Origin of the sequence: Methylobacterium sp. WL7, assembly GCF_008040085.1 — a bacterium.
Lineage (GTDB): Bacteria > Pseudomonadota > Alphaproteobacteria > Rhizobiales > Beijerinckiaceae > Methylobacterium > Methylobacterium mesophilicum.
The window spans coordinates 1-52632 of sequence record NZ_VRVG01000010.1 but is presented as its reverse complement, the minus strand read 5'-3'; the positions used below and the strand labels follow the sequence as shown (position 1 = coordinate 52632).

Here is a 52632-nt window from a genome sequence, read left to right as displayed (position 1 = left end):
GTTGCTCGCCGTTCATCGCGTAGGCGATCATCACCTCACCATTGTTGGCGTGGTCGAGATCGAGGGACTTCTTGAAGTCCGGCGCGTCGTCGACCACGGGCTCGTCGAGGCCGCTGAAGCGCACCTGCACGGCGCCGGACTTCACCCCGGCCTTTTCGAGCACGTCCTTGAGGCGCACCCCGGTCCAGCGGGCGTTGCCCATCGAGCCGTTGGCCCATTGCGCGCCGGGCACCCGCGGCTCGAACAGCCCACGCGAATTGCCCGAGCACTGGTTCACCGCGGCGATCTCGAAGCGCGGCAGGCCGGCGATGGCGTCGAGCGAGAGCGAGAGCTCCTTCTCGACATGGCCGTGGACCTTGAGCCGGAAGGTGCCGGCATCGACTTCGGTCGGGATCGAGGCCCAGTGCCAGCGGACGTAGAAGCGATCGTTGGGGGTGAACACGCCCTCGTCGAACACCGAGAACGGCGTCTCCAGTAGCGGCGGATGAGTGCGCTGGAGGATCATCTCGGCCTTGCCCGGAAAGGCCGTGGTCAGCGCCCGCTCGTCCGGGCCGCCGGGCAGCGGAAGCTTCACCGAGCCGCCCGCCCAGGCCGGTATGGCGGCGCCGAGGCTGCCGAGCCCTAGGCCACCCAGGACGAGGCGGCGGTTCATCGGTCTGTCCAGTCCGTGCATGGTCTCTCCCCTTGAAGGATGTCGGCGTCGATGCGTTCGAGGGCACCGGGCCCGTGGCGATTCCTCGCGACCAGGGAGATGCTACGGGATGCGATTTATTCCCACCAACGGTCTTTCGCGATACGAATGATCTCCAAACGCGATGATTTGAGAAGTTTCGATCTCCGATGGGACGATCAAGGACGCCGTCTCGGCGTCACGCCGCCGGCGCGCCGACGGGCGCGGTCCTGCGACACCCGAACAGGGCGTGACGCTCGGAAAAACCGCGCAGGGCGACGGTGCCGAGCGGTTCAAGGGCATGTGCCAACCCGTCGATGAAGGTGTCGGTGGCGATCAGCGGCGTGTCGTAGGTCTTGCACAGGCGCTCGACGCGGGCGAGCACGTTGAGATCGCGGCCGATCGCCGTGAAATCGACCCGGTCGCCGCCGCCGATATTGCCGTAGGCGACCTCCCCGACATGAAGTGCGACGCCGACCTCGAAGGCAGCCCTGTCACCGTCGCGCAGGGTCGCAAGCGCATCAAGCGCGGCCTCGGCGGAACGCAAGGCGGCACTGCGCGCCTCGGCCTCGTCGCGATCGGCATCGAACACGGCCAGTAGCCCGTCGCCGATGTACTTCAGCACCTCGCCGCCTTCCGCCTCGACGGCCGGCACGATGGCATCGAACATCCGGTTGAGGGCGGCCACGACACGGTCGGAGCTTTGCCGGTCGGACAGTTCGCCGAACCCGCGCAGGTCGGTCAGCATCATCGCGGCCCGCATCAAGCGTACGTCGCCGCGCCGCACCGTGCCGGCCAGGATTTGCCGCGCCGGGTCGCGTCCGACATAGGCACTCAGCACCGCGCCTAGCATGTCGTCGAGCGCCTTGATCTCGAACAGCAGCGAGAACGGCTCGACCAGCGCCAGCAACGTGTCGATCTCGATCGGCGTGAAGCCGCCCGGTCTCGCCGTGGCCCAGGAGGCGGCGCCCATGCGTCCACGCGCGGCGCGCAGCGGCACGATGAGGTAGTCGGTTAGACCCTCGGTGCGAAGCTCGCCGAGCACAGGAAACGGCAGCGGCCCATCCCCGTCGAGACGGCATCGGAATGGGGTACGGGTCTCGACTACGCGCTCGACGGTGTTGCCGTGGAAGGTCGGCGTACTCTCGATGCCGTGGCGGCGACGCAGGGCTAGGCTCGACGCTCCTGGATGCCAGACGCGCATTACCCAGCGGAACGACGGATGCAGGGTCGGCGCGTGGGTGGTGGCGCGGGCCAGTGGCAAGCCAAGCCCCAAGAGGCACGCACTGAACCCGTCGAGAAGGGCTGCCGCGTCCGCCGTTTCGCGACCCGGCCTCATCAACCATCCCGTCGCCTGCGCGACCGCCTCGGACGAAGATTGGGACGAACGTGTCACGGCAGTTCTTTCATCAAGGAGTTGGATCGATGCCATAGCGCGGATCAGACGAGGCCGAGCACGCGGATCAGGCCGAGGCTGACGGCGCCGAGGGCGAGGAGCGAGGCGACCACCGCGAGGGTCACCCGCGCCCCGGCCTTGGCGACGCTGCGCACGTCGACCCCGAGGCCGAGCGCCGCCATCGAGACCACGGTCAGCACGTTGGCGGTCTCCGACATCGGCGCGAGCGCAACCGGCGGGATCAGGCCCGTCGAGCGAAGGCCCGCGAGCGCAAGGAAGGCGAGGATGAACCACGGCACCAGGCGGTGGATCGCGAGGCCGCCGCGGGCCGGGCGGTCGCCCGCGGTGACGCCGGGGGCGGCCTCGTCGGTCTCCTCGCGCAGCCGGCTTGCGCCGAGCGAGAGCACCAGGACGACCGGGCCTAGCATCAGCACCCGGACGAGCTTCACCAGGGTTCCGACCTGGACGCTGAGCGCCGCGACCGGCGCGGTGGCGGCGAGGACCTGCGGAACAGCGTAGACGGTGAGGCCGGCGAGCACGCCGTACTGCATCGGCGACAGACCGAGCAGCGGCACCAGCAGCGGCAGGCCGAGCACCACCAGCACGCCCAGCACCGCGGTGAAGGCGATGGAGGCGGCGACATCCTCGCCGTCGGCGCCGATCACCGGTGCCGTGGCCGCGATCGCCGAGTTGCCGCAGATCGAGTTACCGCATGCGACGAGGATCGCCATGCGCGGGTGCAGCCCGAGCGCCCGGCCGATGCCGTAGCTCGACAGGATCGCGACCACGACGACGCCCGCGATGCCGAAGAGAAGGCCCGGTCCGGCGGCGAGGATCGTCGCGAGGCTGAGCGACGCGCCGAGTAGTACGACCGCGATCTCCAGCACGGTCTTGGCCCCGAAGGCGATGCCGGGAAAGAAACGCTGCGACGGGGTCCAAATGGTGCGGATCGCGCTGCCGAGCAGGATCGCGAGCACCAGGGCTTCGAGCCAGGCACGACCGAACAGGTGCGCCTCGGCGGCCTCGAAGCCGACCGCTGCGGCGGTGACCGCCACACAGAGGCCCAGTCCCGGAAGGATGGCTCTCGTGCCGGCCAAGGCACGCATTGACCGAGCGTGGGAGAAAAGTCTGGGCGCGGACATGGGTGGCTCCGATGTGATGCCGGAGAATCCCATGTTCTTTTCATTCACTCCAACGGAATGATTAGATGCTTCCCATCACTGAAATAGATGAAATAAGTGCCCCTTCGCAGATCACGGAGACCCATTGTGAGAGGCCGACAGGCGGATTCACCCGTCGATCCAGTGGGCCTTGATTGTCGTGTCCGCGGCAAGCTCATAGATCCTGACGGAGCCCGTCGCGAGTTCGAGGTGCTCGACGTCCGCCGGGCTCAGGTCTTCGAGCGCCATCACAAGCGCCCGCAGGCAATTGCCGTGGGCGACGACGAGCACGTCTCCGCCCATGACCGCCGGCTGGATGGTTCGGAGGTAGCATGGCACGATGCGGGAGACGGTATCGCGCAGGCTCTCACCGTTCGGCGGCGCCTCTGCGTAGGAGCGGCGCCAGGTCTCGATCCGCTCCGCCCCCCAGCGCGCATCGGCGGCGATCTTGTCGAGCCCGCTGAGGTCCCCGTAGTCTCGCTCGTCGAGCGCGGCGAAGCTTTGGGGGACCAATTCGGGTTGCCCGAGCGCATCGAGGATAAGCCGGCCGCTCACGACGGCCCGCGTTAGCGTCGAGGTGAAGGCAGCGGAAAAGCGCCAGTTGCACTCTGCCAAACGCCGGCCGGCTGCCTCGGCTTCCCTCCGGCCCTGCTCGGTCAAGGGCGAGTCCAGCAATCCCGTGAACAGGCCGGATCGGTTGGCTACGCTCTGGCCATGCCGGACCAGCACGAGATGTCGCGTGACCGGGGCTTTGCAATCGTGAATCACGCTGTCTCCCGAGGCAGAGCACTTTCGTGCCGGTCGCATCGCCTCTGATGATGTCGGCATCCGACTTTAACGAACTTCGACCCTGCGATGGGTTGGACCGTCCATCCGGAGACGGCGGGTCATCCTAGGTCCGCTTAAGAACGTCTTGCGACTGAAAGCAGCCAAGCTGCTTCCCACCCAACCCGGTCGTTGACCTCTGCTTTAACAGCCTGGGAGCGGACCTTCCGAGGGTCGGCAAGGGGTTGGGAGTGGGCCCATGGCATGGGTTCCCTCCGACAGATTGTTCAGAACGTTACAAGTAGGGTCTCGGGGTCGATGGTGCTCGGTTCGGACCGCGGCAGGCCCCATCCTTTCACGAGGCCGTACACCGCCGGGATCACAACCAGTGTCAGGACGGTCGACGAGACCATGCCGCCGATCATGGGGACCGCGATCCGCTGCATGACCTCGGAGCCCGATCCGGTGCTCCACAGGATCGGCAGGAGCCCGGCCATGATGGCGACCACGGTCATCATTTTCGGGCGGACCCGTTCGACCGCGCCGACCATGATGGCCCGGCGCAGGTCGTCGCCGGTGAAAGCCCGCCCGTCGCGATCGCATTCGGCCCGCACCTCGACCAGCGCGTGGTCGAGGTAGACCAGCATGATCACCCCGGTTTCCGCCGCGACGCCGGCCAGCGCGATGAAGCCGACCGCCACCGCCACCGACACGTTGAAGCCCATCCACCACATCAGCCAGACCCCGCCGACCAGGGCGAAGGGCAGCGACAGCATGACGATGAGGGTCTCGGTGAGCCGACGGAAGTTGAGGTACAGCAGCAGGAACACGATCAGCAGCGTCAGCGGCACCACGACTGCAAGTCGGGCCGTCGCCCGGTCGAGGTACTCGACCTGCCCGCTCCACTGCACCAGGGTGCCTTGGGGGAGCCTGACCTCGTTGGCCACCGCCGCCCTGGCCTCTGCGACGTAGCCCCCGAGGTCGCGACCGGCGACGTCGACGTAGATGAACACTGCGAGCTGCCCGTTCTCCGTCCGGATCTGCGTCGGGCCGCGGTTCAACTGAACCTTGGCGACCTCGCCGAGAGGCACGGTGCCCCCGCCCGCGATCGGCACCTGAACCTCGGAGGCGATGGATCGCGGGTCGGAACGGAAGGCGCGCGGGTAGCGTACGTTGACGGTGTAGCGCTCCCGGCCCTCGACGGTGTTGGTGACGCTCTCGCCGCCGAGCGCCATCCCGATCACGTCCTGCACGTCGCCGACCGTCAGCCCGTACCGGCCCAGCGCATCGCGGTCAGGGGTGATGTCGAGGAAGTAGCCGCCCTGCACCCGCTCGGCGTAGGCGCTCGACGTGCCCGGGACCGCCTTCACCACCGCCTCGACCTGGCGGGCGACCGTCTCCATCTCGGCGAGGTCCGTCCCCAGAACCTTGATCCCGACGGGGGTGCGGATACCGGTCGAGAGCATGTCGATCCGGGCCCGGATCGGCTGGGTCCAGGCATTCGACACGCCGGGGAACTGGAGCGCGGCGTCAATCTCGGCCCGCAGGCTCGCCGTCGTGACGCCAGGGCGCCATTCCATCTTCGGCTTCAAGTTGACGATGGTCTCGAACATCTCGCTCGGCGCCGGATCGGTCGCGGTGTTGGCCCGTCCGGCCTTGCCGTAGACCGAGGCGACCTCGGGGAAGGATTTTATGATCCTGTCCTGGGTCGCGAGGAGGTCGCCGGCCTTGGTCACCGAGATGCCCGGCAACGTGGTCGGCATGTACATCAGGGTGCCCTCGTCGAGGTCGGGCATGAACTCCGACCCGAGCCGGCTCGCAGGCCACGCCGTCGCCGCCAGGACGACCACGGCCAGCAGGATCGTGAGGACACGCGCCCGCAGGACGCCGGCGATGAGGGGGCGGTAGACCCAGATCAGGAGCCTGTTCACCGGGTTGCGATGCTCGGGGATGATCCGGCCACGGACGAAGAGGACCATCAGCGCCGGCACGAGGGTCAGGGACAGCACCGCCGCCGCCGCCATGGCGAAGGTCTTCGTGAAGGCCAGCGGACCGAACAGGCGGCCCTCCTGGCTCTCCAGGGTGAAGATCGGCAGGAAGCTCACGGTGATGATGAGGAGCGAGAAGAACAGCGACGGCCCGACCTCGCTTGCGGCCTCGATCAGGATCTCGACCCGGCGCTTGCCGGGGTCCGCCCGCTCCAGGTGCTTGTGGGCGTTCTCGATCATCACGATGGCGGCGTCGATCATGGCGCCCACCGCGATGGCGATGCCGCCCAGGCTCATGATGTTGGCCCCGAGCCCGAGGGCCTTCATGCCCGCGAACGCCATGAGGATGCCGACCGGCAGCATCAGGATCGCCACCAGCGCGCTGCGGACGTGGAGCAGGAACACGACGCAGACGAGGGCGACGATGACGCTTTCCTCGATCAGCGTGCCCTTGAGGGTCTCGATGGCCGCCACGATGAGGTGCGAGCGGTCGTAGACCGGAAGGATCTCCGTGCCCTTGGGCAGGCTGGCGGCGACCTCGGCAAGGCGGGCCTTCACGTTCTCGATGACGTTCAGGGCGTTCGCCCCGAACCGTTGCAGGACGATCCCGCCGGCGACCTCGCCGTCGCCGTTCATCTCGGTGATCCCGCGGCGCTCGTCGGGACCGAGCTCGACCCGAGCCACGTCCTTCACCCGCAGGGGTGTGCCCGCCTCCGTCCTCAGGACGATGCTCTCGATGTCGGCGACGCTCTTGAGGTAGCCGCGGCCACGGACGACGAACTCGAACTCGGAGAGCTCGACGGTACGGCCGCCGACGTCGGCGTTGCTCGCCCGGATCGCTTCCCTGAGCTTCGTCAGGGTGATGCCCTGTGCCCGCAGGCGGTTGGGATCGACGACCACGTTGTACTGCTTCACGAAGCCGCCGACGCCCGCGACCTCGGCCACGCCCTCGGCACGCGAGGCCCCGAAGCGCACGACCCAGTCCTGGAGCGAGCGGAGCTCGGCCAGCGTGCGTTCCTTGGCGACCACGACGTACTGGTAGACCCAGCCGACCCCGGTCGCGTCGGGTCCCAGCGTCGGGGTCACGCCGGCCGGCAGGCGCTTGGCCACGGTGTTCAAGTATTCGAGCACCCGGCTCCGGGCCCAGTACGGGTCGGTGCCGTCCTCGAAGATGACGTAGACGAACGACACCCCGAAGAACGAGAAGCCGCGTACGACCTTCGACCGGGGCACCGTCAACATCGCGGTGGTCAGGGGGTATGTGACCTGGTCCTCGATGACCTGGGGCGCCTGCCCGGGGTACTCGGTGTAGACGATGGTCTGGACGTCCGAGAGGTCAGGGATCGCGTCAAGCGGCAGGGTGCGCAGGGCATAAAGCCCGGCCCCAACCGCGAACACCGTCCCGATCAGGACCAACACCAGATTCCGGGCCGACCAGGCGATGAGGCGGGCAATCATGGCGCCTTTCCTTCGGCCGCAGCCTGCGGGCCGGGATCGGGCTTCGTCTCGGAAAGACCTTGGAGGGCCGCCTTCAGGTTGCTCTCGGCGTCGATGAGGAAGTTGGCCGAGGTCACCACGCGGTCCCCGGCGACGATGCCGTCGCGGATCTCGACGTAGCCGTCGCCGCGGGCGCCGAGCCTGACCGGCCGCGGTTCGAAGCGACCCTCTCCCCTGTCCAGCAGGACGACCTGCCTGATGCCGGTGTCGATGACCGCGTCGTCGGGCACCGCCACCACCGGCCTGTCGCTGCCGGTGGCGATCGTCACGTCGGCGAACATCCCCGGGCGCAGTTCGCCGTTCGGGTTCGGCAGCTCGATGCGCAGGCGGGCGGTCCGGGTCCCCATGGCGAGGTGCGGGTAGATCCGGGTCACCGCGCCGGTGAAGACGCGGTCCGGGAACGTCCGGGCGCGCATGGTCGCCGTCTGGCCTTCCGCCACGGCCGCCAGGTCGCGTTCGGTCACGTCGGCCAGGACCCAGACCCTGGAATGGTCGACGAGCTTGAACAGGGTGTCGCCGGACTTGGCGCGCATGCCGTCCGAGACGTTGCGCTCGACCACGACGCCGTCGCGGGGCGCCGACCACGTGATGGTGGAGGGCACCTTCCGTGTGCGCTCGATCTCGTCGATGACCTCGGGCGGGATGCCGAGGTTCTCCAGGCGCCGGCGGGCGCCCTCGTAGCCGATGCCGGTGAGGTACTGCGCCGCGGCCGCGTTCATCTCCGGCGAGAACAGGCGCAGGAGCGGCTGGCCCTTGTGGACGTGGTCGCCGGTGGTGACGGCCTCGACCTTCTCGATGAAGGCGTCGGTGCGCATCGCGATGACCGAGATCCGGCGCTCGTCCTCCTCGATGGCGCCCGGCGCGCGCACCGGCATCGACAGGACCCGTCGCTCGGCGACCGCCGTCCGCACCCCGGTGCGCTGGAGCTTGCCCGGCGAGATTTTCACGGTGCCGTCGTCGGTGTCCTCGCCCTCGTAAACGGGGAGGTAGTCCATCCCCATCGAGTCCTTCTTCGGAATCGGCGAGGTGTCCGGAAGGCCCATCGGGTTGCGGTAGAAGCGCACCTTGCGGGCGCTTGCAGGGGGCGTCGCCTGAGCCATGGCCATGTCGCCGGGGCCAGCGTCGGGCATCGCCTCCGCCTCGTTTGGCTCGTCGAAGCGCACGTCCTCGCTCGCGTGGACAGCGCGGTATTCGCGACCGTCCGCCGTGCGCTTCGGCTCGGAGGCGTAGTCCGGTCTCCCGTCCGGGTCCCGGTAGTAGACAACCGGTCCCGTCGTGTTCGCCGCGACCGGTGCCTGCATCGGGGAAGCCGGCCGTGGCGTGCTCGGCAGCCAATGGGCGAACCCGGTCCGCGCCTGCCGGACGAGCCCCGGCACGGGGCTGCCCTCATGCCCCGCTTCAAATCCCAAAACCCCCGCCGCGAGCGCGGCGAGGGTCCCGGCCGCCCAAGCCGACCGGCTCACTTGGTGGCCTTGAACACCAGCTTGTTCTCGACGGTGCCGGTTTCGCCCTGCACCTTGGCCCCGAGCGAGAGGCGCCAGCCCCCGGCCATCGTCAGCTTCGCCTTGAACCGGTAGAGGCCCGGCTCCGGTGACGGCAGCTGCTCGATCCTGGAGGTCATCTCCTCCATGCTGTCGGGCGCCATGTCGATGCGCTTGGCGAAGATGACGGCGTTCGGCACGGGCTTGGACGTGCGCTTGTCGACGAGGCGGACGTCGAGGATGGCCTCGCCCTGCTTGGCCTCGTCCTTCACCAGTTGGAACTCGTAGTCCTTGGTGTCGGCCTGGGCCGCGGCGGTCAGGGCAAGGTTGAGCAGCGCAGCCGTGAGGGCGCGCGAAAACGATGTCTTGGACACGGTCGATGATCTCCTGAAAACGATGGGACCCGGGCCTTCAGGCGCGCGGGATCGGCCGGCGCTCACGCCGGCGGCATCGGGTTCAGGCTCGGGGAGGCTCGGTGGGCGGCCCTTGCGACAGGCTGTCGAAGGAGGCGATGACGGCCCACGCAGTCCCCTCGACGACTGAGACACGGCCCGGAAGTCCGACGGCGACCGGCAGGCCGGTGGCGACCTTCGCCAGGCAGAGCGCCATCAAGGGGCAGCCCTTCGAGCAGTCGGGCATATCCGGCTGCTCCTTGGGGCAACACGGCATCTCGTCCATGGCCATTCCGGCCATGTCGTCCATGACCTCGTCGGGCATCGCCATGACGTGACCCTGAACGGCCATCGGCGCGTGCATGCCCGAGGCGGCCGCGGATGCGGTCACCGGCGCAAGGGCGAGGCCGAGCACCGCCAGGAGCGGGAGCAGCCTGCGAAGGGCGAGCCAGAAGGTCACCGGAGAACGATGCCACATCATGTCCCGGCGAGGAAGGGACTGGAGTACGGGACGCGCCGGACGTCTCGCGCCCGGGCCTCCGAATCCATGCACCCGAGGGCTTCGATCACGCTCCATCGAGCGTCGGATCGTTCGGCACGGCACCCTGCCCGGACCTGGACCAAGCGGGTATGCTTCCTGTCCGGTCCGCAGCTCAGGAAGACCCCGAGCAGCAGGATGCGGACCCGCCGTTCTCGCGGGCTTCCTGGATGGGCGGACAGGGCACGTCGCCGAAGGAGCAGAAGACGCAGCAGTCGCCCGCCTTCGGGCGCAGGAGCATACCGCAGCCGGTGCACTCGTAGAAGAACCGGCAGGCGTCGGTCGGCATCGTCTCCGTCGCTCGATGACCGCAGTGCGGGCAGGTCAGGGTGGACCGAAGCTGCATCGGCCGCCTCACCGCATCGCCTTGAGCACGATAGGCTCAAGGTATGGTTCCCACGCGAGCGCCAAACCGACCAGCGCCGTCCCAAGCCCGAGAAGGCCAGGGGTACGCCATGACGGCCCCGTGCGAGCACATGGTTCGGCCATGTCGCATGCCGTCGCCCGGTGACGGAAGAACAGCGCCCAACCCATGAGGAGGGCCAGGGCGGCCCCGCCGAGCAGGATCGGCCGGATGCTCGCCAACATTGCCAACCCTCCGAACACCGCCCCTGTCGCGCCGAGACCGGCAAGCGCCACCGGGAGGGCGCAGCAGGACGAGGCCGCCAGGGCACCCAGCCCGGCGACCGTGCCCAGCCCAGCGAACCAGCTTCCCGAGGGAACCGGCAGGCCGTCCCGCGGACGCGAGACGGGTCTTGCGGGAGGCGCCATGGATGGTGTGTCAATCATGATCGTGCCACCCTGCATCCCGTAGCCACTACGGGATCAAGCGAAAAATGGCGAAGGGTGCGCGAGGTCTTTCCATTGGGCAGATCGCGGCGGCGGCCGGGATCAACCTGGAGACCGTCCGCTACTACGAGCGCATCGGTCTCATGCCGCCGCCCGCCCGCACGGCGGGCGGTCACAGGGCCTACGATCCTGCCCATGTCCGTCGCCTGGCGTTCATCCGTCAGGCCCGCGCACTGGGCTTCGGGATCGAGGACATCCGAACCCTGCTGGCGTTGGCCGCGCCAGGGCACCGGTCCTGTGGCGAGGTCCGGGACGTCGCCGCCGCCCACCTTTCCGAGGTTCGCGACAAGCTCGCCCGTCTCGCGCGGCTTGAGCGCATCCTGAGCGACACCGTGGAGCGGTGCAGCGGCGCCCCGACGCCGGCCTGCCCCGTTCTCGACATGCTCGATGCACCGATGTGAAAGCCGGCCCCTCCGACACCCAGCGGTGGAACGGGACCGCCGGTCGTCCTCGTCTTGGTCCCAGGAGGCCGGAAGCGGGTGGCGATGCGCGGTGGTCACGGAGCCACTCGTCCGTGGAACGACCGTCGACCTAGGCGGCGACCGGCGAGGATGCCGAGGCGCCGAACCTGGGCATGAGGCGGACGTAGATGAGTTCCCCGAGGAGCTCGACCAGCGTCTGCGTGACGATGACGGCGGGCAGGAGTGGCACGGCACCCGGAACCGCAAACGCCAGCGGCAGGACCACCAGGGAGTTTCGGGTGGCCGCGCTGAAGGCCAGCGTGCGGACGGTGGGGGCATCCAGTCGGAACGCGCGCCCGACCGCCCAACCCAGCAGCGGGGCCGTCACGGCGAAGGCGACGTAGACGGGGACCACCCGCAGGGCGTCGTCCAGGGCGGGCCCGAGTTGGGGCAGGACGGACGCGATCACCACGAAAAGGACGAGGGCCGTCGCCGGCACCGGCAAATGCCCGAGACCAGCCGCCACACGTTGCCCGACTTGGCTGCGGCCGGCCCAGATCTGCACGGCCGCGGCAAGTCCGAGGGGAACCGCGATGAGCCAGACGAAGGCGTGCACGAACGGACCGACCTGGACGAACCTGGCGGCGTCCTCGCCGAGGAAGACGTTGAGGTAGACCGGCAGCATGAGCATCTGCGCGATCAGCAGTGCCGGGGTGGAGGCCAGCAGCACCTTGGCGTCGGCCCGTCCGAGATGGGCGAAGGTCACGACGTAGTCGATGCACGGCGTGAGAAGGACCATGAGCACGCCCAGCCGCAGCATGGGGTCGGCGGGCAGGAACCGGATCAGGCCGGCCACCAGCAAGGGCACCACGACGAAGTTCGTGATGAGCAGCGCCGCCAGGAAACGGACTCGCGCGAAGGCCTTTCCGAGTTCCGGCAACGGCACCTGAAGGAAGGTGACGAACAGCATCAGCGCCAGCGCCGGGTTGATCCAGGCCTCCAGGGCCGTGGTTCCGGGCAGCGTCAGGGCGATCAGCACAGCGGCGCCGATGGCCGCGAAGTAGATCCCGATCTGGTGGCCTTCGAGGGCGTCGCGCAGTGTGGTCATGCTTCCTCGCAGGCGATCCTGGGGGCTTGCTCGACCCGCTGGGGCCGGCCGGTGCATTTGGCGAACAGGTCGATGGCGCGGTCGCAGACCTTGCAGTGCCCCTCGCAGCAATCGCGCATGAGGAAGGCGACGAGGTCGGACAGGGCCGGGAAGATCGCGCTGTAGATGATCGAGCGACCTTCGCGGCGGCTCTCGACGAGGCCGGCGTTCTCCAGGTGGTTGAGGTGGAACGAGATGCGCGGCGCCGAGGCACCCGCGATGGCCTTGGTGATGGCACCGGCCGCCATGCCCTTCGCCCCGGCCGTGACCAGCAGGCGGATGATGCGCAGGCGGGTCTCCTGCGCGATGGCCGCGAAGCCGTCGAGCGCTTGCTTCTCTTGCACGACACTTAAACCGTTATGGAATCGTTTAAGCGTCAGTAGGCTCGCGGCGGGTAGGAGGCAAGGACTGGATCACGGCGAACGTGGGAAGCAGCCGCCGCCTCCCTGGCCTCGCGGCAGGACACGCCAGAGCGATAGGGCAAGCGCGACGTTCGCCACGGCAAGCACGCTCAGCAGGGCGTAGGTCGCGTTCGCGCCCGCGTGGGTCAGGACCACGGCTCCGACGGAGGGTGCAAGCGCCTGCACCACCAGCCCCGGGCGGGCGAGCCGGCCGACGAGCGGTGCGTAGCGCTCGGGGCCGAACAGCGTGAGGGGAACGGTCCCCCTGGCAATCGAGTAGATCCCGTTGCCGGCCCCGTAGAGAACCAGCGCCAGTCCGACCATCGGCATGCCGACGGCAAGCATCGCGACCCCGACGGCGACCAGCACCATCGCCGCCGTCAGGGTCCAGAGGGGATGATGCCGGCCCTTTCCGGCCATCTCGACGATGCGTGCCCCCACCTGCGCCGGTCCGATCAGGGCGCCGTAGGCCACGGCCGAGGTAAGAGCCACGCCACGGGCCTGAAGCAGGGTGATGAGGTGCACCGAGACCATGGCCATCACCGTGCCGCCCAGCGTGAGGACCCCCGCCATGAAGAGGAAGGCGCGCCGCTCCCGACCATCGAGACGAATGACGGGGCTTGGGCCTACAGGTCGCGTGATCGGATGTGCGGGGGGCCGGGGGATCGCGAGCAGGACGAGCGGCAGCGTGACCGAGAGGTGTAGCCCGGCATAGGCGAGACAGGTCCCGCGCCAGCCCACCTGTTCGACCAGGAAGGCCGAGAGTGGCCAGCACACCGTGCTGGCGAACCCACCCCACAGGGTCAGCATCGTGATGGCGGGCCGCGCCTCGGCGCCGTAGAGGCGGCCGAGGGTGGCGAAGGCCGGATCGTACAGGCCGGTCCCCATGCCGAGGCCGATGAGCAGCCATGCCGCGAGGTAGGCCGGCAGGTTCGGCGCCAGACCGAGGACGGCAAGGCCAACGGCGAGGGCGACGGCCGCGAAGGCAAGGACGGGGCGCCCGCCATGTTCGCCGATGAAGGCCCCCACCCGCGGCGAGGCCAAACCCGCGACGAGGAGGCCGAGGGACAGGCCGCCGATGACCCAACCCAGCGGCCATCCCGTATCGTTCGACATCGGTGCGGCCAGCACCGACAGGAGGTAGAACGAGGAGCCCCAGGTCAGGATCTGGATCACGCCCAGGGCCGAGATCACGGTCCAGCGGCGCGCCGGGGCCATCGGTTCGCTACCGGGCCCCGAGCACCGGCAGCCACAGTGCCAGGGCCGCCAGGGTGACCAAGAGGACCGGCGGCGTGATGACCAAGCCGACCCGCATGTACTGGCCCCAGGTGATGCGCTGGCCTTTGGTGTCGAGGACGTGGAGCCAGAGCAAGGTCGCCAGACTGCCGATGGGGGTGAACTTCGGGCCGAGGTCGCAGCCGATGACGTTGGCGTAGACCATGAGTTCGCGCATCAGCGACGACAGGTCCGGGGCCTGCTGGATCGACAGCGCACCCACCAGCACGCTCGGCATGTTGTTCATCACCGAGGACAGGATCGCGGCGGCGACACCCGTGCCGATGGTGGCCACGAACGGTCCGTGACCCGAGAGCCAGGTCAGCCCCTGAGCCAGGTAATCGGTCAGGCCGGCGTTCTTCAGCCCGTAGACGACGAGGTACATGCCGAGGCTGAACAGCACGATCTGCCAGGGGGCGCCGGCGAGGACCTTGCGGATGGGGATGACGCGGCTGCGGTTGGCCAGCGCCAGGAGGACGAGCGCACCGGCACAGGTGACCACCGAGACCGGCACGCCGAACGGGGCCGTCACGAAGTAGGCGATCAGCAGCAGGCCGAGGAGCGGGAAGGCCGCCTTGAAGACGAGCGTATCCTTGATCGCGTGCCGCGGCGCTTCGAGCTCGGCCACCGGGTACGTGGCCGGCAGGTCGCGCCGGTAGAACAGCCACAGCACCACCAGGGTCGCGGCAAGCGACACGAGGTTCACCGGCACCATCACGGCGGCGTAGCGGCTGAACGAGATGTCGAAGAAGTTGGCCGAGACGATGTTGACGAGGTTGGAAATCACCAGCGGCAGACTGGTCGAATCCGCGACGAACCCGCAAGCCACGATGAAGGCCAGGGCGGCCGCCGGCTTGAAGTTCAGCCGGAGCAGGATCGCGAGGACGATGGGTGTGAGCAGCAGGGCCGCTCCGTCGTTGGCGAACACCGCCGCGATGGCCGCCCCCAGCAGGATCACCAGCGGGAACAGCAGGCGCCCCCGACCCCCGCCCCAGCGGGCGATATGGAGCGCCGCCCAGTGGAAGAAGCCGGCCTCGTCCAGAAGCAGCGAGATGATGATGAGGGCGACGAAGGTGAAGGTGGCATCCCAGACGATATGCCAGACCACCGGGATGTCACCGGGGTGAATGACCCCGGTGGCGAGAGCGACGGCGGCCCCGATCAGGGCGCTCCATCCGATCCCAAAACCCTTCGGCTGCCAGATGACGAAGACGAGGGTGACCACGAAGATGGTGAGGGCGAGCATCGGGACCGTTTCTTGTTCTTGGAAGCTCGGGACGGTTCAGGCGGTGGCGACGCGGTGCCCGTGCTCGTCGACGACGCGCTCGCCGTCCTCCTTGACGAACTCACCCTGCTGGGCCGGCAGGAGGTCGAGGACCGCCTCGGAGGGACGGCACAGGGCTACGCCTCTCGGGCTCACCACCAAGGGGCGGTTCAGCAGGATCGGGTGAGCCTCGATGGCATCGAGAAGCCGGTCGTCGGTAAGCGCCGCGTCGCCCAGGCCGAGCTCGGCATAGGGCGTACCCTTGTCCCGCAGGAGGTCGCGCACGGTGATGCCGGCGCGCTCCGCGAGTTGGCGGACCAGGATGCGGTTCGGCGGCGTCTTGAGGTACTCGATCACATGCGGCTCGATGCCGGCGTTGCGGATCAGGGCCAGGGTATTGCGGGACGTGCCGCAATCCGGGTTGTGATAGATCACGACGTCCATCACGCGACCTCCGGCCGGGGCGAGGTGGCGCCGGCCTGCTGGCCGATCTCGCGGACTTGGGCGGACAGGGCGACCTGGTCGAGGCTGGAGATGGGCAATGCGACGAAGGCCGAGATCCGGTTCTTGAGGTAGCGCTGTGCGGTGACGAAGGCGGTCTTCCGCTCCAGGTCGGTGCCCTCTACCGCGGCGGGATCCTCGATGCCCCAGTGCGCCGTCACGGGTTGGCCCGGCCAGTACGGGCAGGCCTCGCCCGCGGCGTTGTCACAGACGGTGAACACGAAATCCATGACCGGCGCGTCCGGGCCAGCGAACTCGTCCCAGGTCTTCGAGCGCAAACCCTCGGTGGGATACTCGGTCTCGCGTAGGACCTGCACGGCCATCGGGTTCACGTCGGGCTTCGGCTGGCTCCCGGCGGAGAAGGCCCGGAAGCGGCCCTTGCCATCCTTGTTGAGCATCGATTCCGCGAGGATCGAGCGGGCCGAGTTGCCGGTGCAGAGGAACAGGACGTTGAAGACGTGGTCAGGCATGGGGTGTGTCTCCCGTGGGAAGGCAGCAGGCGGCCAGGGCCGCGACGGCGGGGGCGCAGACCTCGGGGCGGCCCTGGCAGCAATCGCGCATCAGGAACTGGATGAGCTCGGACAGGTCCGGGTAGGCGGCGCTGTAGATGATCGACCGGCCCTCGCGGCGGGAGGTGACGAGGCCGGCGTGGCTCAGTTCCTTGAGGTGGAACGATAGGTTGGTGCCCGAAACGCCGACCGCCTCGGCCAGCATGCCGGCCGCCATCCCGTCCGGCCCGGCGGTGACGAGCTGGCGCACGATGCGCAGGCGATGCTCCTGGCCGAGGGCCGCGAAGGCGGCGACGGCTTGCCGTTCGTCGATCATGATGTCAATATCTCAACCATCGTTGAAACGTAGAGGAACGAGACGTCTTGGACAAGCCCCGACAGCCCTTCGCCGACAGCCTGCCGAACCTGAGCGAGGGGCACTTCGTGGTCCCGACCGACTCCGACCTGGAGGTGACGACGCCGTTCACCCATGCCCCGCGCTTCCTGATCCTGTACGGATCGCTCCGGGAGCGCTCGTTCAGCCGCTTCCTTGCCTACGAGGCGGCACGCCTGCTGGAGGCGATGGGCGGCGAGGTGCGGATCTACGACGCGCACGGCCTGCCGTTGCCGGACGACGCCACGGCCGATCACCCGAAGGTCCAGGAACTCCGGAACCTCTCGATCTGGTCGGAGGGGCACGTCTGGGTCAGCCCCGAACGCCACGGCGCCATGACCGGCGTGATCAAGAGCCAGATCGACTGGCTCCCCCTGTCGGAAGGGTCGGTGCGCCCGACCCAGGGGCGGACGCTCGCGGTGATGCAGGTCTCGGGCGGGTCGCAGTCGTTCAATGCCGTCAACGGGCTGCGCGTCCTGGGGCGCTGGATGCGGATGATCACCATCCCGAACCAGTCGTCCGTGCCGATGGCCTACAAGGAGTTCGACGAGGCCGGCCGGATGAAGCCGGGTCCGCTCTACGATCGGGTGGTCGACGTCTGCGAGGAACTGTTCAAGTTCACGCTCCTGACCCGCGAGCGCTCCGACCATCTCGTCGACCGCTATTCCGAGCGGAAGGAGCGCGAGCCGGAGCGCTTGAAGGCCGTCACCGTCGACATAGGGTTCGTAAAGCGTTGAGTGCAGACGGGATCTAGAGCCACCGCGTGATGGCGTCGTAGGCCTGGTCGCCTTGTTGCTCGCATGTGGGGGATACGCGATCCCGGCCGGAGAACGACTTCATGAACACGATCCCCCACATGAAGGGGCAGGATCGCCCATCATCGCGATGGCGGCGGCAGGCATCGGAGGTCAGTTCGGGAAGAATCCCAACCTATCGCCTTCGCCATCCTCGCCTGCGAATATCGTTATCCTCGCGCTGGGGCCGAGGTCGATGGGCGGCGCGTCGTTCTCGATTATGACGTACTGAACGTCACCGCTGGTCCGGAGCAGGTACTCGTAGAAATGGTGCTTGAGCCTGGTATGGCCGACGAGCTCCTCGTCCGCGTCCAAGGGCCCATGCCTCGACTTATGGCCGTCGCGGTAGCTCAGAAGCGGGCTGTCGAGCGCTATGATGCCGGGGTGCGGCAGGCCGTGACGGCGGCAGAAGACGAACACGCCGATCTTGAACGCGCTGTGCATCAAGGCGCGGACGCCCTTGCCGTTCCCCCGGCGGCTGTCGCCGTTCAGCGTGATGTCATGGGTCTTGGTGTCGAAGGATACCCGCGGTGGTCCCGGATATCGCCAGGCATGCAGGATGGCCTGGACGTCCTGGGCGAACTCGTCGCCGATCGACCCGCTGACACCCGCCACGACGCTCCCGCGAGGCAGGCTGGTCGGCTTGAACGCCGCGATCTCGCGCTTGCGCGCCTCCAGATCCTCGATCCGACGCATGACCGACAGGCCGCGACGCACGTGCTCCCTTGCCTGATCCAGGCGCTCGTAGTTCGCCCGGATCGAGCTCTCCAGCGGTAGCTCTGACCGGATCGAGGCCTCTATCCCCTCGATCTCGCGGGTCAGTGCCATGATGGAGCCGTCGAGGTCGTCCCGCTTGCCGAGGAGTGCGACGATGGTCCGCTTGAGGTCGGCCTGCTCCAAGCGGATCTTCCGGACCTCGGCCTCGACGGCGGCATGGGTCTGCTCGATCTCGCCCATGCCGTGGCTGTGGCGCTGATGCTCCGGGTCCGCGCCACAATGCGGGCATGGGCGGCGCGCACCGGCCAGCAAGGCCGCCCCGCCTTCCGCCAGTGAGTCGAGGCGAGCGACGTCGTTCTCGTACACCGCGGCGAGGAGGTCGAAGCGTCCGAGCGTCAGCACGATTTCGGAGCGGCCATCCTCCTGGGAGGCAAGCTTTTCGAGGGTGGCCCGGCGGTCGGCCCGAAGGTCGTCCAACCGTGTCTGCCGTTCGGCGGCTTCGTCCCCGACGGATTCCATGGCCTCGTCTAGGCGGTCTTCCTGATCCGCCAACCCGGCGCCGTCCGGCCAGTTTTGCCGAAGTTCCTCCTGCGCCGCTGCGAGGAGTTCCCCGATCAGCTCCAGCTTGCCTGCGTTCCCCGTTTTTTGTGTTTCGGGGCTTTCCATGACCACGGTGGCCGAGCCATCGATCCCAGTCAGGAGGAACTTGAAGACGTTCTTGTTGAAGGTCTCGGTCGCACGCGGATCGATCTGGGTCGGGCTCCAGGGAGCCATCATGCTCGTCTCGTCCGTAAGGACGTAGGGCGCGACATGGCGGAACGTGAACGTGGCCTTGTCGCCGTTCAGCGTCCGGTCGATCTGATGGTGCCCGATGCCGAGTTCGCCGAGGAGGAGCCCCGACACGTTGGGGCGCTTCGCCTTGTGGTCCGCCGAGAGAGCCTGGCCGGGCCCTCCCGGTGACAGTGGGTCCACTTCGCCCTCGTAGAGTTGGAAGTTCCCGCCGGCCACCGCCCGGGCGAGCGTGACACGGCCGGCCCCGGGCAGGTCGAGGCACAGCCAGACGCGCTCGTAACCCCGGAGCATCTTGATTTCGGGCAGGGGCGATTTACCGCCCATCATGAAGTCGAGGGCCGCGAGGATGAACGACTTGCCGCCGTTGGAGGCACCCCACACCAGGTTGATGCCATCCACGAAGTCGAGGCCCGAGACGGGGACGTCCGGACCGGTGAAGGCCAGCCTGCGGAGGTGGAAACGGGGCGCGGGCATGTTCAGGCCTGCCGCACCGGGCTCTCGGTCACGCCGAACGCGTCGGTCCACTCACCGATCCGCTGGCGCAGGCGCTCCTTGAAGCCGGCCTTCGTATGCCGTCCGACCTCGTCGCGGATCCAGGACGCACAGAGCTTCAGGTGCTCCGAGTAGGGTGTTTCGAGCAGTTCGATGTAGGCCGCGGCCTCGTCGGTGGCCCGATAGGAAATCCCGTCCGCATCGTGGGCCTCGACGACAAGGTGACAGCCCTGCATCAGCTGGAGGCTCCGCTCGACCAGCCGTCGCCTGACAAGCAGTTCCCCCTTCCGGGCGGGAAGCTCGGTGTGGAGGCTCGGGGGCCCGCCATGATCCTGGGTGTGGACGACGACATGGTCGAACAGGATCATCTCGGGAAGGTCGGCCGTCACCGGACGCAGGTGCTCAAGCACGATCACCGCACGGATGCCCGCCTCCAGGGGCGAGTTGTAGAGCCGGCCGAAGGTGTCGAGGCTCATGGCATCCACTTCATCGTTCCCTCGTTCGCGAGGTGATGGCACACCCCCTGCCGGACCGGTACCCGGACGAGCGTTCCCCCGATGGCGGTCGCCATGATCGAGGCGTGGTCCATCACGGCGCAGAGTCGGTCGAACCCGGTCGCATGTCCCCGCCGATGGATGCCGATCACGCCAAGGTAGACGTCCTTCTGGAAAGCCGCGAGCGCGAGGGCATCGGTGTTGTCCCGGTGGAACCGCTTGAAGACGGAGGCCTCGAAGAACCGCGTACGATGCTCGCCGAGGTCGGGGCCGTACTCGTCGTCAGCGAGGATCGCGTCGACCGTCGTGAACGCGGTGCCCCGCGCATCGCCGTAGACCCTGCGGAGCTGGTCGAGGTACTCGATCTCCTCGGCTTGCAGGGCGGCGGGCGCCTCGCCTGCCGGGGCTTCGCCCGGTGGTACCTTCAGCACGCGGCCGAGGGCGGGTCCCGCGGCGGGATGCTTCACGATGTCGGTCGCGGAGAGGTAGGAGACCTGCCCGAAGTCGTAGGCCTCGATGAGGGACCTGAGCCTTGGCGTCAGCGGGGTCGGTTCGCCGCCCCGAGCCGTGATGCCGGTCTTGCAGTGGGTATCCCACTTTGCCAGGAGTTCGGCTTTCAGCGTCGATGGATTGAGGATCAGGTCGCGCAGGGGACCCGTAATGCCGCGGGGGGCGACGTAGACATACCGCGTGGGCAGAGTCAGGTAGGCGCCGCCCCCGGCGTGGTGGTGGAAGACCTTTCCGAGCTCGACGAGCGCCTCCCCCGAGCCGAGGGCGCTGCCATAGGTCTTCCGCTTGCATTGGTAGAGGTGCCACGGCCCCTCGTGCTTCGCGTCGGTCAGGAAGCCGACGACGTCGCGCCCCTTGTCGTTGGCCTGCCCCATTCGATGGATGGCCACGTACGCCTCTCCGATACGGTCGGCGAAGAGCTCGATGAACTCCTCCAGCCGATCGTCGTCGAGTTCCTTGAGGCGAATGGCGAGGCTGGTCACGATCCTGGTCCGGGAGGGGAGCCCGGCTACGCGGACAACCTACGATGCGGATACAGTAAGGCCCGAAGCGGGACGGGACCACAACCGGGACGGGGCTAGGGGGCATTGGAAACCGGTCGGCCGGTGGCGATCTGCTGGCGGGCGATCGTCCCGTGGACCGTCGGCCTGGAGACGGGGAAGACCTCGGCCAGGTCCCCGATCGCGTATTCCCCGGTGTCGTGCATCCGTCGCAGCTCTTTCTGCAGCTTGGCGGTGAACTTGGGCTTCTTGCCGCGTAGCCTGCCCCGGGACTGCGCGATCGCCGTTCCCTCGCGGGTGCGCAAACGGGTCAGGTCGCTCACACACTCGGCGAAGAAGGCGAGGATGTCGAAGAACATCCTCGCCATCGGGTCCGCCGGATTGCGATGTCGACGGTGAGCTCGACGCCGTCGAGGCCACGTCCGGTCCAGCGTTCGCCTGCTCTAGCCATGGACGGGAGGTTGGCACGGGGGGCGTGTCCCGGGCAGCGTCACGCCGAGCCCTGAAACACGGAGGCCCTCCGCGGACGGATCCGGGAGGGCCTGCCACGTGTGATGCACGTACCCGCGCTAGGGTGTGGAAATTCTAGGACGACACCCCGCGTCGCACAAGGGCCGAGGTCACCACCCCTGAGAAATGCGCTTGTATTCCGCAGGTGTCAGCGGGAGCGCCGTGGGGGCCGTGGGGCGCGTGATGGGGGTACGGGCCGGGAACCTCCGTGCACGGTCCACGGTGGCCTTGGACGCGTCCCGGAGACGCCGACGTGCCTTCTCCGCCCTGCGCTCGTCGAGGAACCCGGCAGGGATGTCCGCGTCCGCTCCGTGGATCGAGATCGCGCTCCAGCCATGAAGAGCGTTCTCGCTCTTGAACACCACCGTGCCGGTGTCGGGTCCGAAGTCGTAGGTCCACGAGATGGCGCTGTTCCGGGTGATCCTGGGACGGTCGTACAGGACCGCGGCGGGCTCGGAAGGGGTCAGGGCGGGGGCAGGAGTTGCCAGAGGCCCGATATCACGTGACGGAACGTGCACCCCCCCCGCGTTGGAATCCGTGACGGTTTCGGAGGTCGCCACGACCGCCTCGACCACGGCTTCGGTAGCCTCGCGCATCGCCTTCCGCATCGACGTCTCGCCACGACCCGGGATGGCGGTGCAGATCTGCGCCATGGTCTTGCCCTCGGCCTTCAGCGCGTTCGCCCTGCGACCGTCTGCGAGCCTCGACGCGACCTGGTCGACGCGCTTCGTGCAGCCGTCGCGCTCGCGCTTGTCGGCCTGTCGCTCAGCGTCCGTGCGGTCGACCGAGCCGCCCGGGACGAGGACCGACATGCCCTCGCCCTCGGCGTCAGTGATGGACAGGTCGTTGACCATGCGGTCCGCGCTGTAGTGGTAGAGCGGCGAGCAGGGCTTGCCCGCGTACTCGTCCTGCTCGCCGGCCGCATGCCTCTGCGCTCGCTCGTCGAGCGTCCCGAGGCACGACAGGGCATCGCTCTCCGTCAGGCCGACCATCGCACCGAGCTCGGCCGCCCACTCGGTCTTGTCTCCCCCGTACGCGTGCGCGCGGGCGTTCGCGGTTAGGAAGACCCAGAGGTGGCGCGTCTTCGGGAACACGCCGCCCCGGATCTCGCACAGGCGCTGCAGGTCCGCCGCGATCCTCGCCCATCGGCTGACCGGGACGCGACGCTTCTTGGCTGCGTAGGCCGCCGCGGCCTCGGGGTTGTCCAGGCGCCATGCCGCCCGCTCGTCGAGGATCGCCTTGAGCTCGTGGCGCGTGAGGGGCAGGATCGCATCTGACAGGGTGTTGAACTCGTGGCGCTGAATGTCCTCAATTGAGGACGGCCACGCCATCCGGCACACGGCGCCGTTCTTGCTGTTTACGCTCCCCCACAGCCTCAGGACGCGCGCGGCGTCCCGGGCGCCACGGTCGAGGCCGAGGTCGCGTGCCAGCTGCCACAGGGGGAGCATGCGCGCCTCATGGCGATCGCGCACGGCATCGCGCCGGCGACGGACGGGGCACGTGCCGTCGGGGCGGAGGACCGGGCCGTACAGCGCGTTCATCGCCTTGGCGACCTTGCGCTGCGCCGAGGCCTGAAGCCGGTCGCAGACCCAGACCGCATGGACGCCGTTGCCGCTCGCGGTGAAGAACGACGGGAAGGGAATCCCGCAGGCCTCAAAGGCCGCCAGCAGCATGTAGACGACCGCCTCCTCGTCCAGGTGCGCGTAGGGCAAGGGCACCTTCGCCTTGGGATCGCGGTAGTCGCAGTCCATCCACAGGTGGCCGACGCGGTGCACGGCGGCGGAGAGACGCTGGAAGCGGAAGCTGTTCATGCCGACGAACTCGGCGTCGACGAGGGCCTGGCTGTCGGCGGCGCGGGCCTGCCAGACCAAGGTATCCATCCACCCGGCCTTGAGCTCGGGCGCTTCGCGCGAGAGGCAGACCTGGCCGCCGCCGGATGTGCCGTGGAGCAGTTTCAGGTGGACGCGCTTCATGGCCATCCGCGACGAGGCGGACAGGGCATGGGCGGCGGCGGGAACGGGGCTGGTCGAAGCGGTCATCGGGCCTAGCGCAGTGGAGCGCGCGGGGCATCACGACCGCACGCACACGAAGGCTAGCCCCGGGTCCAGCATCTCCAAAAGCCAACCGCACACCGAGGCCGATGACCCGGTTTCAGGTCAAATCCACCACCTCAGGTGGATCCAATGAAAAACGATTTCCAGCCATAACCGCCCATGAGGCATGTCGCGCGCTACCCACCCAGCCGAGCGACAGGATCGTGGGCGATCATGGCTGGAAACGATCCACAGCCCCTGTGGGGGTTCGGCCGGCTATCGGTGCCGGCAGTGCGACGGCCGTTTCCTATGCGGCAGGGGTGCGACATCGGACGTGTCTGGACGACGCAAACCTGCGGGCCGTCTCACTTGAGGTTGTGCGAGCCGATCCGCATGGGCGGGCCATGGGGCTTCATGGGAGTGAACGCATGGGTCATGGGGCCGGCATGGGCCGAGGGGGTCTAGCCATGCGCTGACGGTCTGGTTGTGGAGGGGCTGCGCTGGCGCCTTGACGCCCTGTTCGGCCAACGGCGGCGCGAATCGATCGACGCGTTCGGTTCCCTCGCGGCGGGACCGCCGGCACCACGACCTAGGCCTCGGGCCCTAGCCGAATACCCGCCGCGGCGGGAGGCTGGTGGGCATGACGCACATCACGCCTCACGGCCCCCGCGCCCACGCCACTGACCATGCGGGACGCCGGTACGCCGAGCGGTTCCTCGGCGAGACCGTCGACGAGGCTGTGACCGACGACCGAGCCGCCGTCCGCCTGCTCAAGGCCCGCGGCGTCGACACCGCCCGGATCCGGGCCCGCATCGCCGACGTCGGCGGCGTCATCATGTCGACCGGCCGGACGAGCGGCGACTGCATCGCCTTCCCCGAGGCCCTGCGCTTCCGCCTCGTCGAGGGGAAGGTCGTCACCGTCCTCGCCCGGGCCGCCAAGCTCAAGCCGGCCGGCCCCGCATCGCCGGTGCCGCCCCGGGCCCGCTGCGTCCTCGACACGGAGCACGCATCGTGACCGAGCGCCCCTTCACCTTCGAGGCATGCCCGGACGCCGAGGCATGCCGATCCGGGATCCGGCCGCTTCTCGCGCCGGGGATGACCTGGAGCGAGATCCACTGCGGCCGCTGCGGGCAGGCCGGCATCGTCGTCCATGCCGACCTCGACCCCGTGACCGCCCCGGCCATCGAGGCCGCCCCGGCGCCGGAGCCGGCTCCCGAGCACGAGGCTGACCAGGCCGACGAGCCCGCCCGCAAGGGGGGCAGGTCGTGACGCTGCAGCAGACGCCGCCACCGCACCGGCACGTCAACCGCGAGCTCGAATGGGCCTGCGCCATCGTCCTGCTCGCGTGGGGCGCGGCGCTGCTCATGCCCGGCGCCACGTTCTCGCTTCCCACGTTCGCCGGGTTCTCCTCCCTCGCGACCGAGACGACCTGGGGGATGGGCACGGTGTTCATCGCCGGCCTCCGGATGCTCGCCCTTATCATCAACGGCAACTGGCATCCCTCGCCGATGCTGAGGATGGGCACGGCGTTCTGCGGGGCGCTGTTCTGGGCCTTCATGTCCTACGCCTGTTCACACGACGGCTTCCCCGGCAGCAGCCCATGGGAATTCACGTTCGCCGCCCTGTGCGGGCTCGACATCTTCTCCGGCCTTCGCTCCGCCCGTGACCAGGCCCGCAACGATCGCCGCGCCTCCATTGCCCGGAGGGGCGCCTGATGTTCGGTGAAATGTTCACCACGCTCGCCGCCATCCCGGGCGACGCGCTCAAGGCGATCGGCGGCATCGCCGGCACCGCCGCAGCCGCCGGGACCGTCTACCTCTGGAACAGGCTCCGGGCGCCCCGCCATCCGACCGAGGCCCCGACCTCCCGCATCTCGCTCTCCCCCGAGGACCGCGACCTCGGGTTCACGATCGTCCGGACCGGCACGGATCTCACGAGGGCCCTGCACGACCACGGCGAGCTCCTGCGCGGCTTCGGCGGTGGATCGTCCCCGCCTCCCGCTCCACCGACCCGCCGCATCCGGAGATCCACGCCGTGAGAAAGCCCAAGCCGATCCCGAACGTGAAGGCCGTCGTCCGGCATTCCTGGTCGTTCCAGCTGAACGCGCTAGCGACCGTCGCCTCGGCGGTGGCCATCGGCATGTCGGTCCTCGCCGGAGCTCCGCCGGTCAACCCGATGTGGTTCGCGGTCGGCTACGGCCTGGTGAACCTCGTAGCCACCGGGGCGCGTCTCATCGCGCAGCCCGAGGTATCCGGGGGCGAGGCATGATGTTCGCCTGGCTCACCCGCAAGCCGGCGGTCGCTGGCGTCCCGGCATCCGCCGCCGCCGCGCCCCGGACGACGGGCCCGAAGCTCGGGTCCCGGCTCAAGCGTTCCGCCGCGGCGGCCGCCCTGTGCACCGGCCTGGTCGGCGGGTTCGAGGGCCTCCGCAGCACGGCCTACCCGGACCCGGCGACGGGCCGTGAGCCGTGGACCGCATGCTTCGGCGAGACCGACGGCATCAAGCGCGGCGACACGTTCACCGTCGCCGAGTGCAAGGCGATGCTGGCCGCCAGCTTGGAGAAGTACGCCGTCAAGCTAGAGGCCTGCATCAGCCGGCCGATGGCCGACGAGACGTACTCGGCCTTCCTGAGCCTTAGCTACAACATCGGCTCCGGCGGCTTCTGCAAGTCGTCCGTCGCCAGGCTCTGGAACGCCGGCGAGAGCCGCGCCGCCTGCGACGCGATGCTCAAGTTCAACCGCGCCGCGGGCGCCGTGATGCCGGGACTGACCCGGCGCCGGACGCAGGAGCGGGCGCTTTGCCTGAAGAGAATCTGAGCATGTCGACCGTCGAAATCCTCTGCATCGCGCTGCTCGCGTTCTCCGCCTTCTGCGCCCTCGTCCAGGCCGTGAAGGAGGTCCTTCTCTCCAAGGCGCAGCGCCCGGCCTGCCCCTGCCGCGACCTCCACTCCCTGACCCTGACGCCCGGGGCGGCCTTCGAGCTCGCGCCCGGGACGGTGATCCCGCCGATGTCGACATCCCTGCGTGACCTGGTGCTCGTCGACGTCGGTGATGACGGATCCGTCGAGCACGGCCTCGGACTGAACTGCAGTCTCACGAACCGGCCCACGACGCTCGGGTGGCTCATCGACGACCACGACGAATGCCGGACCAAGCTCGCTGAGCTCATGGCCTTCGTGACCGGCGGCGTCCTGAGCAAGCCCGGCAACTGCATCGGCGACGTCATCGGTTTCGCACGCGCGGCGGAGCTCAACCGATTGGTCGAGGATCATCCCGACCTGGTGAACTCGAAGCCGTTCGTGGGCATGCTCAAGAAGGAGCTCGGGGACGCGGAGGCGAGCAGCCTTATCGCGCATGCGGACATGGTGGCCGCCCGTCGAGCCGGGAAGGCAAATTTCCAGGTCGCTCACTGATGCTCGACCTAGCGCTCGCCCTTGTCTGGACGCCGATCGGCATCGCGGCCCTGGCCGCGCTGGCAGCCGCCGTCGCCGCCTTCGTCTACCTGCCGAGGCTCGGCGTCCCGTTCCTGGCGCTCGCCGTCGTGCTCGCCGGGGCGGCCTACGTCAGCCGGATCCAGGACGACCTCGGCGCCGCCCGGCGCGAGCGCGACGAGGCCAAGGCCGACGCCGCCGGCAAGGCCCGGGCGATCGAGGCGTTGGAGAGCGTGTCCCGGAACGGGGACAAGCGGGCCCGCGCCGCCCGCGAGACCCATCGACGGATCCAGGCCGCGCCGGCCTCCGACGACGCGCCCGTCGCCCCGGTCCTGCGCCAGGTCCTGGAGGGCGGCCGATGATCCGGGTCGCCATCCTCTCCGCGTTGGCACTCTCCCTCGCCGGGTGCCAAACCGCTTCCCGGCCGACCGTGCCGGCCTCCCTGCTGACCTGTTCGGGCGAGCCCGCCTGGCGCAAGGGCGGCACCCAGCGCGACGTCGCCGCGTACATCACCGACCTCCGCGACGCCCGGGCCGATTGCGCCGATCGGCTCGATGCCGTCGGCCGGATCGTGGCGCCGAAGCCATGATGCCAGTCGCCCTCCTCGCGCTCGCCTGCCACGCGCAGCCGGCCCTGCCGACCCCGGCGACCGACGGCATCGTCGCCGTCCTCCGGGGCGAGGCCGTCCCTCCGGCGCCGGCCCGGGCCGACGTCGCCGCCGCCATCGTGGCGGCCGCCCCGCTGCGCCACAGAGTCCCGCGGAGTGCACGATGACCCGCCTCGCCGCCCTCGCCCTCGCCGCCGCCCTGCTGCCGATGCCGGCCTCGGCCGGCTGCCGGACCGCACCCGAGATCGTCACCAGCCTGAAGGCGGTCTACCCGACCACGGCCTTCGTGGCCGAGATCCCTGCGTCGCTGGTCCCGACGATCCTGGCGTGGCTCGAATCCGAGGGCTTGCCGCACAGGGCGGATCGGATCGTCCAAGTCGTCGGCGACCGCGGGCTCGGCCTCGTCCTGGTGGCGGGTGACGTGGACTGGGACTGCGACGGCACGGTCGGCGTGGAGCTTATCGGGTCCAAGGCCACCGAGCTCGTGGCCCTGGTTCGCCGGTACCGAGAACTGCGTGGCTGGGGTCCGGAGCTCGGCGCATGACCGGCCGGGATCCCATCGCCGCCGCCGTCATCGAGGCCGCCCGTCGGCTCGTGGCCAACCGCCGCTGGGCGCAGGAACTCCCGCCGGAGCGGCCGCTGCCCGACGCGCTGCACGCCGCGCTGGAATCGGCGATCCAGGCCCTCGATGCCGCCGAGGCCACGTCGTGACCGTCCAGGAGAGAGACCACCGCGACGCCCGCCTGTTCGCCGCGGACGCCCTGAGGGAGGCGCGGTCCGTCATGGTGTCCGAGCCGCCGCCCGGCGTCTACTTCATGTCGGTGTTCACGGTGCTGGCCGTCGGGGCGATGTTCCCGGACCTTCTCGCCGAGCCGGTCGATGCCGACGACTGAGACGTCGCCGAGGCCGGCCTAGCGTTCTAGGATCACACCGATGCGTGTCGATGTCGTGTCCTCGTCGTCGGGCACGAATCGTATACCCTCCCCGATGAGGTAGCCCATCACCGCAAACTTCGTCGCCTGGATCTGCTGCGTCTGCGCATCCCCCTTCTCCATGGTGATGAGCGTCCGGACGGACACCCTGGAGCGCTTGGCGAGCTCCTCCTGGGAGATCCCGAGCAGGGAGCGGGCAGCGCGGATCTGGGAGCCTGTGGGGAGCATGTCGCGATACTAGCTGCGCTGCAGTCAATCTGCAAGCTTGCAGATATCCTGCGCGTGAGGTATTAACGTTTCGCCACCGCCTGGTGGCGCCCCCGTCCCGACGTTGCTGCGTCGGGAGGGAGGGCTAGCTCCAAACACGAGGCCAACTCGATGTCCGGAACGTCCAAAGCCGATAACACGAACGTCCCCACCGATGCCACGCCCGTGGTGGACATCATGGCCATGGAGGAGGGCCTGACGGGCGTCTCCGACCTCCTCCGCGAGGTCCGCATCATCAACACCTGGGCGCTCATCGCGGAGCTCGACCCGGCTAAGGCGTTGGCCCAGATCGAGCGGGCCTCCGAGATGCACTGGGCGGCCCCGCCGCTCCTGCCGGCGCTGCACGACGCGCTCCTGGACCTGATGCAGCGCCGCGTCGCCGACGGCGGGCGGGCCGATGTCACCGAGGTCCCGTCCGCCCGCGCCGAGGTCGGCCGCTGCGAGGCCTTCCGCGCCGACCCGGGTGCCTATGTGCCCGGCGCCGTCCACGCCAAGGGCCTCGCGTCGATCGGCGCGGCCGCCGTCGACGGGTTCCTCGACGTGGACGGGGAGATCTGCCCCTGGGTCTACTCCGCCGTCGGCGTCGGCAAGATGGGCGTCTGGGAGCTCGGGATGACGATGAGCGAGATGGGTTTCGCCCACGGCTTCATCGTCGGCACCCACGTGCGCGATGGCGCCGTGATCCCCGACGGCATCACCTACGTCGAGGTGAGGTGAGCCATGAACGCCATCTCCCCCATCCCGCCCCTCGTCAACGAGGACGGCATCGAGTTCTTCACCTTCGGCGGGCACTCCATCCGCATCGTGCGGAAGGAGGTCGACGGCAGGATCGAGCCCTGGTTCATCGCATCGGACGTCTGCACCTCGCTCAAGTTGTCGAACCCGACCATGAGCATGAAGGCGTTGGATCCTGACGAATGGTCTAAGTTCAACTTAGGCGGTCGTCAGGGCGACGTGCTGATCGTGAGCGAGAGCGGCATGAACTCCCTCATCATGCGGTGCAAGCGGGCGACCGTCATCGGCTCGACCGCCCACCAGTTCCGTCGCTGGGTGACCAAGACGGTCCTGCCCTCGATCCGCGAGACCGGATCGTACGGCCGCCCGGTCGCCGCCCCCGTCGATCCGCTGGTGCTGCTACAGGACCCGGCGACGCTCATCGCGCTGCTCGGGGTGTACGCCACCAAGACGCAGGTCTTGGAGACGGCCAACAAGGCGATGAGCATCGACCTCGCGTGTGCCGAGGCCGTCATCGAGCTCCAGGAGCCCATCGTCGAGGCCTACGAGGAAATCGTCGACGCCGACGGGCTGCTGTGCATCACCGACGCGGCAAAGGCGATCGGCGTCGCTCCCTCGGTCCTGTTCGCCCACATGCGGGACCAGGATCGGTCCGAGCCCTGGATCTACTGCCGGCCGGGTCGCCCCGAGGTTGCGTTCCAGACACGTCTGAACAGGAAGGAGCTCGACCAGAAGGCGGTGAAGGACCCCGCGACCGGCCGGGCTTTCCTCAGGCAGCAGGTCTTCGTCTACCCGAAGGCCTTGTTCCTGCTGCGCGCCGAGATGGTCCAGAAGGAACGCGACCGCCGCCGGGCCGCGGGTGAGCTCGACCTGTAGATCCTGTTGGAATCCGACCACGAAACCAGGCCCCCGGTCACCGCCGGGGGCCTTTTTCATGCCCGGATTTCCCGCGCGAGGAAACGATACCGTCCGCCGATTGGCTTCCTCCGCCTAGGGGCAAGGGGGCCGGCCGGGATGGCGCCGGAACCGGATGCCGTTGTGGACGAGGTCGCCGTCGGGACGGACCACCAAGTCCACGTCGAGGTCGACGATGGAGCCGCCGTTGGCGTAGCAGGCGCCCGATCGGGCCCGCCCACCAGCGAGGTCGACGGTCGAGCAGTCGAGCCCGTCGATCCCCATGCCGCCGCCGGGCTGCACGCTGATGGGCATGGCGGCCTCGCCGCCGACGGGGCAGTACAGCCCCGGAGCCGGCCGAGGCGTGTCGGCGAGCACCGGCGAGGCGAGGACCGCGAGGGCGATGATGGCGCGCGTCATGGCTTGAAAGCCTCGTCCGCGTCGGCCTCGGGGACCGGGGCGTCGAAGTCGACGATGGGACGGCCTCGGCCGCGGCGTCCGGACAGGACCTTGTCGAGGCGTTCCTCGGCCGCCGGGCGGGCACCGCCTAGGATGTAGAGGCGGCCGCTCTCGGTGACGGCCCAGCCCTCGCCATGATGGACGATCGGCGTCGACGTGACGAACGCGTGCCCGTGTGTCGGGTGCCCCCAGCACAGCCCGAACAGGCCGCCTCGCCTCGCCTCAAAGTCGTCCATGAACGGGGCGGCCGCGATCGCCTCGGCGGTCGGCTTCCACGCGGCGTCGATCCGCGACAGGGCCTCGCGCACCTCAGATCGGCGGGCCTCGACGGCGGCTGTCTCGGCGGGTGTCAGGTCGCGCAGGCGCATGGTCATCTCCTTCTGTGAAGGCATCCTCGCGCCGGGGGATGCGTAGAACAATTTCACGGCGCGATCCTGACGACCTGCGGGCAGCCCGGGACGTTGCTCGCCCACGTGCCGCCGTCAGACGCGAGGCGCAGCGAGAACACGCGGCCGGGCAGCTGCAGGCGGTCCTCGCCGCCCTCGACGCGGCCGATGACGACGTCGCCCTTCACCATCGCGGAACCCCATACCGAGGTACGCGAATCCGTACCTGCGGCGGGCCCCGAGACCAGGCACTCCAGGCGGAACCGGTGGCCGTCGCCGACGCGGCGGACGTAGAGCGTGCCGTCGACCGCGAGGCGGCCGTCGACGTCGTCATGGACGGCGACAGACCAGATGCGGTCCGTCGGGATGGAGCCGGCGACGCAGGTGCCCGCCCAGAACATGGCGGCGGCGATGGGGAGGACGCGCATCACAGCTTCCTCGTCCGGTGCGTCGAACAGGGATCGCACAGGATCCTGACCCACCCGCCCTTCCGATACGAACCGGGTGCGCCGCATGTTTCGCAGACGACCGTCGAGAACCGGCTGGCGGCGTCGAGGATCGCGCTGACCTCCTCGCCGGTCCCCTCCGGGAGCCCGTCCGTGTACCACCTCAATTCCGCGAACTTGGACTTCACCTGGGACGAGCGGACCCCGTCGAGAACCTTGTGGCCGGCGAGCGTCTCGGCGGCCGCGCGAGCCAGTTCGAGCCAGGGGACGTCGACCTGCAGCGTGCCCTCGGGGAAGAGCGCGGCGTAGTCCCGCTCCAGTCCCTCGGATACGATCGCGCACGTCGTCGGGACGAGCCCGGCCGGCAGGGCGTACCGGGCCGACCGCAGGGCGACGTACCGCTCAGCGATCTCGACCGCGAGAGCCGTGTTCTCGGGGGTGTCCCGTGGGATCCGGCTCTTCCGCTCCGTATCCGGCGGAGCGGCATGCGGCCGCTTGACCGTCGCTTCGATCTCGACCCGGTCGGGGTGCTGCGGACGTGCCGGCATCGGATCGATGGTGACCGTCGCCTCGGGGCCGAAGAGCCTGGTGAGGTAGTCGGTGAGCTCGCGTGCGGCGCGGCGTTCTCGGGACGTCATGACGGGCTCCATGTGCGGGGACGGGCGGGCGGCAGGCGGGCGATCGTCGCGAGGAATCCCGCGGCGGACGTGGCCTCGCGCAGGGCGAGCGCCGGATCGCGATCGCCGTCCTCGGCGAGGCGTAGGAGGGTGGCCGCGTAGGCGTAGACGCCGCGGCCGATCGTGGGCTCGACGGTCCCGTCGGTGACGAGGCCCTCGACGTGGTCGCGGAGCAGGCGGAGGCAGGGGATCGACATGGCCGCCCCTCAGTGCGCGAAGCGGCGGTCGGACCGCAGGCCGACGAGGTGCTCCACCGCCCGGCGCAGGGGCCTGATCGAGCCTCCGCGCCATCCCGCGAGGGACGCCGTCTCGGACGCGTCAAGGTTGCCGATCCACCGCGGGTCCGAGACCTCACCCCGCATCCCGTCGAGGATGCCGCGGACGATGACGGGCATGTCCTGGCGTCGCGGGTACGGGATGGGGACCGTGACGAATCGATCGCCAAGGGCACCGCGCAGCGGCTCGATCGCGTTGGCCGTCGCCAGCAGCGTGACGCCCGACAGGTCGACCGTCTGCTCGATCCCGACGTCCCAGTAGGCCCGTCGGGACGTCGGTTCAGCGACCGCGAGGATCGCGTCACGGACGCTTCCATTATGCCCGCCGGGCGGCGGGGCCTTGTCGAGTTCGTCGAGGATCACGGCCGCGTTTCCGCTCTCCGCGCCGACGAGCAGCGTGAGGAAGACCGACGGTCTGGCGGTCGACCAAGCGGCGGGCGTACCTGCAATGGTCCCGTCATGGACGCCGCCGCACGGATAGACGATCGACGCCAGGCCGAGCTCGGAGACGAGCGTCCGAGCTAGCTCCGACTTGCCGCAGCCGGGCGGGCCGACGAGGACGACGTTGGGCAGCCCGGCGTAGGGCCGGCCCAACGCCATGCCCACGATGCGCGAGATCGCCGCCTCGGCCCACGGCATTTGTTCGACCAGCCGGGCCCCGACCTTCGTCAGGTCCGGCATCGGCACGCAAGCGAGCCGACGGCCGGCGATCGTGCCGACTTGCCCCTTGGGTGCCTTGCCGCCCTTGGGCATCGGCAGCACTTGGATCGAAGGCGCCTCCTCGGCGGTCGGCAGGTCCGCGAGCCACGACATGTCGAGCCCCGGCTTCACGGGCGCTGCCGGCCGATCGGGCGTCATCAGCTCGGGTGCCGCGACGGTCGAGGCCAGCGTCTCCAGCAGCGTCCGAGCCGAGACCCGCTGGACCCGGCGCTCGCTGGTCCAAGAAGGATCGACGTCGTTCTCGGTCTCTGCGATCGCGCCGGGCTCGCGCGGGATCCGGCTTGCGTATGCGGTCAGCGTGACGCCGATCTCGCGCACGGGACAGGGATCGCTCCCGGCGACGGTGGCGTAGGCGTGGAGCGTCTCGATGCAGAGCGCGACGGCCCGGGCGACCGCGCCCGGGTCCCCCATCTCCGCGAGGTACAGCGTCGTGCGGTCTGCGATCTCCCGCAGGGCGTCGAGCGTGTCGAAGCTCGAATGCGGCGGCCGGCAGCCGGCGTCGGCATGGCGCAGCGCCAGGCTCTCCAGCGCGAGGCCCGTGGAGATCTCGGGGTCTTGCCGGAACGCCGCGAGCGCCTCAAGCACGTCCTGGGGTAGCGCCGGCGCCAGCCGTTCCCCGACGGCGGTCGACCAAGCCTCGATGTCCCGGTCGAGATTGCCGTGGACCCAAGGGTACCCGACGAGGATTTCCTCGACGCTGGGGATCTGGGAGGGCGGCCGGTTGCCCAGGTCGGTACGCAGCCTTTCCTCGCTGTCGGCGTACGTGACGATGCGCGCAGCGCGGCGCGCCCAGCGTTGGGGGTCGTTCGACATGGGAGGATCTCGCGGGGATAGGAAACGGGACGCGCAGGCGGGCGCCGAGCAGGGCTCAGGCGGTGGCGGCGGTCGGTTTCTCTATCGAGCGAGGCATCGAAGTCGTCCTTGGGTGCGGGATCACTAGAATCCCCCAGGCGATCCTTCGCAACAGAAGCCTGCCAAGAAGGTGAAGTTTTCCCTGGTCTCTACCAGCGAGGCTCGCGCCCGGCCTGCATATCCTCTTTGATCTCCTCGTTCTTGCGGCTCAACTCGTCCAGCGTCGGGCGACCATGATTGTAGGTCCCTAGGTGCAGGTCGAGATCCAGCTTGTGGAGCACCCGCATGACGCGGTGGATCGACGGCTCGAAGCTGTCGCCTCTCTCGAATTTCGAGAGCCACGTCAGAGAGACGTCGGCCTGCGCTGCCAGCTGGCGCTGCGAGAGCCGTTTGCGTTTCCGGAAGCGCGCCACTTCCTCGCCGAGATCGAAGATGTCCATGCCCGCATCGTAGCCGGCCCAGATGAAAGACACCCCACCGACTCAGCGGCTGCCTGAAATCCCGGTCGCCGTCCAGTACGAATCGTTCGATCGTGGCACACTGCGGATCTGTCGAAATCCGTAGGTGGAAATGGGATGTCGAAGGCACCGGAATTCGTTGTGACGGGGCTGCACGTGCCGAAGGTGCACTTCTGGGCCCGGGTGCTCGTCGGCCCCGATCGGCTGGCCCAAGTGAGGGAGGGCATCCTCCACCGCGGGAACGTTTACCTCGACCGAGGTGACATCCTGGAGATCGAGACGGAGTGCGGCGACGAGAAGGGGCTTGCCCTTCGAGTGAACACGCACCCGGACGATGGGCGGATCGACCTGCTGCCGACGGGGTTCTGCCTCGTGGCGTGGAATGGCGTTGCCGGTGACATCAACATCTACGGCGACAACCAGGACGAGTTCGCGGCGATGTACGCGCCCATCCTCGACGCGCTGCTGTACCGCGACCGGGTGGGCCGCGGGCATGGCTTCCTCGATGCCAACAAGATCACCTCGATCGTCGTCGGCGGCGTGACGGTATTCTTCGAGCGAGATGGGACCAAGGACGAGGCGGAGCCGGACGACGACCGGGACGAGGCCTACCGCGCTTCGATTGGGCGGCAAGCGGGGCTCAAGGCGGCCCTGGCGGCAGAAAAGCTCGTTGCCATGAAGCTGCAACGCTTCAAGCCGGCCCGGAGGGCGGCATGACCGCCCCCGCGCAGGCCGTCGATCCGGTCGTCATCGCCCGCCTAGCGAAGCGGTTCGCGGGCAACCCTCGGACCCGGGCCAACCACGCCCGATGGGCCGCTTGGGCCGCCCGGGCTGCCCTGCCGCCGTGGGAGCTGATCCAGAAGGTCCTCGATCAGGCGCAGGCCGACGGTCTCAACACGCGCCAGCAGGCCGCGGGCGTCTACTCGATCATGGTCGCCCGGGGCCTCGTCTCGGAGGGCCGGGCGTGACGGCTCTCCACCACCTGCAGGTCCGCCGGGCCCGTCGGCTGCCCGTCCCGTTGCCGCCCAAGCCGAAGCGGCCGCTCGGGCCGCCGGTCGTCTGCGGGTTCCGAGGCGTCTCGATCCGGGTGCGTGCCGACATCGAGAAGGCCGGCGCCACGTGGAACGAGTTCCTCGACGCGCTCGCCGGTGAGGAACGCATGCCGCCGCTCCACGTGGTCACCACCCTCGTCCCGGGACACGAGCGGTCTGCGCTCGCCGAGGAGATCAAGCGGCGGCGTCGCAGGATCCGGAAGGCCCGAAGCGATGTGGCGGCGAAGGTGCTCGCCGAGATTACGGCTCGCTGGGATGCGGACGTCGCCGCGAAGGGCGTGCAGGCAACAATCTTCGACCGCATCTTCCGCAGGTCGACGTCATGACCGCCGGGATCTGGGCCGGCCTGATCCTGACCAACGCGCCGGCCATCGACATCGAGGCCATCCTGCTAGGCCAGCCGCTCCCCGACGATCGCCTCGACGGCGGCGGCCGCGGCCCCAGGCTCGCTCCCGTGCGGGACGACCTGGTTGGCCAGAGCGCGCCCCGTGACGAGGTCGACCACGAGGACGGTCGACCGCTCCGTGCCGAGGAGCACCCGGACCACGAGCTCGATGCGCGCCCCGGCGCCGGGGCCGTCCTCGACGTGGTGGAGATCGTCTCGCATTCAGGCCTTCCCCTCGCCGGCGCGGTCCCGTGCCGCCAGGGCCTCCGCGACGAGCTCGGCGACGCGCTGCCCGACGGCGGCCGCCTTCTTGGCCGGGATCGCCACGATGCGGGTCGGCGGGGCCCCGGGGGCCTCCACGAACAGGCGGCCCCCGCCGGTGAGGATGACCTGCGCGACGACGTGGGCCGGCTCGTGGATGTGGCCGGCCGGCCGGCGCGGGAGGGGCCCCAATTCAGCGAGCACGCGGATGGAGGCGGGGTCGTACTCGTCGTCGGGCATGCGCGGGAGTCTGAGGCCGCCTCCGAGCAAGGGCAAGCCTGGACGGATGCGGAGAAGGCCCCGGCGGGCGGCAGCCTGCCGGCGGTGGCGAGCTTCTGGTGAGGGAGGGGACGATGGCCAAGCACTGCGACGAGTACATCGACGACGAGACCCAGCCCGAGTGCCTGCGGCGGTTCCTCGACTACCAATGCCGACCGGCCGCCCTGAAGTACCCGACGGGCGACGCGGTCTTCGACAAGGCGATCGAGGATCGGCACGGCCTGCCCATGTGGCGCGACCCGGTCCCGACCCTGTTCGCCGACTGCGACGGCGAGCGCGTCCGGGTGACGATGGCCTCACGGTTCGGGGACGTCGGCGTCACCACGATCCTGACGGACGAGCACGGGTACGACGTCCGCGTCCCCGTCGACTACCTCTCGGACTTCAGTGCGACGGCGCCGGAGCCGAAGGAGATCGTCACGGTCGGCGGCATCGGCATTCCCTTGAGGCGCATGGGCTTGCCTGAGGTGGTCCAGCGCATGGCGCGGGCCATCGAGCTCACCACGGAGGTCGAGGTGACCTATCGGAGAATGAGCCCACTGGTCTCGATGCTGGCCGGGCTCCGGGAGGCCGGCCCCAACCGCAAGGCGCGCCGTGCTGCCGAGGCCAAGGCACGGAGGCAGGCATGATCGAGCAGCGACCGTTCGAGTGGTGGGCCAAGCGGGCCGAGGTCGCCAATGACGGGTACGTCACCGCTGGCGTGCCGGGGTGAGGCCCGAACCTGTGGGATCGCCTACAACACGGCGTGTCGACCCTGAAGGAATCGGCATCGGATCCCGCGGCGGTCGACGCCATGTCGCCGGGCGCCGTGTTCGCGGCGATGGTCGACCGGGCCCTAGCACGGCAACAGGAGCTTCGGTCGGCCGAACTCCGACGCATGCTTGGGTGCTGGGTCTCGGAGCTGGAGCCGTCGTTCGTCATCCGCCACGACGGCCACCTCGCCGGCCTCACGATCGACGGTGCCCGAAACCCGGACGGGACCACGCCCCTCTACGTGCTGTCCCAGTACGTCGACCCGGCGGACCCGTACGGATCGCGGGAAGCCGGGCATGGTTCCGAGGCGACCTGGTACGTGCCGGGCGACAAGGTCGAACTGGATATCAGGCCGTGAGGCGGGCCACGATCGACGAGCTCGCCCGCGGGGCGACGCGGACCGTCGAGCGCATCATCGCCGCGGATCCCGGGGAGGGCCCGGCCGAGCGGGAGTCCCGAATTCGGGACGCGCTCGCCCTGTGGATCGAGCACGCCGTCGAGCGGGAGGCCCGCAACGACAGGCGCCGCGTGGGGAGGACCCGGCCATGATCCACGGATCCCTGCAGGTCCTGGTCATCTGGACGGTGTTCGCCCTGCCGCTGGGGACCGCCGTGGGGTTGGCGATCGCATGGGGCGACGGCTCGTCGGTGGATAATCCCGATTGAAGTCGATCCGTAAAATTCGAGCGACTATCTTCAGTCTCAATCAATATGAAGCAAGTCTTGCGAAGATCGATAAAGAAATAAGCCGTGGTCCGCTAAGGTTCTAGAAGGTTTTCCAGTACATTTAAGGCGCCTCTTCAACGCCGAAGGAGGCGCATCATGGCAAAGACCCCACAGAGAAAGACCGGCCGACCCGTTCCGATTGAGATGATTGAGGCGCGATCCATCCAATCGATGATGGTCAACGACACGTTCCAGGAGTGCCAGTCTCGGCACATCGAGGTGTACGAGCCTGGGACGGATCAGGAGCCCATGGTCCAGTTCGTACGTGCCCTGGTCTCGTGCCCCTTCGCCGTCCACGCCATGTGGGAGGACCCGGAAGGAAGCATCACCGGGCTGCGCATAACGATCCTCAAGCGCTCAGGGCAACTCCAGAGGCATTATGTCTGCACGCCGGTCCGGGACATCATTCTGGAAAGGCTCGGCCACATGCGCGAGGTGACGATACTCGTTGCGGGCGAGAGAAGCGCCCGGTCGATGAGGAAGGCGTTCAAGAACGGGGCGCAGATGTTCAGGCGAAGGGCTACCTGGATCGAGGTGTGCGTCGATACCCTGCGGCCTGACGGTACGCCCGATCGGGAGATCTGGTCCGATATCGTGGGCACGTGAACCCGATCCGCCCGCCACGCCCAATTCCCACGCCCGTGCGAAAACGCACACGGACCGGCGGGCGTGACCTGAAACGGGTCACGCAGGGGGGTGGCAGCCTCCCCTCGCGACGCCTTCCGCCGGGTCCGAAACCAATCGGCCCCGCCCCGTCGCCGACCACCCTGCCGGGGCCTTCCCGAGCGGGGTTTCGGCACGTTTCGGCCCCAGTTACGGCCCCACAGCAAAAAGCCGCCCGGAGGCGGCTTTGCTAAGTCGTTGTAATCGTCCGTGAAAATTGGAGCGGGCGAAGGGATTCGAACCCTCGACCCCAACCTTGGCAAGGTTGTGCTCTACCCCTGAGCTACACCCGCTCACTAGTGCCTGGCCGCCTGGACTTTCGTGCCGGCGGCCCCCGGCGCGGCTCTCTAAACACCATTCCGCCGGGCGACGCAAGCGTCTCTTTTGCGGTTCTTGTCGATTCACCAATCCGGGTCGGAGGGGAGCCCGTCGCGGATCTCCCGCAGCCGGGCGGCGGTCGCCCGGGTCGTGCCCTCGGGGAGCGCGTCCACCGGGAAGAACCCGACGGCGGCGATCTCGCGGTCTGGGGCTTTGTCCCGCAGCACCGTGAAGACCGGCAGGACGAACACGGCCACATGGTCCCGGGGCGCCGCCCCGGCGTTCCGGTAGAGCCCGTGAAGGCGCAGCGGCGCCTCCGCGGCGATCTCCGCCTCCTCGCGGAACTCGCGCTCCATGGCGGCGACCGCCGTCTCGCCACGCTCGACGCCGCCGCCCGGCAGGTGCCAGCCGCTGACGTAGGTGTGCCGGACCAGGGCCACCCGCCCGTGCGGGTCGAGGGCGACGCCGCGCACGCCCAGCGTCATGCCCCGGGACGCGAGCGCCCCGAGGTGGAACAGGCGCCGCAGGAACGGCCGGTCGAGGAGCATGGTGCGCGCCGTCACACGACGTCGAGGGTCATCTCACCCAGGCCTGCGATCGCCGCGACCATGCGCTCGCCGCGCCGGACCGGGCCGACGCCGGACGGCGTGCCGGTGAAGATCAGGTCGCCCGGCTGCAGGGTGAAGTAGCGCGACAGGTAGGCGACCTGCTCGGCGACCGACCAGATCATGTCGGCGAGGTCGCCCGTCTGGCGGATGGCGCCGTCGACGGAGAGCGTGATCGCGCCCCTGGCCGGATGGCCGATCGCCGAGGCCGGAAACAGCGGGCCGATCGGGCCGGAGCCGTCGGCCGCCTTGCCGAGATCCCAGGGCCGCGACAGCTTCTTGGCCTCGTCCTGGAGGTCGCGCCGGGTCATGTCGAGGCCGATCGCATAGCCGTAGACCTGGTCGAGGGCGGTCTCGGTCGGGATGTCGCTGCCGCCCCCGGAAAGCGCGGCTACGAGCTCCACCTCGAAATGGTAGTTCTGCGTCTGGGGCGGATAGGTGTGCGGCGTCGGCTCGGCACCGACGATCTGCAGGGCGTCGGCCGGCTTCATGAAGAAGAACGGCGGCTCCCGATCCGGGTCGGCGCCCATCTCGCGGGCATGGGCGGCGTAGTTGCGGCCGACGCAGTAGACGCGGCGCACGGGGAACAGGTCGCTGCTGCCGGCGATCGGCAGGGCGATCCGGGGGGGATTCTGGATAACGGAGAGCATCGCGGCCTCTAAGGTGGAGCGTGCTGAAAACCGGGCGCACGTGCCCCGGGCGTGCAGGAGCGTTGTAAGGCCTGCCGGGGCCCGCGCCATCCCGGCGCTTGCAACCGGCGCCGGCTGGCCTACAAAATTTCAGTGATGACGCCCCCTCCCCTTCCCCACGATACGCTGCTCAGCGCCCTGCGCGACGGGATCGGCGCGCGCCACGTGCTGACCGAGCCCGAGGACCTCGCGCCCTACCTGGTCGAGAGCCGCAAGCTCTTCACGGGCTCGGCGCTGGCCGTGCTGCGGCCGGGTAGCACCGAGGAGGTTGCGTTCGCGGTCCGCGCCTGCACCCAGGCGGGCCTCGCCGTAGTGCCGCTGGGCGGGAACACCGGGCTGACCGGAGGCGGCGTCCCGCAGGGTGGCGTGGTCCTGTCCCTGGAACGGATGGCGCGCCTGCGCGCGGTCGATCCGGTCGATGCCACGATCACGGTCGAGGCCGGGATGATCCTCTCGGAGGTGCAGGACGCCGCCGAGCGGGCCGGCCTGCTGTTCCCGCTCTCCTACGCGTCCCGGGGCTCCGCCCGGATCGGCGGCGGCATCGCCACCAATGCCGGCGGCATCGCCGTGCTGGCCTACGGCAACGCCCGGGACCTCGTCCTCGGGCTCGAGGTCGTGCTGGCCGACGGGCGGGTGTGGAACGGGCTGCGGGCGCTCCGGAAGGACAATGCCGGGTACGACCTGAAGCAGCTGTTCATCGGGTCCGAGGGCACGCTGGGCATCGTCACCGCGGCGGTGCTGAAGCTGTTTCCGCGGCCCCGCTCCACCAGCGTCGCCTTCGTCGGCCTGGACTCGCCCCGCGCCGCCCTCGACCTGTTCGTCTTCCTGCGCACGCGGATGGACCGCGACCTCACGGCCTTCGAGTACCTGCCGCCCTTCGCCCTGGAGATCGTCCTGCGGCACGTCCCGGGCACGGTCCGGCCGCTCGCGGGCGAATACGGCGCCTACGCGCTGATCGAGGTGTCGTCCGCGCGGCCCGACGCCGACACGCGCGCCGAACTCGAGGCCGCCCTCGGCGAGGCCCTGGACTCCGGATCGATCGCCGACGCGACCATCGGGGCGAGCGGCGCCCAGAACGCCGCGCTCTGGGCCCTGCGCGAGGGCGTGCCGGAGGCGCAGACCCGGGAGGGCGCCTCGATCAAGCACGACGTCTCGGTGCCGCTCTCCAAGCTGCCGGACTTCCTGGAGCGGGCGAGCGCGGCCTGCAGCGCGGCGATGCCGGGCCTGCGCCCCTGCGGCTTCGGCCATTTCGGCGACGGCAACATCCACTTCAACCTGACGCAGCCGGCCGGGCTGGACCGCGCCGCGTTCCTGGCGGAATGGGGCCGGTTCAACCGCATCGTCCACGACATCGTGCACGAACTCGGCGGCTCGATCGCGGCCGAGCACGGCGTCGGCCTGATCAAGCGCGACGAGCTGGCGCATTACGCCGACCCGGTCGGCCTCGACCTGATGCGGCGGATCAAGGCGGCGCTCGATCCCGAGGATCGGATGAACCCTGGAAAGGTGATCCCGATCCCCGGCGGCGCACCGCCGGTCACGCCCTAGCCGCGCGCCTGCGCGTAGAGCGCCTCGCAGCGGTCGAGCCAGAGGTCGCGGGTGAATAGGCGCGCGACGCGGGCCTGCGGGACCGGGCGCGGGATCGCCAGCGCCGCGCCGATCGCACCGGCCAAGGCGGCCTCGTCCCCGGCGGCCACGAGGCATCCGGCCTCGCCGACGACTTCCCGGGCCGCGCCCATCGCGAAGCCGGCCACCGGCAGGCCGCAGGCCATCGCCTCGATCGCCACCAGGCCGAACGGCTCGTCCCAGCACGGGGTGAACAGGAAGACCGAGGCGCGGCCGATCTCGGCGGCCAGCGCCGAGCCGTCGAGATGGCCGCCGTAGCGGATCGGGCCGCCGAGCTGCGGGGCGATCCGGTCCGCCCAGTAATTCGGCTCCTCGATCGGGCCGTACAGGGTCAGCGGGATACCGGCGCGCCGGGCCGCCGCGATCGCGTGGTGGGCGCCCTTGATCGCAGCCAGCCGCCCGGACCAGACGGCGCTGCCGTCGCCGCGCTCCCGGAACGGCCAGGCCGCGGGGTCGACGCCGTTGTGCAGCACCGACACCTCCGGCGGCGCGCCCTCCGGCCACCAGGTGTGGAGCTGCGCCCGCGAGGTCACGGTGATCCGGTGACCCGGGCCGGGGCTGTCGTGCACGAACCCGCGCAGGGCGTCGTAGGGCGGCACGTGCAGGGAGGTGACGGTGGGGACCCGCGCGGTCCGCCGACCCTCCAGGGGCAGGCGGCTCAGGCTGTTGTTGTGCAGCACGTCGAACCCGCCCGCCGCGATCCGGTCGCAGGCGGCGGCGTAGCCGGCATCGACATGGGCCCGCAGCCCCGGATCGCCGCGATGCTCGAGCCCCGGGAAGACGCGCTCGTGGTGCATCGGCACAACGGCGTCGATCGCGAAGCGCGGATCGCTGTCGCCGGAGGCGAACAGCACAACGTCGTGGCCGCGGGCCGCCAGCCCCTCGGCGAGATGCCAGCTATGGGCCTCCATGCCCCCCGTGAAGGGCGGCGCGACCGGGTGGCGGATATGGGCGAGGAGCGCGATCCTCACGCGGTCGCCGCCGCGCCGACCCGGGATTCCAGATACCGGATGACGGATGCGGAGTTGGTGTAGGGCTGGTGGCTCTGCTGCCCGGTCAGGGCGAGGTCGTCGGCGTCGGGCCGGCGCAGGATCCGGATCGGCCGGTCGGGCGTGTCGTCGATCAGGCCCATGACCCGGAATGCGTAGAGCCAGTGGCCCATGGTCCGGTAGCCCCACTTGGCCTCGAACAGCTCGGCGTTGCGCACGACGCTGTCGAGGTGGTGGATCGGCGGCATGTGGTGCGGGTGGTACTGGTGATAGGCCAGGGCGCCCTTGATCCAGGCGATCGGGGTGCCGCTCTGGTCGAGGATCTTGCCGAAGTCGGTGTCCTCGCCGCCATAGCCGGCGTAGCGCTCGTCGAAGCCGCCCAGCGCCAGGAAGGTGGCCCGCCGGATCGCGAAGTTGAGCGACCAGAAGCAGCGGTAGTCGTTGCAGAGCTCGATGCCGGAGGCCGGCGGGCCGCGGCGGTCGGAATGCCGCTCAGCGCTGGCGGCCAGGTCGGCGTAGCGCCAGGCGCCGGCGGTGGCGCGCTCGGGCAGGTGCAGGACCTCACCCATCAGCAGGCCGTCGAGTTCGGCGAGCCCACGCGCGTAATCGGCCACGAGGTCGGGGGCCGGGATGCAGTCGACGTCCAGGAAGACGATGCCGTCGCCGGTGGCCGCGTCCACGCCCCGGTTGCGCGCGGCCGCTAGCGGCAGCTCACGGCCGGTAACCCGGATCTGGCGCACTGGAAACGCCGTCTCGGGCAGGTCGTAGGGCTCATCCTGCATCACCGCGACGATGAACTCGGCGGGGGCCTGCGTCTGGCGCTCCAGGCCGCGCAGCACGTTGCGCAGATGCGCCGCCCGGCCCTTGGCCAGGGTCACGACGGAAACGGTGGACATGCGGCGGTCGGGCTCCGAGTGGTGGGGAATGGGGGTGTAGGCGGGCGATCAGCCGTTCGCGACGGCGCGAAGCGGACCCGGTACTTCGGCGCCCTGCCAGAGGTCGTCGGTCAGCCCTTCGAGCCAGCCGGCGGCGCGGAATGCGGCGTCCGGGGCGAAGAGTCCGTGCAGCACGGAGCCGTCGAGGGCGCGCGCGCGGGCCAGGAGGTCGCGCCAGCCCTGGAGGTCGCCGGGCCAAGCCGGGGCCTGGACGGCGGCCCCGAGCCGGACCAGAGCCTCGGCCTTGCGGGTCTGCTCCGCGAAGTAGCGCCACTCCGGCATCACGATCAGTCGGCCGCCGACCCGGGCGACCTCGTGGACCGTGTTGTCGCCCGCGGACGCGATGACGATGTCGGCGGCCGCGAGATAGTCGGTGACGGAGGGCACCCAGCCCAGCTCGCGCAGGTTGGCGAAATCGGTCTCGTGGCCCTCCCGGTGGGTCGGCCCGAGGGTCAGCCACAGGGCGTCTGGCTCGGCCCGCGCCGCCACGGTGAGCGGCGCGTAAGGCGTGCCGCTGCCGCCGCCGCCGGTCACGGCGACGACGATCTCGCGCTGCGGATCGAGGCCGAGCTTCGCCCGCGCCTCGGCCCGGTCGGGGACCCGGTCGAGGCTGGTGCAGAGGCCGCCGCTGTAGAAGGTCTTTGTGCGCAGCGACGCCGGATAGTCGGCCTGCTCCAGCCGCGCGTCGAACGGCGCCAGCATCCCGACGCAGGCCTCGTAGGCGCCGACATGGCCGATATCGGAGCGGTCGCCGTGCATCCGGATCTGCACCGCCGGCACGCTGGCGATCCGGGCGAGCAGCGCGATCTCGGCCGAGACGTCGACCACGAACAGGCCGACCGCGCGGTCGTCCAGATGGTCGAGGATGGCCCGCATGGTCCGGCGCATCGGGGCGAGCCCCAGGGGCACGCAATGCATCACCTGCGGGGTCGGCTCGGCGTAGAGGCGCGCGGTCGGCACGGCGGCGCCGATCATGTCCGGCAGGGCCACGATCTCGATGTCGCGCGAAAAACCGTCGAACAGGTGCGGGCCGGCGGTCAACACCGAGACCGGCCGGTCGCGGGCGAACTCGGCGGCGACCGCCATGGTGCGGTTGGCGTGGCCCCGGCCCTGGTGATGGACGAAGAACGCGATCGGCTTCTTCATGGTCTGCTTCACGAGAACAGGGCGCCGGGCCGAAGGGAGGCGGCGACCTCCGGTACGGTGGGCATGCGGATCAGGCGGATCGCCGGGGCGGCCTCGTCCCAGTCGATCAGCCCGGCGGCGCGGAACTGGCCGAGCCAGTAGGTCATGCACCAGCGCCCATGGCGGGCGCGGAAGCGCGCCGCGTTGGCCAGGATCGGCGCGAAATGCTGCAGCGGCGGCACGTGGACCGGGTGGTGCTGGTGGTAGGCCCGGGCCCCCGCGACCCAGTCGGTCGGCAGCCCGGTGGCGGCGAGGCGGGCGGCGAAATCGGTCTCTTCGCCGCCGTAGCCGCAGAAACCCTCGTCCATGCCGCCGACCGCACGCCAGGCCTGGGCCGGCAGGGCGAAGGACAGCCCCCAGAGCTGGCCGGGATCGGGCTCCCGGCGCAGCCCCGTCTCCGGCACCGGCGGCCGTGCCGGGTGGGGGCGGCCGAGGCTGTCGAGGGCTGCGTCGTCGAGATCGGACGCGTCCAGCGCCGGCCCGGCTTCCGGCGGCAGGTACAGAACCTCGCCGAGGAGCAGCCCCCCGGCGCCGGAGGCGGCCGCCGCGTAGGCGCCGACCAGGCCGGAGGCCGGGATGCAATCCACGTCGAGGAAGACCAGCAGGTCGCCGGCGGCGGCCTCGGCGGCGCGGTTGCGCGCGGCGGCGAGCGGCATCGGCTCGCCCGGCACGTGGAGATGGCGCACCGAGCAGCCGGGATCGGGCAGGAAGGGCGCCGGCTCGGGCTGCATCCAGGCGATCACCAGTTCGCGCGGGGGCACCGTCTGCCGGGCGAGGCCGCGCATCAGGTTGCGCAGGCATCCGGCCCGGCCGCGGACCAGGGTGAGCACGCTCGGCGCGGGCGCCGATAAGCGCACCTCAGGTAGCCGAATGTCAGGAAGCATGGGCCAGCATCCGGCGGAAATGCGCCACGCCCTCGATGATGCCGCGGGCATGCGAGGCCCGGGCGACGTAGGAGTGCTGCAGCGCGGCGTTGCTGGCGAGGTCGTCGGAATAGTTCGCCACGATGATCGCCTGTACCCGGAGGCGCAGCATCTCGATGTCGTTGCCCGAATCCCCGGCCACGAACACCGCCCGCTCCGGCAGGCCGTAGAGCGCGCGGACATGGTCCACCGCGGTACCCTTCGAGGCCGCCGCCGGCAGGATATCGAGGTAGCGGTCGTGGCTGTGGATCACCCGGGCGTCGAGACCGGACTCGGCGAGATGCGCTCCGACCCGGCGGGCGGCGGCATCGTCTCCGAAATAGCTCAGCTTGTACGGCCGCTGCTCCAGGGGGCCCTGCGGCAAGAGCCCCGGGATGCCGACAAGTGCCGCGCGCAAAGCCTCCCGGTCCCAGTCCGCCGCGATGGTCTCGCGCCAGTCGGCGTCGGCCGTGTAGGTCACGCCGTTGGCGTCGAGGTGGTAGATATCGGAGACGACCGACGTGATCATCACCTGCGGCCGCGGGCTCGCCTGCTGCTCCAGGATCGCCATGGCGCTGTGGAACGAGCGGCCGGTGGCGACCCCGAAGGCCAGGCCCGCCTGCTGGCTGCGCCAATGCCTGAAGATGCCGAGCGCCGCCTCGCAGCCGACCAAGGTGTTGTCGATATCGCAGACCAGCATTTGCGCCGGCGTCCGCAGGGGCGGCTCGGGGGCGAGCAGGGCCCGCAGCAGGACATGGTAGCGCGCGGCGTGCCGGTCCCAATCGTAGGCTGCCGCGGCCCGGGCCCCACCCGCGACGTAGCGGGCGCGCAGGGCCGGATCGGACAGGATGCGCAGGCTGGCTTGCGCGATGGCCGTTGGGTCACGGGGATCGACCAGCAGGCCGTTGCCGCAGGTCTCCACGATGTCGTTGGGGCCGCCGCTGTCGGTGGCGACCAGCGGCAGGCCGGCGGCCGACGCCTCCAGCAGGGTCAGGCCGAACGGCTCGTTGAGCGCCGGGTTGACGAAGATGCCGCCGCGCGCCCGCGCATAGGCGTAGATCGCCGGGACATCGTCGGGCCTGTGCGTCTTGGGGTAGGCCACGCGGCCGTAGAGGTCGTAGCGGTCGATCAGCACCAGCAGGTCGCGCATGGTGGCGGCCATGTCGCCGTCGAGGGCGTCGATGTCGCCGCGGGTGCCGGCCACGATCACGAGGTTGGCCCGGGCCTGCAGCTCCGGGCTCTCGCCATAGGCCTCGACCAGGGCCGCCAGGTTCTTGCGCGCCACCGGCCGGGCCAGGGCCAGCAACGGCGGCTTGGTGGGATCGTCCAGGAAGCGGTCGATCAGGGCATCGACCCGCGAATGCGGCTCGGCGGCGGCGAAGCGCGCCAGGTCGCTGCCCGGCGGCACGACGCGGACGCGGCCGGGATTGTAGGATTCGTAGCCGGCATACTGGACCTCGGCCTCGTCCCTGGAGGAGGCGATGACCAGGGTGGCCTGGGCGAGGGCCGCCTCCTCTGTAGCGATCCGGCGGGCGAGGTCGGGGGCGCCTGCTGCGTCTCCTCCCAGCATCGCTGCCTTGACCCGCCCGAGGGAGTGGGCGGTGAACACGAACGGGATCCCGAGCCGCGCCTCTACGATCGCCGCCACCGCGGCGGCGTCGGCATAGTGGGCGTGGATCACGTCGGGCGCGCGTTCCTGGGCGCCGATCCAGGCGACGAGGCTCTCGGCGAAGCTCGCGACCTCCTCGTGCATCGCCTCCTTGGACCGGTAGCCCGGAGCCGCGCTCGGGAGCCGCACCAGCTTGACCTTGTCGGAGATCCGCTCTTCGGGCACGGCGTAATCCTGGCCAAGCGATCCGTGGAAAAGGCGGGTCGCCACCACGATCTCGGCGACGCCGAAATCCTGCGCCGAGGCGGCGACGAGATCCAGCAGGTAGCGGATGTGGCCGCCGGTATCGGCGGTCAGGCCGTAGACGACATCGCGCCCGCGCAGGCAGCCCTGCAGGGCGACGTGCAGGACGAACATCAGACGTTTGCTGACGCTGTCGGCTGCTTTTGCGACCTTAACTTATGTGAAGAGGGCGTCGTGATCCGTGTTGCCCAAGTCGCGCCGAACATTTTTCCCGTTCCCCCAAACCATCACGGCGGCACCGAGCGGGTTGTGCACGATCTTAGCACGGCGCTGCGAAGCTTGGGCGCGGAAATAACGTTATTTGCCCCCTCGGACAGTGCGACAGACTTGCCCCGGGTCGGCGATTACCCGAGCCTTGCGGCCCTGGAACAGCGCCACGGCCGGGTCGCGCCCGGGGTTCCGGCGGCGCTGGACGCCCTCCAATTGGAGGCGCTGCGGCTGCGGCTGCACGAGTTCGACATCGTGCATTGCCATGGCGAGTTCGCCCACGCGGCGCTGCTCGGTGCGGCCCGCGGGCGCAGCTTGACCACGGTGCATTGGCGGGTGGACGAGCTTGACCGGGCTCTGTTCTTCGCCGGCTTCCCAGATCTGCCGGTGGCGGCGATCTCGGCCGCGCAGGAGGCCGGCATCCCGGCCTCCAACCGGGCCGGGATCGTGCATCACGGCATCGACCGGGACCGCTACGCCTTCCAGGCCGAGCCGGAGGCGCATGTCGCCTTCGTGGGACGGATGACCGACCAGAAGCGCCCGGACACCGCGATCCGCGTCGCCCGGGCGGCCGGGATGCCGATCCGGCTGGGCGGCACCATCGATGTCGGCAACCCCGGCTATTTCGACCGCCAGGTCCGCCCGCTGCTCGGGCCCGACGCGACCTATCTCGGGCCGGTCGACGACGCCCGGAAGGGCTCGCTCCTGGGTAGTGCCCGGGCGCTGCTGTTCCCGATCGACTGGCCCGAGCCGTTCGGGCTGGTGATGATCGAGGCGATGGCCTGCGGCACCCCGGTGGTAGCCTGGAACCGGGGATCGGTCCCGGAGATCGTCGAAGACGGCGTAACGGGTTTCATCGTCGAGTCCGAGGCGCAGGCTTCGAAGGCTATTCGAAGAGTCGGCAGCCTGGACCGCGCATTAATTCGAAGAACATTCGAGACGCGGTTCACCGCCGAGCGCATGGCGCGCGATTACCTCGCACTCTACCATCGCCTGCTCGCCCGCTGATGCGCACGGCGCTCCTGGCCTGGGACTACCCGCCGTCGCCCAGCGGACTCTCCACGGCGGCCCGGGAGATCGCCGAGAGCCTCGCCGAGGCGGGCGCCGACGTGACGGTCTTCACGCTGGACCGGATCGGCCGGGAGCGGGTCGGCGGCGTCACTGTCATCGGTATTTCGCTACCACCGGGCAGCTCGCTGGCGCGGCTGCGCCTTTGGGGCACGGTCGGTCATCTCGCGGCGCCGCTGGCCTTCCGCCGGGCGGTGCTGGCGGAGCATGCCCGGGCGGCGTTCGATGTGGTCGAGGCGACGAACTGGTACGCCCCGGCCGTGCTGCTCGCCGCCCGCCGGGACCTACCTCTGGTGACCCGCAGCTCGACGCCCGCCGCCTTCACCCGCAACGGGAATCCCAACCTGCGCGACCGCCTCGACGGTGCCGCCGCCGACCGCCTGGAGCGCCGCCAGGCCCAGGGCAGCGCCGGGCTGATCGCCAACACGCAGGCGCATGCCGAGGTGATCGCCCGGGCCTACGGGCTGTCGGGCCGCCGACCGGAGGCGGTGATCGGCCTCAGCCTGCCGCCGGAGATCGCCGCCGCCCAGGCGGCGCCTTACCCGGCAGCCGGGACGGGGCCGGTGCGTCTGCTGTTCGTCGGCCGGGCCGAGGCGCGCAAAGGCTTCGACGCCCTGCTCGACGCGATGGTGATCCTGGCTGCAGAGCAGGTGCGCGGCGAACTTCCGTCCTTCTCGCTCGACTTGGTCGGGGTGCCCCCCGGCGACATGCCGGCGGACCTGTCGGAGGCCGCCAGGAGCCGCATCCGGGCTCGCGGCAGGATCGACGCACAAGGCCTGGCCGAGGCCTATGCGGGCGCGCACGTCGTCCTGGCGCCCTCGCGCTACGAAAGCTTCGGCCTCGTCTACCAGGAGGCCCTGGCCTATGGCCGGCCGGTCGTGGCCTGCGCCGAGGATGCGAGCGCCCGGGCCTTCGTCGGCGTCCCCGAGGCGGGACCGTTGGCGAAGGCGGCGACCGGCCCCGCCATAGCCGAAGCCCTGCGCCCGCTCCTGCGTGATCCCGCTTTGCGCTCGGCCTACCGCATCCGGGCCTTAGCGGCGGCGGGCCGGTTCGACCGGGCGAGCCTCGGGCGCGAAACCTTGGACCTCTACCGGCGGGCGATCGATCAGGCGCGGTAGGGTCGCAGCAGCGCCTCCAGCTCCTCCGGCCGCCCGCGCCCCGGATCCAGGGCCTCGTAGTGCTGGGAGCGTGCCCGGACATGCGCGCCGGTGAGCGCATGGTCGATCGCGCCGTGGAGCGCGATGAAGCTCCGGGGCCAGCGGCCGGAAAGCGCTGGCCGCTCGTGCACGCGGCCGGCATAGCGCGTCCCGGCCCGGTTCAGCCGGTACTGCACGTCCGGATAGACATCCGACAGGATGCCGTCGATGCGGTTGCGCCGGGGAAGTCCGACCGAGATGACGTCGCCGGCCTCGGCGAGCGCCGCCAGCGCGGGGAGATGCATTCCGGTCGCAGGATCGAGGGCCTCGTCGGCGTCGAGCTGCAGCATCCAGGCGTTGCGGGCGAGGTCCTGCAGCGCGTTGCGCTGGGCGGCAAAATCGCCCGCGAGGGGGCGCGCCGCCAGACGCACCGAGCCGTGCGCGAAGCCTGAAACCGCGACGGCGAGGGCCGGGGCAGCCGGCGCATCGAGCAGGATCGCGACATCCGCCGTCCAAGTACCTTGCGCCGGCAGCGCCGCCAGCACGGAATCCCGCTCGGCCGGGCGGCAGATCACCCCGAGCGAGACCGGGCGCCACTCCGCGCCGTCGAGGTCGTACAGGGCGCCTTGCGCGGCGCGCGTGCTGTGCGGCTGAAGCAGGGCGATGCGATCAGCGGGAGCGAGGGGGCGGATCCCGCGGCCGAGCCGGGTCGCGGCGCTGCGCAGGGTGTAGATGTCGAGGCCGTAGCCCGCCTCCGGGTCGGGAACGAAGACGGGCGCGGCGAGCCGTCCGGCGAGGTCCCGCCAGCATTGGTCGGGGTCCGCATCCGGCTCGATCAGGACGCCGCAGGAGTCACACCCGATCGCGAACAGCCGTCGGCGCCCGCCCGGGAAATCGAGGCTCCGCGCGTTCGGCGCCAGCATGTCGGCGGCGCAGACGAAGCAGCGGCGGAGGGGGGTCACAGCCCGTTCCGGTTTGTCGCGGCGCCCTGGCGACGCGGAGCCGGCGCCATACCTTGGCTGTTCCTCGGGACCCAGCCACCCATGTCCATCGCCATCGACTTCTTCCGCCCGGAGCGCGCCGACCCGCGCGCCTCCCTCGCCATCGTCGGAAACGCTCCCGGGATCGGCCCGTTGGCGCGCGCGATCGACGCGGCCCGCCATGTGGTGCGCTTCAACAACGCCCCGGGCTTCGGCGGCCGCACAGGCTCGCGCGTCACGCATCTGGCCCTGGTCAATCGCGGCGGGCAGATGCGCGAATGGCTGGCCGATCCCGGCTTTCTGGACCGTCCGGTGGTCCGAGAAGCAGAGGCGTTCATCCTGCCGTTCCCGATGCTGCCCGTGGAAGCGAACGCGCCCGAGCCGATCTGCTGGACCCGGCAGGCGCTGGCGCTGCTGCGCCCCCTCGGCAAGCCAGTCCATCTCCTGCCCGAGACACTGCACGACGAGGCGAGGCGCCGGCTCGCGCCTGGTACCAACGGTTCCCCGAACCCAAGCACCGGCTTCCTGGTGAGCCTCGCGCTGCTGCGCGACCGCCCGGCGGATGCCGGCCCGGTGAACATCCACGGCTTCGGCTTCGCAGGATGGCCCGGCCATCCCTGGGCGGCCGAGCGGGCCTGGTTCTCCGAGGCCGCAGCGGCCGGGCGCCTGCGCCTGCATCCACCCGAGGTGACGGACGCATCATGACCACGCTGATCACCGTCCTGAAGAGCGGCGGTCGCTACGACGCGACTTGGGTCGAGCGCCTGGCCCGGGGCGTGCGCCGCCACGCGCCTGCCTTCGACCGGTTCCTCTGCCTGACGGACTTGCCGCTGAATGTGGCCGGGGTCGAGCGAGTACCGCTGCGGCACGACTGGCCGACCTGGTGGGCCAAGATGGAAGCGTTCCGCCCGGGCCTTACGGAGGGCACGACCCTGCTGTGCGACCTCGATACCGTCCTCACCGGACCGGCCGACGCCCTGGCCGAGCCCGGCTTCGCAGCCATGGAAGATTATTTCCACCACGGCCGGCTCTCCAGCGCCCTGCTCCGCTGGGAGGGGGACGACCTCGCCGGCCTCTACGCGACCTTCACGGCCGATTCCGCACGCTGGATGGCGGCCGGCTCCTGCGGCTCGGTTCCGAACGCGGTGCATGGGGACCAAGTCGTGATCGATCACCTGCTCCGCCGAGACGGCCGCTATCCGGATTTCTTTCAGCGGATCCATCCGGGCCTTTTGGATTTCTATGATCCCCGTCGCGAGGCTCATGGTCCAGTCGTGATCTTCATCGGCGCTTCGAAGCCGGATACGATTTCTGGTCCTGTTCACCAGGCTTGGGCACGCATTTGAAACACTATGAATGCCAAACTACCTAAATC

General features: G+C 69.8%; 68 protein-coding genes and 1 tRNA gene (1 of these 69 only partly in view). 29 read left to right on the top strand and 40 right to left on the bottom strand.

Annotation, left to right across the window (positions count from 1 at the left end):
- From FV233_RS04995 to FV233_RS31070, 9 genes are all read right to left on the bottom strand, one after another.
- Nucleotides 1–673: the 5' portion of a molybdopterin-dependent oxidoreductase gene (locus FV233_RS04995; protein WP_056250451.1), read on the bottom strand. Its footprint begins 551 nt before the window's first position; only the first 673 of its 1224 coding nucleotides appear in the window; the start codon lies at nt 671–673; its stop codon lies beyond the left edge, outside the window.
- A gap of 196 nt (nt 674–869) precedes the next feature.
- Nucleotides 870–1934, bottom strand: a complete 1065-nt coding sequence (locus tag FV233_RS04990; protein ID WP_246689908.1) for an adenylate/guanylate cyclase domain-containing protein — start codon at nt 1932–1934, stop codon at nt 870–872.
- Nucleotides 1935–2110: 176 nt separating this feature from the next.
- Nucleotides 2111–3208 (bottom strand): putative sulfate exporter family transporter, encoded by a 1098-nt coding sequence (locus tag FV233_RS04985; protein WP_200925884.1) that lies wholly within the window; start codon nt 3206–3208, stop codon nt 2111–2113.
- A gap of 147 nt (nt 3209–3355) precedes the next feature.
- Complete coding sequence (locus FV233_RS04980; RefSeq protein WP_056250445.1) at nt 3356–3994, bottom strand: 2,3-bisphosphoglycerate-dependent phosphoglycerate mutase; 639 nt, start codon at nt 3992–3994, stop codon at nt 3356–3358.
- A 284-nt stretch (nt 3995–4278) separates the two neighbouring features.
- A complete protein-coding gene (locus FV233_RS04975; protein WP_147896803.1) occupies nt 4279–7437 on the bottom strand; it encodes a CusA/CzcA family heavy metal efflux RND transporter in 3159 nt (1052 codons plus the stop codon).
- Nucleotides 7434–8939 (bottom strand): efflux RND transporter periplasmic adaptor subunit, encoded by a 1506-nt coding sequence (locus FV233_RS04970; RefSeq protein ID WP_147896802.1) that lies wholly within the window; start codon nt 8937–8939, stop codon nt 7434–7436. Before FV233_RS04970 ends, FV233_RS04975 begins: the two co-directional genes overlap by 4 nt.
- On the bottom strand, nt 8936–9331 hold the full coding sequence (locus FV233_RS04965) for a FixH family protein (protein WP_147896801.1): 396 nt from the start codon (nt 9329–9331) through the stop codon (nt 8936–8938). The genes FV233_RS04970 and FV233_RS04965 overlap by 4 nt, the downstream gene beginning before the upstream one ends.
- Nucleotides 9332–9413: 82 nt before the next feature.
- Nucleotides 9414–9809 carry a hypothetical protein gene (locus tag FV233_RS04960; RefSeq protein ID WP_147896827.1) on the bottom strand — a complete coding sequence of 132 codons (396 nt, stop codon included), beginning with the start codon at nt 9807–9809 and terminating at the stop codon, nt 9414–9416.
- Nucleotides 9810–10002: 193 nt separating this feature from the next.
- A complete protein-coding gene (locus tag FV233_RS31070; RefSeq protein ID WP_147896800.1) occupies nt 10003–10233 on the bottom strand; it encodes a GDCCVxC domain-containing (seleno)protein in 231 nt (76 codons plus the stop codon).
- Between the two features lie 490 nt (nt 10234–10723).
- Here FV233_RS31070 and FV233_RS04945 point away from each other — a divergent pair, with 490 nt between their 5' ends.
- Nucleotides 10724–11137, top strand: coding sequence for a helix-turn-helix domain-containing protein (locus tag FV233_RS04945; RefSeq protein ID WP_147896798.1), 414 nt, complete (start codon nt 10724–10726; stop codon nt 11135–11137).
- Between the two features lie 130 nt (nt 11138–11267).
- On the opposite strand, the gene FV233_RS04940 is transcribed toward FV233_RS04945, so the two are convergent.
- The 7 genes from FV233_RS04940 to FV233_RS04910 all read right to left on the bottom strand — a co-directional run bounded on the left by FV233_RS04940 (nt 11268) and on the right by FV233_RS04910 (nt 16550).
- A complete protein-coding gene (locus FV233_RS04940) occupies nt 11268–12245 on the bottom strand; it encodes an arsenic resistance protein (protein WP_147896797.1) in 978 nt (325 codons plus the stop codon).
- Nucleotides 12242–12628, bottom strand: coding sequence for a metalloregulator ArsR/SmtB family transcription factor (locus tag FV233_RS04935; RefSeq protein WP_147896796.1), 387 nt, complete (start codon nt 12626–12628; stop codon nt 12242–12244). The genes FV233_RS04940 and FV233_RS04935 overlap by 4 nt, the downstream gene beginning before the upstream one ends.
- Nucleotides 12629–12697: 69 nt before the next feature.
- Nucleotides 12698–13903, bottom strand: coding sequence for an MFS transporter (locus FV233_RS04930; RefSeq protein ID WP_147896795.1), 1206 nt, complete (start codon nt 13901–13903; stop codon nt 12698–12700).
- A 7-nt stretch (nt 13904–13910) separates the two neighbouring features.
- Nucleotides 13911–15206, bottom strand: coding sequence for an arsenic transporter (locus FV233_RS04925; protein WP_147896794.1), 1296 nt, complete (start codon nt 15204–15206; stop codon nt 13911–13913).
- Between the two features lie 36 nt (nt 15207–15242).
- Complete coding sequence (arsC, locus tag FV233_RS04920) at nt 15243–15668, bottom strand: arsenate reductase (glutaredoxin) (protein ID WP_147896793.1); 426 nt, start codon at nt 15666–15668, stop codon at nt 15243–15245.
- Nucleotides 15668–16195 carry an arsenate reductase ArsC gene (locus tag FV233_RS04915; RefSeq protein ID WP_147896792.1) on the bottom strand — a complete coding sequence of 176 codons (528 nt, stop codon included), beginning with the start codon at nt 16193–16195 and terminating at the stop codon, nt 15668–15670. Before FV233_RS04915 ends, arsC begins: the two co-directional genes overlap by 1 nt.
- On the bottom strand, nt 16188–16550 hold the full coding sequence (locus tag FV233_RS04910; protein ID WP_147896791.1) for a metalloregulator ArsR/SmtB family transcription factor: 363 nt from the start codon (nt 16548–16550) through the stop codon (nt 16188–16190). Before FV233_RS04910 ends, FV233_RS04915 begins: the two co-directional genes overlap by 8 nt.
- 47 nt (nt 16551–16597) lie before the next feature.
- On the opposite strand from FV233_RS04910, the gene arsH reads away from it, so the two are divergent.
- Nucleotides 16598–17344 carry an arsenical resistance protein ArsH gene (gene arsH, locus FV233_RS04905; protein WP_147896790.1) on the top strand — a complete coding sequence of 249 codons (747 nt, stop codon included), beginning with the start codon at nt 16598–16600 and terminating at the stop codon, nt 17342–17344.
- 171 nt (nt 17345–17515) lie between these two features.
- Here arsH and FV233_RS04900 read toward each other — a convergent pair whose 3' ends face one another.
- From FV233_RS04900 to FV233_RS04880, 5 genes are all read right to left on the bottom strand, one after another.
- Complete coding sequence (locus FV233_RS04900; RefSeq protein ID WP_147896789.1) at nt 17516–19309, bottom strand: hypothetical protein; 1794 nt, start codon at nt 19307–19309, stop codon at nt 17516–17518.
- Nucleotides 19310–19386: 77 nt separating this feature from the next.
- Entirely contained in the window at nt 19387–19878 is a 492-nt protein-coding gene (locus FV233_RS04895) for an ABC-three component system middle component 2 (RefSeq protein WP_147896788.1), read from the bottom strand.
- On the bottom strand, nt 19875–20888 hold the full coding sequence (locus tag FV233_RS04890; protein WP_147896787.1) for an ABC-three component system protein: 1014 nt from the start codon (nt 20886–20888) through the stop codon (nt 19875–19877). The genes FV233_RS04895 and FV233_RS04890 overlap by 4 nt, the downstream gene beginning before the upstream one ends.
- A gap of 95 nt (nt 20889–20983) precedes the next feature.
- The gene (locus FV233_RS04885; protein WP_147896786.1) at nt 20984–21274 is read right to left on the bottom strand and encodes a recombinase family protein; all 291 of its coding nucleotides are present in this window, start codon (nt 21272–21274) and stop codon (nt 20984–20986) included.
- Between the two features lie 252 nt (nt 21275–21526).
- On the bottom strand, nt 21527–23389 hold the full coding sequence (locus FV233_RS04880; protein WP_147896785.1) for a hypothetical protein: 1863 nt from the start codon (nt 23387–23389) through the stop codon (nt 21527–21529).
- A gap of 700 nt (nt 23390–24089) precedes the next feature.
- Between FV233_RS04880 and FV233_RS04875 the strand changes: the two genes are divergently transcribed.
- Genes FV233_RS04875 through FV233_RS04820 form a run of 13 tightly spaced genes read left to right on the top strand, consistent with a single transcriptional unit; the run spans nt 24090 to nt 28379 of the window.
- Nucleotides 24090–24464, top strand: a complete 375-nt coding sequence (locus FV233_RS04875; RefSeq protein WP_147896784.1) for a hypothetical protein — start codon at nt 24090–24092, stop codon at nt 24462–24464.
- Nucleotides 24461–24718 (top strand): hypothetical protein, encoded by a 258-nt coding sequence (locus tag FV233_RS04870; protein ID WP_147896783.1) that lies wholly within the window; start codon nt 24461–24463, stop codon nt 24716–24718. Before FV233_RS04875 ends, FV233_RS04870 begins: the two co-directional genes overlap by 4 nt.
- Nucleotides 24715–25164: a hypothetical protein gene (locus FV233_RS04865; protein ID WP_147896782.1), complete on the top strand. Its 450-nt coding sequence runs from the start codon at nt 24715–24717 to the stop codon at nt 25162–25164. Before FV233_RS04870 ends, FV233_RS04865 begins: the two co-directional genes overlap by 4 nt.
- A complete protein-coding gene (locus tag FV233_RS04860; RefSeq protein ID WP_147896781.1) occupies nt 25164–25487 on the top strand; it encodes a hypothetical protein in 324 nt (107 codons plus the stop codon). The genes FV233_RS04865 and FV233_RS04860 overlap by 1 nt, the downstream gene beginning before the upstream one ends.
- Nucleotides 25484–25717, top strand: a complete 234-nt coding sequence (locus FV233_RS04855) for a hypothetical protein (protein ID WP_147896780.1) — start codon at nt 25484–25486, stop codon at nt 25715–25717. The genes FV233_RS04860 and FV233_RS04855 overlap by 4 nt, the downstream gene beginning before the upstream one ends.
- On the top strand, nt 25714–26265 hold the full coding sequence (locus tag FV233_RS04850; RefSeq protein ID WP_246689907.1) for a lysozyme: 552 nt from the start codon (nt 25714–25716) through the stop codon (nt 26263–26265). Before FV233_RS04855 ends, FV233_RS04850 begins: the two co-directional genes overlap by 4 nt.
- A 2-nt stretch (nt 26266–26267) precedes the next feature.
- On the top strand, nt 26268–26861 hold the full coding sequence (locus FV233_RS04845) for a hypothetical protein (RefSeq protein WP_147896778.1): 594 nt from the start codon (nt 26268–26270) through the stop codon (nt 26859–26861).
- Complete coding sequence (locus FV233_RS04840) at nt 26861–27241, top strand: hypothetical protein (protein WP_147896777.1); 381 nt, start codon at nt 26861–26863, stop codon at nt 27239–27241. The genes FV233_RS04845 and FV233_RS04840 overlap by 1 nt, the downstream gene beginning before the upstream one ends.
- Nucleotides 27238–27468: a hypothetical protein gene (locus FV233_RS04835; RefSeq protein ID WP_147896776.1), complete on the top strand. Its 231-nt coding sequence runs from the start codon at nt 27238–27240 to the stop codon at nt 27466–27468. The genes FV233_RS04840 and FV233_RS04835 overlap by 4 nt, the downstream gene beginning before the upstream one ends.
- Nucleotides 27468–27653, top strand: a complete 186-nt coding sequence (locus tag FV233_RS04830) for a hypothetical protein (protein WP_147896775.1) — start codon at nt 27468–27470, stop codon at nt 27651–27653. Before FV233_RS04835 ends, FV233_RS04830 begins: the two co-directional genes overlap by 1 nt.
- Nucleotides 27650–28030, top strand: a complete 381-nt coding sequence (locus FV233_RS04825) for a hypothetical protein (protein ID WP_147896774.1) — start codon at nt 27650–27652, stop codon at nt 28028–28030. Before FV233_RS04830 ends, FV233_RS04825 begins: the two co-directional genes overlap by 4 nt.
- The gene (locus tag FV233_RS30160) at nt 28027–28197 is read left to right on the top strand and encodes a hypothetical protein (RefSeq protein WP_187278051.1); all 171 of its coding nucleotides are present in this window, start codon (nt 28027–28029) and stop codon (nt 28195–28197) included. The genes FV233_RS04825 and FV233_RS30160 overlap by 4 nt, the downstream gene beginning before the upstream one ends.
- Nucleotides 28194–28379, top strand: a complete 186-nt coding sequence (locus tag FV233_RS04820) for a hypothetical protein (RefSeq protein WP_147896773.1) — start codon at nt 28194–28196, stop codon at nt 28377–28379. The genes FV233_RS30160 and FV233_RS04820 overlap by 4 nt, the downstream gene beginning before the upstream one ends.
- 18 nt (nt 28380–28397) lie before the next feature.
- Here the strand turns inward: FV233_RS04820 and FV233_RS04815 are convergent, their stop codons facing one another.
- Nucleotides 28398–28646: a helix-turn-helix transcriptional regulator gene (locus tag FV233_RS04815; RefSeq protein ID WP_147896772.1), complete on the bottom strand. Its 249-nt coding sequence runs from the start codon at nt 28644–28646 to the stop codon at nt 28398–28400.
- A 150-nt stretch (nt 28647–28796) separates the two neighbouring features.
- On the opposite strand from FV233_RS04815, the gene FV233_RS04810 reads away from it, so the two are divergent.
- Both FV233_RS04810 and FV233_RS04805 read left to right on the top strand, forming a co-directional pair.
- Entirely contained in the window at nt 28797–29402 is a 606-nt protein-coding gene (locus tag FV233_RS04810) for a hypothetical protein (RefSeq protein ID WP_147896771.1), read from the top strand.
- 3 nt (nt 29403–29405) lie between these two features.
- On the top strand, nt 29406–30296 hold the full coding sequence (locus FV233_RS04805) for a BRO family protein (protein ID WP_147896770.1): 891 nt from the start codon (nt 29406–29408) through the stop codon (nt 30294–30296).
- 114 nt (nt 30297–30410) lie between these two features.
- Here the strand turns inward: FV233_RS04805 and FV233_RS04800 are convergent, their stop codons facing one another.
- From FV233_RS04800 to FV233_RS04770, 7 genes are all read right to left on the bottom strand, one after another.
- Complete coding sequence (locus FV233_RS04800) at nt 30411–30734, bottom strand: hypothetical protein (RefSeq protein WP_246689906.1); 324 nt, start codon at nt 30732–30734, stop codon at nt 30411–30413.
- Nucleotides 30731–31141 (bottom strand): hypothetical protein, encoded by a 411-nt coding sequence (locus FV233_RS04795; RefSeq protein ID WP_187278050.1) that lies wholly within the window; start codon nt 31139–31141, stop codon nt 30731–30733. The genes FV233_RS04800 and FV233_RS04795 overlap by 4 nt, the downstream gene beginning before the upstream one ends.
- A 53-nt stretch (nt 31142–31194) precedes the next feature.
- The gene (locus FV233_RS04790) at nt 31195–31587 is read right to left on the bottom strand and encodes a hypothetical protein (protein WP_147896768.1); all 393 of its coding nucleotides are present in this window, start codon (nt 31585–31587) and stop codon (nt 31195–31197) included.
- Nucleotides 31587–32243: a hypothetical protein gene (locus FV233_RS04785; RefSeq protein ID WP_147896767.1), complete on the bottom strand. Its 657-nt coding sequence runs from the start codon at nt 32241–32243 to the stop codon at nt 31587–31589. The genes FV233_RS04790 and FV233_RS04785 overlap by 1 nt, the downstream gene beginning before the upstream one ends.
- Nucleotides 32240–32479: a hypothetical protein gene (locus FV233_RS04780; protein WP_147896766.1), complete on the bottom strand. Its 240-nt coding sequence runs from the start codon at nt 32477–32479 to the stop codon at nt 32240–32242. The genes FV233_RS04785 and FV233_RS04780 overlap by 4 nt, the downstream gene beginning before the upstream one ends.
- 9 nt (nt 32480–32488) lie before the next feature.
- Nucleotides 32489–34090 (bottom strand): AAA family ATPase, encoded by a 1602-nt coding sequence (locus FV233_RS04775; RefSeq protein ID WP_147896765.1) that lies wholly within the window; start codon nt 34088–34090, stop codon nt 32489–32491.
- A 188-nt stretch (nt 34091–34278) separates the two neighbouring features.
- Complete coding sequence (locus tag FV233_RS04770; protein ID WP_147896764.1) at nt 34279–34569, bottom strand: helix-turn-helix transcriptional regulator; 291 nt, start codon at nt 34567–34569, stop codon at nt 34279–34281.
- 135 nt (nt 34570–34704) lie between these two features.
- Between FV233_RS04770 and FV233_RS04765 the strand changes: the two genes are divergently transcribed.
- The 3 genes from FV233_RS04765 to FV233_RS04755 are packed head-to-tail and all read left to right on the top strand — an operon-like array spanning nt 34705 to nt 35965.
- Complete coding sequence (locus tag FV233_RS04765; RefSeq protein ID WP_147896763.1) at nt 34705–35304, top strand: hypothetical protein; 600 nt, start codon at nt 34705–34707, stop codon at nt 35302–35304.
- A complete protein-coding gene (locus FV233_RS04760) occupies nt 35301–35555 on the top strand; it encodes a hypothetical protein (protein WP_147896762.1) in 255 nt (84 codons plus the stop codon). The genes FV233_RS04765 and FV233_RS04760 overlap by 4 nt, the downstream gene beginning before the upstream one ends.
- Entirely contained in the window at nt 35552–35965 is a 414-nt protein-coding gene (locus FV233_RS04755) for a hypothetical protein (protein ID WP_147896761.1), read from the top strand. The genes FV233_RS04760 and FV233_RS04755 overlap by 4 nt, the downstream gene beginning before the upstream one ends.
- Before the next feature lie 65 nt (nt 35966–36030).
- Here the strand turns inward: FV233_RS04755 and FV233_RS04750 are convergent, their stop codons facing one another.
- Nucleotides 36031–36246: a hypothetical protein gene (locus FV233_RS04750; RefSeq protein ID WP_147896760.1), complete on the bottom strand. Its 216-nt coding sequence runs from the start codon at nt 36244–36246 to the stop codon at nt 36031–36033.
- Nucleotides 36247–36525, bottom strand: a complete 279-nt coding sequence (locus tag FV233_RS04745) for a hypothetical protein (protein WP_147896759.1) — start codon at nt 36523–36525, stop codon at nt 36247–36249.
- Nucleotides 36526–36638: 113 nt separating this feature from the next.
- Here FV233_RS04745 and FV233_RS04740 point away from each other — a divergent pair, with 113 nt between their 5' ends.
- From FV233_RS04740 to FV233_RS04725, 4 genes are all read left to right on the top strand, one after another.
- Nucleotides 36639–37193, top strand: coding sequence for an elongation factor P maturation arginine rhamnosyltransferase EarP (locus FV233_RS04740; RefSeq protein WP_147896758.1), 555 nt, complete (start codon nt 36639–36641; stop codon nt 37191–37193).
- Nucleotides 37194–37309: 116 nt separating this feature from the next.
- Entirely contained in the window at nt 37310–37675 is a 366-nt protein-coding gene (locus FV233_RS04735; protein WP_147896757.1) for a hypothetical protein, read from the top strand.
- Entirely contained in the window at nt 37672–37866 is a 195-nt protein-coding gene (locus FV233_RS04730; RefSeq protein WP_147896756.1) for a hypothetical protein, read from the top strand. Before FV233_RS04735 ends, FV233_RS04730 begins: the two co-directional genes overlap by 4 nt.
- 272 nt (nt 37867–38138) lie before the next feature.
- Entirely contained in the window at nt 38139–38648 is a 510-nt protein-coding gene (locus tag FV233_RS04725; protein WP_147896755.1) for a hypothetical protein, read from the top strand.
- A 275-nt stretch (nt 38649–38923) separates the two neighbouring features.
- On the opposite strand, the gene FV233_RS04720 is transcribed toward FV233_RS04725, so the two are convergent.
- The 3 genes from FV233_RS04720 to FV233_RS04710 all read right to left on the bottom strand — a co-directional run bounded on the left by FV233_RS04720 (nt 38924) and on the right by FV233_RS04710 (nt 40278).
- Nucleotides 38924–38998, bottom strand: a tRNA-Gly gene (locus FV233_RS04720).
- Between the two features lie 108 nt (nt 38999–39106).
- Entirely contained in the window at nt 39107–39571 is a 465-nt protein-coding gene (locus FV233_RS04715) for an NUDIX domain-containing protein (protein ID WP_147896825.1), read from the bottom strand.
- 11 nt (nt 39572–39582) lie between these two features.
- Complete coding sequence (locus FV233_RS04710; RefSeq protein ID WP_147855180.1) at nt 39583–40278, bottom strand: fumarylacetoacetate hydrolase family protein; 696 nt, start codon at nt 40276–40278, stop codon at nt 39583–39585.
- A 135-nt stretch (nt 40279–40413) separates the two neighbouring features.
- Between FV233_RS04710 and FV233_RS04705 the strand changes: the two genes are divergently transcribed.
- Nucleotides 40414–41865, top strand: coding sequence for an FAD-binding oxidoreductase (locus FV233_RS04705; RefSeq protein ID WP_147855179.1), 1452 nt, complete (start codon nt 40414–40416; stop codon nt 41863–41865).
- On the opposite strand, the gene FV233_RS04700 is transcribed toward FV233_RS04705, so the two are convergent.
- Genes FV233_RS04700 through FV233_RS04680 form a run of 5 tightly spaced genes read right to left on the bottom strand, consistent with a single transcriptional unit; the run spans nt 41862 to nt 47980 of the window.
- The gene (locus FV233_RS04700; protein ID WP_147896754.1) at nt 41862–42914 is read right to left on the bottom strand and encodes a glycosyltransferase; all 1053 of its coding nucleotides are present in this window, start codon (nt 42912–42914) and stop codon (nt 41862–41864) included. The two genes, FV233_RS04705 and FV233_RS04700, sit on opposite strands and share 4 nt — an antisense overlap.
- Complete coding sequence (locus FV233_RS04695) at nt 42911–43828, bottom strand: galactosyltransferase-related protein (RefSeq protein ID WP_147896753.1); 918 nt, start codon at nt 43826–43828, stop codon at nt 42911–42913. The genes FV233_RS04700 and FV233_RS04695 overlap by 4 nt, the downstream gene beginning before the upstream one ends.
- 48 nt (nt 43829–43876) lie before the next feature.
- Nucleotides 43877–45013 carry a glycosyltransferase gene (locus FV233_RS04690; RefSeq protein ID WP_147896752.1) on the bottom strand — a complete coding sequence of 379 codons (1137 nt, stop codon included), beginning with the start codon at nt 45011–45013 and terminating at the stop codon, nt 43877–43879.
- Nucleotides 45014–45021: 8 nt separating this feature from the next.
- Nucleotides 45022–45936: a galactosyltransferase-related protein gene (locus tag FV233_RS04685; RefSeq protein WP_187277697.1), complete on the bottom strand. Its 915-nt coding sequence runs from the start codon at nt 45934–45936 to the stop codon at nt 45022–45024.
- Nucleotides 45926–47980, bottom strand: coding sequence for an HAD-IIB family hydrolase (locus FV233_RS04680; protein WP_147896751.1), 2055 nt, complete (start codon nt 47978–47980; stop codon nt 45926–45928). Before FV233_RS04680 ends, FV233_RS04685 begins: the two co-directional genes overlap by 11 nt.
- A gap of 60 nt (nt 47981–48040) precedes the next feature.
- Between FV233_RS04680 and FV233_RS04675 the strand changes: the two genes are divergently transcribed.
- Together FV233_RS04675 and FV233_RS04670 are read left to right on the top strand one after the other, a co-directional pair.
- Nucleotides 48041–49081 (top strand): glycosyltransferase family 4 protein, encoded by a 1041-nt coding sequence (locus tag FV233_RS04675; protein ID WP_147854595.1) that lies wholly within the window; start codon nt 48041–48043, stop codon nt 49079–49081.
- Nucleotides 49081–50259 (top strand): glycosyltransferase family 4 protein, encoded by a 1179-nt coding sequence (locus FV233_RS04670; RefSeq protein ID WP_147854594.1) that lies wholly within the window; start codon nt 49081–49083, stop codon nt 50257–50259. The genes FV233_RS04675 and FV233_RS04670 overlap by 1 nt, the downstream gene beginning before the upstream one ends.
- Here the strand turns inward: FV233_RS04670 and FV233_RS04665 are convergent.
- Nucleotides 50247–51200, bottom strand: coding sequence for a hypothetical protein (locus tag FV233_RS04665; protein WP_147854600.1), 954 nt, complete (start codon nt 51198–51200; stop codon nt 50247–50249). The genes FV233_RS04670 and FV233_RS04665 overlap by 13 nt on opposite strands.
- A gap of 120 nt (nt 51201–51320) precedes the next feature.
- Between FV233_RS04665 and FV233_RS04660 the strand changes: the two genes are divergently transcribed.
- Complete coding sequence (locus FV233_RS04660) at nt 51321–51962, top strand: hypothetical protein (protein ID WP_147896750.1); 642 nt, start codon at nt 51321–51323, stop codon at nt 51960–51962.
- Nucleotides 51959–52603: a hypothetical protein gene (locus tag FV233_RS04655; RefSeq protein ID WP_147896749.1), complete on the top strand. Its 645-nt coding sequence runs from the start codon at nt 51959–51961 to the stop codon at nt 52601–52603. Before FV233_RS04660 ends, FV233_RS04655 begins: the two co-directional genes overlap by 4 nt.
- Nucleotides 52604–52632: the final 29 nt, after the last annotated feature.

Coding starts and splice junctions, on each gene's coding strand:
- FV233_RS04880 (WP_147896785.1), bottom strand. CDS start 23,389: ATGAAGCGCGTCCACCTGAAACTGCTCCACGGCACATCCGGCGGCGGC.
- FV233_RS04835 (WP_147896776.1), top strand. CDS start 27,238: ATGATCCGGGTCGCCATCCTCTCCGCGTTGGCACTCTCCCTCGCCGGG.
- FV233_RS04945 (WP_147896798.1), top strand. CDS start 10,724: ATGGCGAAGGGTGCGCGAGGTCTTTCCATTGGGCAGATCGCGGCGGCG.
- FV233_RS30160 (WP_187278051.1), top strand. CDS start 28,027: ATGACCGGCCGGGATCCCATCGCCGCCGCCGTCATCGAGGCCGCCCGT.
- FV233_RS04850 (WP_246689907.1), top strand. CDS start 25,714: ATGATGTTCGCCTGGCTCACCCGCAAGCCGGCGGTCGCTGGCGTCCCG.
- FV233_RS04695 (WP_147896753.1), bottom strand. CDS start 43,828: ATGTCCACCGTTTCCGTCGTGACCCTGGCCAAGGGCCGGGCGGCGCAT.
- FV233_RS04825 (WP_147896774.1), top strand. CDS start 27,650: ATGACCCGCCTCGCCGCCCTCGCCCTCGCCGCCGCCCTGCTGCCGATG.
- FV233_RS04715 (WP_147896825.1), bottom strand. CDS start 39,571: ATGCTCCTCGACCGGCCGTTCCTGCGGCGCCTGTTCCACCTCGGGGCG.
- FV233_RS04895 (WP_147896788.1), bottom strand. CDS start 19,878: ATGAGCCTCGACACCTTCGGCCGGCTCTACAACTCGCCCCTGGAGGCG.
- FV233_RS04740 (WP_147896758.1), top strand. CDS start 36,639: ATGGCCAAGCACTGCGACGAGTACATCGACGACGAGACCCAGCCCGAG.
- FV233_RS04795 (WP_187278050.1), bottom strand. CDS start 31,141: ATGCGCCTGCGCGACCTGACACCCGCCGAGACAGCCGCCGTCGAGGCC.
- FV233_RS04725 (WP_147896755.1), top strand. CDS start 38,139: ATGGCAAAGACCCCACAGAGAAAGACCGGCCGACCCGTTCCGATTGAG.
- FV233_RS04860 (WP_147896781.1), top strand. CDS start 25,164: ATGTTCGGTGAAATGTTCACCACGCTCGCCGCCATCCCGGGCGACGCG.
- FV233_RS04745 (WP_147896759.1), bottom strand. CDS start 36,525: ATGCCCGACGACGAGTACGACCCCGCCTCCATCCGCGTGCTCGCTGAA.
- FV233_RS04985 (WP_200925884.1), bottom strand. CDS start 3,208: ATGTCCGCGCCCAGACTTTTCTCCCACGCTCGGTCAATGCGTGCCTTG.
- FV233_RS04760 (WP_147896762.1), top strand. CDS start 35,301: ATGACCGCCCCCGCGCAGGCCGTCGATCCGGTCGTCATCGCCCGCCTA.
- FV233_RS04680 (WP_147896751.1), bottom strand. CDS start 47,980: ATGTTCGTCCTGCACGTCGCCCTGCAGGGCTGCCTGCGCGGGCGCGAT.
- FV233_RS04685 (WP_187277697.1), bottom strand. CDS start 45,936: ATGCTTCCTGACATTCGGCTACCTGAGGTGCGCTTATCGGCGCCCGCG.
- FV233_RS04815 (WP_147896772.1), bottom strand. CDS start 28,646: ATGCTCCCCACAGGCTCCCAGATCCGCGCTGCCCGCTCCCTGCTCGGG.
- FV233_RS04885 (WP_147896786.1), bottom strand. CDS start 21,274: ATGGCGAGGATGTTCTTCGACATCCTCGCCTTCTTCGCCGAGTGTGTG.
- FV233_RS04875 (WP_147896784.1), top strand. CDS start 24,090: ATGACGCACATCACGCCTCACGGCCCCCGCGCCCACGCCACTGACCAT.
- FV233_RS04750 (WP_147896760.1), bottom strand. CDS start 36,246: ATGCGAGACGATCTCCACCACGTCGAGGACGGCCCCGGCGCCGGGGCG.
- FV233_RS04780 (WP_147896766.1), bottom strand. CDS start 32,479: ATGTCGATCCCCTGCCTCCGCCTGCTCCGCGACCACGTCGAGGGCCTC.
- FV233_RS04670 (WP_147854594.1), top strand. CDS start 49,081: ATGCGCACGGCGCTCCTGGCCTGGGACTACCCGCCGTCGCCCAGCGGA.
- FV233_RS04925 (WP_147896794.1), bottom strand. CDS start 15,206: ATGCTCGCCCTCACCATCTTCGTGGTCACCCTCGTCTTCGTCATCTGG.
- FV233_RS04910 (WP_147896791.1), bottom strand. CDS start 16,550: ATGATCGACGAACGGCAAGCCGTCGCCGCCTTCGCGGCCCTCGGCCAG.
- FV233_RS31070 (WP_147896800.1), bottom strand. CDS start 10,233: ATGCAGCTTCGGTCCACCCTGACCTGCCCGCACTGCGGTCATCGAGCG.
- FV233_RS04785 (WP_147896767.1), bottom strand. CDS start 32,243: ATGACGTCCCGAGAACGCCGCGCCGCACGCGAGCTCACCGACTACCTC.
- FV233_RS04915 (WP_147896792.1), bottom strand. CDS start 16,195: ATGCCTGACCACGTCTTCAACGTCCTGTTCCTCTGCACCGGCAACTCG.
- FV233_RS04705 (WP_147855179.1), top strand. CDS start 40,414: ATGACGCCCCCTCCCCTTCCCCACGATACGCTGCTCAGCGCCCTGCGC.
- FV233_RS04845 (WP_147896778.1), top strand. CDS start 26,268: ATGTCGACCGTCGAAATCCTCTGCATCGCGCTGCTCGCGTTCTCCGCC.
- arsC (WP_147896793.1), bottom strand. CDS start 15,668: ATGGACGTCGTGATCTATCACAACCCGGATTGCGGCACGTCCCGCAAT.
- FV233_RS04690 (WP_147896752.1), bottom strand. CDS start 45,013: ATGAAGAAGCCGATCGCGTTCTTCGTCCATCACCAGGGCCGGGGCCAC.
- FV233_RS04810 (WP_147896771.1), top strand. CDS start 28,797: ATGTCCGGAACGTCCAAAGCCGATAACACGAACGTCCCCACCGATGCC.
- FV233_RS04710 (WP_147855180.1), bottom strand. CDS start 40,278: ATGCTCTCCGTTATCCAGAATCCCCCCCGGATCGCCCTGCCGATCGCC.
- FV233_RS04775 (WP_147896765.1), bottom strand. CDS start 34,090: ATGTCGAACGACCCCCAACGCTGGGCGCGCCGCGCTGCGCGCATCGTC.
- FV233_RS04770 (WP_147896764.1), bottom strand. CDS start 34,569: ATGGACATCTTCGATCTCGGCGAGGAAGTGGCGCGCTTCCGGAAACGC.
- FV233_RS04800 (WP_246689906.1), bottom strand. CDS start 30,734: ATGACGCGCGCCATCATCGCCCTCGCGGTCCTCGCCTCGCCGGTGCTC.
- FV233_RS04665 (WP_147854600.1), bottom strand. CDS start 51,200: ATGCTGGCGCCGAACGCGCGGAGCCTCGATTTCCCGGGCGGGCGCCGA.
- FV233_RS04765 (WP_147896763.1), top strand. CDS start 34,705: ATGTCGAAGGCACCGGAATTCGTTGTGACGGGGCTGCACGTGCCGAAG.
- FV233_RS04660 (WP_147896750.1), top strand. CDS start 51,321: ATGTCCATCGCCATCGACTTCTTCCGCCCGGAGCGCGCCGACCCGCGC.
- FV233_RS04805 (WP_147896770.1), top strand. CDS start 29,406: ATGAACGCCATCTCCCCCATCCCGCCCCTCGTCAACGAGGACGGCATC.
- FV233_RS04655 (WP_147896749.1), top strand. CDS start 51,959: ATGACCACGCTGATCACCGTCCTGAAGAGCGGCGGTCGCTACGACGCG.
- FV233_RS04940 (WP_147896797.1), bottom strand. CDS start 12,245: ATGACCACACTGCGCGACGCCCTCGAAGGCCACCAGATCGGGATCTAC.
- FV233_RS04930 (WP_147896795.1), bottom strand. CDS start 13,903: ATGGCCCCGGCGCGCCGCTGGACCGTGATCTCGGCCCTGGGCGTGATC.
- FV233_RS04830 (WP_147896775.1), top strand. CDS start 27,468: ATGCCAGTCGCCCTCCTCGCGCTCGCCTGCCACGCGCAGCCGGCCCTG.
- FV233_RS04790 (WP_147896768.1), bottom strand. CDS start 31,587: ATGCGCGTCCTCCCCATCGCCGCCGCCATGTTCTGGGCGGGCACCTGC.
- FV233_RS04975 (WP_147896803.1), bottom strand. CDS start 7,437: ATGATTGCCCGCCTCATCGCCTGGTCGGCCCGGAATCTGGTGTTGGTC.
- FV233_RS04840 (WP_147896777.1), top strand. CDS start 26,861: ATGCTCGACCTAGCGCTCGCCCTTGTCTGGACGCCGATCGGCATCGCG.